We start from the raw sequence: 57,671 nt of genomic DNA, 5'->3' as shown, positions 1-57,671 counted from the left end.
TCCATTTCCATCGGATGGGTCACGAAGCCGGCCAGGCGCGCGACCTGGAACACTTGCTGGAAGTGCAGGGCCTGACGCTGGTCGACGAAGTACAACGCGCGATCAGCCTTGAGCTTGCCGCTGCGGTAGCGCACGGCCGCCAAATCGGTGGTGGCGTAGAGGTAGCCGCCGTCAGCCTTGACGATGATCACCGGCAGCGGGTCGCCGTCGGCGTTCTTGAACTCGTCGAGGAACACGCACTGGGCGCCGTTGCTCTCGACCAGCAGGCCAGCGGCCTTGAGGTCGTTGACCACGTTGATCAGGTCGTCGTTATAGGCGCTTTCACCCATTACGTCGGCCATGGTCAGTTTGACGTTCAGCAGTTCGTAGATTTTCTGGCAGTGCGACAGCGAGATGTCCTTGAACTTGGTCCACAGCGCCAGGCAGTCCGGGTCGCCGGCTTGCAGCTTGACCACCAGGCCACGGGCGCGATCAGCGAATTCTTCGGACTCGTCGAAGCGTTGCTTGGCGGCGCGGTAGAAGTTTTCCAGGTCCGACAGCTCATCGCTGGTGATCGGGTTTTCCTGCAGATAAGCCATCAGCATGCCGAACTGGGTGCCCCAGTCGCCAACGTGGTTCTGGCGGATCACTTCGTCGCCGAGAAATTCCAGAACCCGGGCCACGCCGTCGCCGATGATGGTCGAGCGCAAATGGCCGACGTGCATTTCTTTGGCCAGGTTCGGCGCCGACAGGTCTACCACGGTGCGCTGCACCGGGCCGGCCTTGCGCACGCCGATGTGGTCGTCGGCCAGCGCCGCGTCCAGGCGGGTCGCCAGGGCTTGAGTGTTCTGAAAGAAGTTCAGGAAGCCGGGGCCGGCGATTTCGGCTTTGGAGACGTTCTCGTCAGCCGGCAGCGCGGCGATGATTTTCTCGGCCAGGTCGCGGGGTTTCATGCCCGCAGGCTTGGCCAGCATCATGGCGATGTTGCTGGCGAAGTCGCCGTTTTTCTTGTCGCGAGAGTTTTCCACCTGGATCGCCGGCGACAGGCCTTCAGGCAACACACCTTCGTTGACGAGTTGGGTGATGGCTTGTTGGATCAGCTGGCGAATGGTGTCTTTCATGGTGTTCTCTGTCGACCGCAGGCGCGGCGGCGCTTCGATGCGCTAGTGGAAAAACTGGGTATTATCCGTGGCGAAGACGGGCTTGCCAACTATAGCGGGCAGGTTATGGATATGTGGTGACAATTCGGGCCCCATCGCGAGCAGGCTCGCTCCCACAGGGATTTGTGAACGACACAGATCAATTGTGGGAGCGAGCCTGCTCGCGATAGCGACTTCAAAATCAATACAAATCCACTGGATCAACATCCAAAGACCAACGCACCGCCCGCCCACTCGGCATTTGCTCCAAAACCAGCAACCAACTGCTCAGCAACCGATGCAGCGGCGCCCGGGCCGTGGCTTGCAGCAACAACTGCGCACGATAACGCCCGGCCCGGCGCTCCATCGGTGCCGGCACCGGTCCCAGCAACTCAATCCCGGTCAGATTCTGCTCGGCCAGCAAACGCTCGGCCTCGCTGCACGCCTCATCGAGGAAGCCTTCGGCCTGCCCCGGTTTATGCGCTTCGGCCCGCAGCAGCGCGAGATGCGCAAACGGCGGAAGCCCTGCGGAGCGGCGCTCGCTCAACGCCTGTTCGGCAAAGGCGAAATAGCCTTGTTCGGTCAGTTGCACCAGCAGTGGGTGGTCCGCCAGGTGCGTCTGGATAATCACTTTGCCCGGCTCTTCGGCCCGCCCCGCGCGCCCGGCGACCTGGACGATCAATTGCGCCATGCGTTCACTGGCGCGGAAGTCGCCGGAGAACAGTCCGCCGTCGGCATCCAGAATCGACACCAGGGTCACCCGTGGAAAGTGGTGCCCTTTGGCGAGCATCTGTGTGCCGACCAGAATGCACGGCTGGCCTTTCTGGATGGTGGCGAACAGTTGATTCATCGCGTCTTTGCGTGAAGTGCTGTCGCGGTCGACTCGCAGCACCGGGACGTCCGGAAACAGAATCCCCAGGCGTTCTTCGGCGCGCTCGGTACCGGCGCCTACGGGCCGCAGATCGACCTTGCCGCACTTCGGGCAATGCCGGGGCACTCGCTCGACGTAGCCACAATGGTGGCAACGCAGTTCGCCGGAGCGCTGGTGTACGGTCATTCGCGCGTCGCAGCGCTGGCATTCAGACATCCAGCCGCAGTCGTGACAGAGCAGCGTCGGGGCGAACCCTCGGCGATTGAGGAACACCAGCACTTGCTGGCCGGCGGCCAGGGTCTGACCGATGGCTTGCTGCATCGGCCCGGAAATGCCGCTGTCCAGCGGGCGACTTTTCACGTCCAGGCGCAGGAAACGCGGTTGCTTGGCACCACCGGCCCGCTCATTCAGGCGTAAGAGGCCGTAACGACCGGTGTAGGCGTTTTGCAGGCTTTCCAGCGAAGGTGTGGCGGAACCGAGGACAATCGGGATGTTTTCCTGCCGGGCGCGAACCAGCGCCAGATCGCGGGCGTGGTAGCGCAGGCCTTCCTGCTGTTTATAAGAGCCGTCGTGCTCTTCATCGATGATGATCAGGCCGGGGTTCTTCATCGGCGTGAACAGAGCCGAACGGGTACCGATAATAATGTCGGCCTCGCCATCCCGCGCCGCCAGCCAGGCTTCCAGGCGTTCGCGGTCATTGACTGCGGAGTGGATCAGCGCGATGCGTGCATTGAAACGCTGCTCGAAGCGCGCCAGGGTTTGCGGGCCGAGGTTGATCTCCGGGATCAGCACCAGGGCTTGCTTGCCGGCCTCGAGGGTTTCGCGGATCAACTGCAAATAGACTTCGGTCTTGCCACTGCCGGTGACGCCCGCCAGCAGGAATGCGTGATAACTGTCGAACCCGGCGCGAATCGCTTCATAAGCGGCGCGCTGATCGGGGTTGAGCGGCAATTCCGGTTGCGCCAGCCAGTGTTCGTGGCGGGCGCCGGGGGCGTGCTTGCGGATTTCTACTTGCACCAGATCCTTGGCCAGCAGCAGATCGAGGCTGTCTTTGCTCAGCATCAGTTTGCTCAGCAACTGATGAGCAACGCCATGAGGATGCTGGGCCAGGGTCGCCAAGGCTTCACGCTGTCGCGGTGCGCGGGCGATGCGCGGGTCATCAAGGCTGGCGCCGGGCGCAGCAGACCAGAAGCGTTCCTGGCGTGCTTCGGCCAGTTCACCCTGACGCAATAATACCGGCAGTGCCCAGCTCAAGGTGTCGCCGAGGCTGTGCTGGTAATACTGAGAAGTCCATAGACACAGTTTGAACAGCGCGGGCGGCAGTGGCGGCGTGGCGTCGAGCAGCGCCAGGGCCGGTTTGAGCTTTTCTGCCGGTACTTCGCTGGTGTCGGTGACCTCCACCAGAATCCCGATCATCTCCCGCCGGCCGAACGGCACCCGCAAGCGCATGCCCGGGTGCAACTGGGCGCGCAGGACTCCGGCCGGGGCACGGTAATCGAACAGGCGGCGCAGGGGTGAAGGCAGGGCGAGGCGCAAAATGGCGTTGGGCACGCGATTGTTTTCTCGATGAGAGGGCGATGAAGAAGGCCGGGAGCCTAGCAGACGACTGGTTTAAGCGACAGCTTGCGTGATTGCAAAGGTCTGGTAGAATCCGCGGCCTAATTACGTGCGGTATTCAACAATGGTGTTGAGTGGCGGCACGCTAGCCTGAGGAATACATCATGAAAGCCGATATCCATCCAACATACGAAATCACCGCAGTTACCTGCAGCTGTGGCAACAAGTTCGAAACTCGTTCGAACCTGGCCAAGCCTCTGGCGATCGACGTATGCAACGAATGCCACCCGTTCTACACCGGTAAGCAGAAGACTCTGGATACTGGCGGTCGTGTACAGCGCTTCGCAGATCGTTTCGGCGCTTTCGGCAAGAAAGCTCCAGCTGCTGCAGAGTAAGGTTGAAGGGCCCGATGGGCTTTTCCTTGCTGATGAAAAAGGCGTCCCTCGCGGGCGCCTTTTTTGTGTCCGCGATTTGGTTTTCCGGTGCCCAGGCCTTCTGCCCGGCGCCGAGCGGGCTGACGTCGGTCGCGGTGCAGCGGGTGGTGGATGGCGACACCTTGCGTCTGCGCGACGGTCGCAGCGTGCGTATGATCGGTTTGAATACGCCGGAGTTGGGCAAGCAGGGGCGTTCTGACGAGCCATTCGCCGTGGCCGCGCGCAAACGCCTTGAAGCACTGGTGGCCGCCAGCGACGGGCAGGTTGGTTTGCTGCCGGGTAAAGAAAGCAAAGACCATTACGGTCGCACCCTGGCCCATGTCTACAGTGCCGATGGTGCCAACCTCGAAGCGCAGATGCTCGCCGAGGGCCTCGGTTTTCAGGTGGCGGTGGCACCGAATGTCGATTTGGTCGTCTGCCAGCAAGCGGCCGAACGCAGTGCTCGTCAGGCCGGTCTTGGGTTGTGGCGACAATCACCTGTACTGAAAGCGGAGCAGATCAGCGCGTCCGGCTTCGCCATGCTCAGTGGTCGTGTGAGCAAGGTTCAGCGCAATCGCGGCGGGGTTTGGATCGAGTTGCAGGATTCGGTTGTATTGCGGGTTGCACCCAATATGCTGGACCAATTCGATGTCGCATCGCTTGAAAAGCTCAAAGGCAAGCAAATCGAGGCTCGTGGCTGGGTGGTGGATCGTTCGCGCCGCGGTGGACTGAAACCGGGGCAGGCGCGCTGGCTTCTGCCGCTGACCGATCCGGTGATGTTGCAGGCGGCGCCGTAAGAAAAATTGTAGACATTTTTTATATATATTGTGAACAGTCTATCCCTTGTGTTTCGTGGCTCTTGGCCCAAAGTCGTAGGGCCGGGCGCTTGACAGGGGTGACTGGTCAGTCTTGTGAGGACTTTGCGAGGCGAGTATCCTCGGCGGTCCGTCTGTCCAACAGTAAAAAGCGGAATGCCCCTATGTCTGATTTGAAAACTGCCGCTCTCGAATATCACGCCCATCCCCGTCCAGGGAAGCTGAGTGTCGAGCTCACCAAGGCCACCGCTACCGCCCGCGATCTGTCGCTGGCCTACAGCCCCGGCGTAGCCGAACCAGTACGCGAAATCGCCCGCGATCCTGAACTGGCCTACAAATACACCGGCAAGGGCAACCTGGTTGCAGTCATTTCCGATGGCACCGCGATTCTCGGCCTGGGTAACCTCGGCCCATTGGCTTCCAAGCCGGTTATGGAAGGTAAGGGCGTGCTGTTCAAGCGCTTCGCCGGTATCGACGTGTTCGACATCGAAGTCGACTCCGAAAGCCCGCAAGCCTTCATCGACACCGTCAAGCGTATCTCCATTACCTTCGGTGGCATCAACCTGGAAGACATCAAGGCACCTGAGTGCTTTGAGATCGAACGCGCTCTGATCGAGCAGTGCGATATTCCGGTATTCCACGATGACCAGCACGGCACCGCAATCGTTACTGCCGCCGGCATGATCAACGCCCTGGAAATCGCAGGCAAAACCCTGGCTGACGCCAAGATCGTCTGCCTGGGCGCTGGTGCTGCCGCCATCTCCTGCATGAAATTGCTGGTGAGCATGGGTGCCAACATCGAAAACATTTATATGGTTGACCGTACCGGCGTGATCCACTCCGGGCGTGACGACCTGAACCAGTACAAGGCTGTGTTCGCTCACGCGACCGAGAAGCGCACCCTGGCTGACGCGCTGGAAGGCGCTGACGTGTTCGTTGGCCTGTCCGGCCCGAACCTGCTGAGCGCTGAAGGCCTGAAATCCATGGCGGCCAACCCGATCGTGTTCGCGTGCTCGAACCCGGATCCGGAAATCTCCCCGGAACTGGCTCACGCCACCCGTAACGACGTGATCATGGCCACCGGCCGTTCGGACTACCCGAACCAGGTCAACAACGTACTGGGCTTCCCGTTCATCTTCCGTGGTGCCCTGGACGTTCGCGCCAAGCGTATCAACGAAGAAATGAAAGTGGCTGCCGCCAACGCCCTGCGTGAACTGGCCAAGCTGCCAGTGCCTCAGGAAGTGTGCGACGCCTACGGCGGCATCAAGCTGGAATTCGGTCGTGAGTACATCATTCCGAAACCAATGGATGCCCGTCTGATCACCCTGATCTCCGATGCCGTGGCCAAGGCTGCGATCGAGACCGGTGTGGCGACCCTGCCGTATCCGAAGAACTACCCGCTGAAAAGCGTGGATGACGTGTTCAACGGCTAAGCCGTTGTAGCGCTTCAATCAAAAGCCCCGGCTCACTCTGAGTCGGGGCTTTTTTGTATCTGAGAGTTTTGTATCGTTTGTAAGGGCCTCTTCGCGGGCAAGTCCGCTCCCACAGGGATCGCTGTGGTTCACAACTCCTGATAGCGCCACAGAACCTTGTGGGAGCGGGCTTGCCCGCGAAGGGGCCGGGTCATTCAGCGCATGACTGGCAGGCAATAAAAAGCCCCGCTCTTCTTTCGAAGGCGAGGCTTTTGGGTGTTGCTACACGATCAGAACAAATCGATCGGCGCTGCCTCGTCCGCAGGCAACGGGCTGCCCGGCACATTACCGTTACCCAGCTCGTTCACCGACGGTGGTGTGTCTTCGGCCTTGAACAGTTCGAAGTAGGCGCCTGGCGTGCTTGGGGTGGCTGCACGGCCGCTGATCGGGTCGACGCGCAGGCTGAGAATGCCTTCAGGTTCTGGCTGAGTATGGGGTGGTCGGCCTTTGAGGGCGGCACCCATGTAGTTCATCCAGATCGGCAGGGCGACAGTGCCGCCGAACTCGCGTTTGCCCAGGCTTTCCGGCTGGTCGAAGCCAGTCCAGACGGTGGTCACATAATCGGCGTTGTAGCCGGAGAACCAGGCGTCCTTGGATTCGTTGGTGGTGCCGGTCTTGCCCGCAATGTCGCTGCGACCCAAGGCCAACGCACGGCGGCCGGTACCGAGTTTGATCACGTCCTCAAGCATGCTGTTGAGGATGTAGGTGGTGCGGCCATCGACGATGCGCTCGGCCACGGCTGGCGCTTGTGGCGCTGGCTGGGCGCTCGGCGCTTCGCCTGGGGTGGCGTTGACCGTGAAGGTGTCGGAGGCCGGCACGGCGATGCCATCGCTGGCTACGGCGCCTTTCGGAACACTCGGCGGGTTGGCGACGAATAGCGTGTCACCGTTGCGGCTTTCAATCTTGTCGATGATGTACGGGGTGATTTTGTAGCCGCCGTTGGCAAAGGTGCTCCAGCCGGTGGCGATTTCCATTGGTGTCAGGGTCGCGGTACCCAAGGCCAGAGACAGGTTGCGCGGCAGGTCCTGCTTGTTGAAGCCGAATTTGCTGATGTAGTCGATGGTGCGGTCGACACCCAGCGCTTGCAGCAGGCGGATCGATACCAGGTTGCGCGACTTGTAGAGCGCTTCACGCATGCGGATCGGGCCGAGGAAGGTGTTGGTGTCGTTCTTCGGACGCCAGACCTTGTCCAGATACTCGTCGACGAACACGATCGGTGCGTCGTTCACCAGGCTGGCGGCGGTATAGCCGTTGTCCAGTGCGGCGCTGTAGACGAACGGCTTGAAGCTCGAACCCGGCTGACGCTTGGCCTGCATGGCGCGGTTGTAGTTGCTCTGCTCGAAGGCGAAACCACCGACCAACGAACGAATGGCGCCGTTCTGCGGGTCGAGGGAAACCAGTGCGCCCTGGGCCTGCGGAATCTGGCTGAATTTGAGCGAATTGTCTGGCTGACGCTGCACGCGAATCAGATCACCGACCTGCGCGACATCCGACGGCTGCTTCGGATTGGCGCCCATGCTGTTGGTGTTCAGGAAGGGGCGAGCCCACTTCATGGTGTCCCAGGCGACGTGTTCTTCGCCGGTGCGGGTCAGCACCTGCACGCCGTTCTTGTCGACCTGGGTCACGATCGCCGGTTCCAGGCTGCTGATGGTCCGCTGCTTGGTCAGCTCCAGGGCCCAGGCCTCTCGGGTTTTACCCGGCAGGCGTGACTCGGGGCCGCGATAACCGTGCCGTTGATCGTAGGTCATCAAGCCTTCGTGAACCGCGCTGTTGGCCATCTCCTGCAAATCGCTCGGCACCGTGGTGGTGACACGGAAGCCTTCGGTGTACGCATCGCTGCCATAGCGGCCGACCATTTCGGCGCGGGCCATTTCGGCGATGTACGGTGCATTCACTTCCGGGGTCGGCACATGGTAGCTGGCGTTCAGCGGCTCATTGATCGCAGTGGTGTAGTCGGCTTCGGTGATCTTGCCGAGCTTGTACATGCGCCCAAGGATCCAGTCGCGACGCTCCTTGCTGCGGGCCGGGTTGGCCAGCGGGTTGAAGCGTGACGGGGCTTTTGGCAGGCCGGCGATCATCGCCATCTGCGCCAGGCTGACGTCACGAATCGACTTTCCGTAATAGACCTGCGCCGCCGCCTCGATGCCATAGGCGCGGTTGCCCAGATAGATCTTGTTGACGTACAGCTCGAGGATCTCGTCCTTGGTCAGCTGTCGTTCGATCTGCAGCGCCAGGAGGATTTCGGTGGTTTTACGCGAGAAGCTGCGTTCGCTGGTCAGGAAGAAGTTCTTCGCCACCTGCATGGTGATGGTGCTGCCGCCGGACTGAATGTGTCCGCTTTTTACCAGTTGGGTAGCGGCACGCATCAGGCTGCTGGGATCGACGCCGTAGTGGTTGGCGAAATTGTCGTCTTCAGCACTTAGTAACGCATTAATGAAATTGGGGGGAATGTCGGCGAAACGGATTGGCGTACGGCGCATTTCGCCAAATTCTGCGATCAACTTGTTGTCGCTGCTGTACACCCGCAACGGAATCTGCAACTGAATACTTCTCAGCGCCTCCACGGATGGCAATCCGGGGCTAAGGTAAAGAAAAGCGCCGCTCAGACCCAGGAGCAGTCCGCAGAAAACGGCGACGATGGACCAACCGAAAAATTTCAGCAGACGAATCAAGGCTTTTGGATATCCAGGGCAAAGAATGAATTAGGCATCAGGGTTCAGGCTATATAGAGAATGACCCGCGCTTGCAGTGAAAGCGGAAAAAACGCTCGGCATTATAAGCATTTTTCCGTCGGGGGCGTCATTTGCGCTTCTGTCAAGACGGGGGGTATTGAACGCAATGGATATTACAGAGTCCGTAACTCACGGATAGTCATAGGGAATTGGTAGTGCTAGGACTCTTCAATAAAAAAGCCAATACGCTTTTGGGGATCGACATCAGCTCCACGTCGGTGAAGCTACTGGAGCTAAGTCGCCAGGGCGACCGCTATCGGGTCGAGGCCTATGCGGTCGAACCGCTGCCCGCCAGTGCCGTGGTCGAGAAAAATATCGCCGAGCTCGAAGGCGTAGGGCAGGCTCTTGCGCGGGTGCTATCCAAGGCCAAAACCAGCATCAGGAACGTTGCCGTGGCGGTGGCCGGTTCGGCAGTGATCACCAAGACCATTGAGATGGACGCCGGTCTTTCCGACGACGAGATGGAAAACCAGCTGAAGATCGAGGCCGATCAGTACATTCCTTATCCATTGGATGAAGTGGCGATCGATTTCGAAGTGCAGGGCGTGTCGCCGCGCAACCCCGAACGGGTCAATGTGCTGCTGGCGGCCTGTCGCAAGGAAAACGTCGAGGTCCGCGAAGCGGCCCTGGCTCTGGCCGGGCTGACCGCGCGAGTGGTCGATGTCGAAGCCTATGCCCTGGAGCGATCGTTCGGCCTGCTGGCAACCCAGTTGGCCGCCTCTCAGGAGCGTCTGACCGTGGCGGTGGTCGATATCGGTGCCACCATGACCACCCTGAGCGTGCTGCACAACGGGCGGATCATCTACACCCGCGAACAATTATTCGGCGGCCGTCAATTGACGGAAGAGATCCAGCGTCGTTATGGCCTGACGGTCGAGCAGGCGGGGCTGGCGAAGAAGCAGGGCGGTTTGCCGGATGATTACGTCAACGAGGTCTTGCAGCCGTTTCGTGATGCGTTGGTGCAACAGGTGTCGCGTTCGTTGCAGTTTTTCTTTGCCTCCGGCCAGTACAACTCGGTCGATCACATCCTCTTGGCCGGCGGCACCGCCTCGGTCTCCGGGCTGGAGCGCTTGATCGAGCAGCGACTGGGTACGCCGACCCAGGTCGCCAATCCATTCTCCAACATGACCCTGAGCAGCAAGGTCAACGCCGGAGCCCTGGCGAGCGATGCCCCGGCACTGATGATTGCCTGCGGGCTGGCCCTCAGGAGTTTCGACTGATGGCGCGGATCAATCTTTTACCCTGGCGTGAAGAGTTGCGCGAAGGGCGTCGCAAGCGCTTTTTACTGGCGTTGGTCGGTGTGCTGGTGGGGTCAGTGGGGGCATTGCTGATCGCGGACCAGGTCATTAACGGCGCCATTGATCGGCAAGTTGCGCGTAACGATTACATCAGCAAGCAGATTGCCGTGGTCGACGAGCGGATCAAGCAGATCAGCGACTTGAAGGCCCGTCGACAGCAACTCGTCGAGCGCATGCGCATTATTCAGGACCTGCAAGGCAACCGGCCGATCAGCGGGAGGATTTTCGATCAATTGGCGCGTACTTTGCCCGAAGGAGTTTATTTCACCGAGGTGAAAATGGTCGGCAAGACGTTGTCCATCACCGGCGCGGCGGAGTCCAACAATCGTGTTTCGGATCTGATGCGCAATCTTGATGCCTCCGACTGGTTCGATGCACCCAATCTTACGGAAGTCAAAGCGACCACCGCCGGACAGCTGGATCAGGCCAATGTTTTTCAATTGACCGTCCGTCAGACTCAGCCCGCAGTTGTGGGGGGCGCTAAATGAAGCTGTCCGAATGGTTCGAAGGGTTGCGCCAGATCGACATCAACGATCTGGACACCAACAACATGGGTTCCTGGCCACCGGCGATCAAGGTCCTGGCGAGTGTCCTGCTGATGGTTCTGGTACTGGCCCTGGGCTACAGCTTCTTGATCAGCGATCTGCAAAACCACCTGGAACTCAGGCGTGAGGAAGAGACGACGCTCAGGGAGCAATTCGCGACCAAAGCCCATATGGCGGCGAATCTGGAGCTGTATACCCAGCAGATGAAGGAAATGGAGAACTCTTTCGGCATGCTATTACGGCAATTGCCCAGCGACACCGAAGTGCCCGGCCTGCTGGAGGACATCACCCGCACCGGTCTGGGCAGCGGCCTTGAGTTCGAAGAAATCAAGCTGCTCCCGGAGGTCACCCAGCAGTTCTACATCGAGCTGCCTATCCAGATCACCGTCACTGGCGCTTATCACGACCTGGCCACTTTCGTCAGCGGTGTGGCCGGGCTGCCGCGGATCGTCACCCTGCATGACTTCGACCTGGCGCCGGCCAATCCTGATGGCCCGAAGTTGCGCATGAGCATCCTTGCCAAGACCTATCGCTACAACGACAAGGGGTTGCAGAAATGAACCCTATTCGTTGCCTGTCGATGGTTTTGTGTCTGGTCATCCTGGCCGGTTGTGGCGGCGACAATGATTTAAGCGACCTGGACGCCTATTTGAACGAAGTGCGCCTGCGTGCCCCCGGCAAAATTGAACCAACGCCGACATTCCGGTCTTACCCGACATTCACCTACAACGCTGCCAACCTGCGTAGCCCGTTCTCCCGGCAGGTCAGAGTCGATCTGGCCGGTCAGAAGCGCGGCTCGCGTAACGTCAAGCCCGACCCCACCCGGGTCAAGCAGTACCTCGAAGGTTTCAACATCGAGCAATTTGAAATGGTCGGCACGATCTCCAATGCAGCTGGCTCCTTTGCGCTGTTGCGCGGGGCGGGCGGCGTGCATCGGCTGAAAGTCGGCGATTACCTGGGGCGTAACGATGGGCGGATCGTCGCCATCAGCGGTACGCAAGTCGACGTGGTCGAAATCGTTCCCGATGGCGAAGGTGCCTGGCTGGAACGGCCGCGAACCATCCCTTTGAAAGAGCACTCATAGTGGAACTCGAATAATGAACAGGATTTTCTCAACCTTCGGTATTTCGCTATGGATAGCGTTTCTGTCGCCGATGGTAGTGGCGGCCAACCTCAAAGCGCTGGATGTCGCCGCGCTGCCCGGTGACCGTGTCGAGTTGAAGTTGTCGTTCGATGGGCCGCCACCGCAGCCCCACGGTTACACGACAGAGCAGCCTGCGCGGATTGCGCTGGACTTGCCGGGGGTCACCAGTCAGTTGGCGAACAAGAACCAGGATCTGGGCGGCGGCAATGCCCGCAGCGCCACGGTAGTGGAGGCCAAGGACCGCACACGGCTGATCATCAGCCTGACTCAATTGACTCCGTACAACACCCGCGTCGAAGGCAACAATCTGTTCGTGGTTGTCGGGCAAGGGGCTGGTAGCAAGGCGCCCAAACCGGCCGTCAGCGCACCGCGCGCAGCCACTGCGACGCCAGCGCCTGCCAGGGTCAATGCGCCTGTGGGCAAAGCCATTCGGGGCGTGGATTTCCAGCGCGGCACCCAGGGTGAAGGCAATGTGGTCATTGATCTGTCGGATCCGTCGATCGCCCCGGACATCCAGGAACGCGATGGCAAAATCATCGTCGGTTTCACCAAGACCCAACTGCCTGAACGGTTGCGTGTACGTCTCGACGTCAAGGATTTCGCTACGCCGGTGCAGTTCGTCAACGCCAGCGCCACGGGCGATCGGGCCATTATCAGTATCGAACCCAGTGGCGCCTTCGATTATTCGACCTATCAGACCGACAACAAACTGACCGTCAGCATTCGGGCGATGACTGTCGATGACTTGCAGAAGCGCAACACTGAACGCTTTGCCTACACCGGCGAAAAACTCTCGCTGAATTTTCAGGACATTGATGTGCGCTCGGTGCTGCAGCTGATCGCCGATTTCACCAACCTCAATCTGGTGGCCAGCGACACGGTGCAGGGTGGCATCACGTTGCGTCTGCAGAATGTGCCGTGGGATCAGGCGCTGGACCTGGTGTTGAAAACCAAAGGTCTGGATAAGCGCAAGATTGGTAACGTGCTGCTGGTGGCGCCGGCTGATGAAATCGCTGCCCGAGAGCGTCAGGAACTGGAATCGCAGAAGCAGATCTCCGAACTGGCGCCTCTGCGTCGCGAGCTGTTACAGGTCAACTACGCCAAGGCCGCCGATATCGCCAAGCTGTTCCAGTCAGTGACCAGCGCCGAAGCGAAAGTCGACGAGCGAGGTTCAATCACTGTCGATGAGCGGACCAACAACATCATTGCCTACCAGACCCAGGATCGCCTCGACGAACTGCGTCGTATCGTTGCGCAGCTGGATATTCCGGTGCGTCAGGTGATGATCGAGGCGCGCATCGTTGAGGCCAACGTCGATTACGACAAAAGCCTTGGCGTACGCTGGGGTGGTTCGGCGCAGAAGGGCAACTGGAACACGTCCGGAGTCAACGGCTCTTCGACCACCATTGGAACGCCGGGCAGCACCAGTACCAACTCGCCGTTCGTCGACCTGGGAACCTCTGCCAATACTTCGGGGATCGGCATCGCCTTCATTACCGACAATGTGCTGCTGGACCTTGAGCTTTCGGCCATGGAGAAAACCGGCAACGGGGAAATCGTCTCGCAGCCCAAGGTGGTCACGTCCGACAAGGAAACCGCGAAAATCCTCAAGGGCACCGAGATTCCCTATCAGGAAGCCAGCTCCAGCGGCGCCACCTCGGTGTCATTCAAGGAAGCTTCGCTGTCCCTGGAAGTGACCCCGCAGATCACACCAGACAACCGCATCATCATGGAGGTCAAGGTTACCAAGGACGAACCGGACTACCTGAACAAAGTGCAGGATGTACCGCCGATCAAGAAAAACGAGGTCAACGCCAAGGTGTTGGTTAACGACGGCGAGACCATCGTCATTGGTGGGGTTTTCTCAAATACTCAGAGCAAGGTTGTAGATAAGGTGCCATTTCTCGGTGATGTGCCGTATCTTGGCCGCCTTTTCCGGCGTGACGTGGTTTCGGAGAAAAAATCCGAGCTGCTGGTATTTCTCACTCCGCGTATCATGAACAATCAGGCGATTGCTGTGAGTCATTGATTCTGTGCGAAATTTGATTCTTGTTGGACCGATGGGGGCTGGAAAAAGCACCATCGGCCGTTTGCTGGCCAAAGAGTTGCGCCTGCCGTTCAAAGATTCCGATAAGGAAATTGAATTGCGCACGGGCGCTAATATCCCGTGGATTTTCGATAAGGAAGGCGAACCGGGCTTTCGTGACCGCGAGCAGGCGATGATTGCCGAGCTGTGCGCATTTGACGGCGTGGTGTTGGCGACCGGTGGCGGCGCGGTAATGCGCGAAGCCAATCGTCGAGCGCTGCACGCCGGTGGTCGGGTGGTCTATCTGCATGCGTCTGTCGAGCAGCAAGTCGGCCGAACGGCTCGCGACCGCAATCGGCCACTGTTGCGCACCGCCGATCCGGCCAAGACCCTGCGGGACTTGCTGGCGATCCGTGATCCGCTGTATCGGGAGATCGCCGATCTGGTGGTGGAAACCGATGAGCGGCCACCGCGGATGGTGGTGCTCGACATTCTCGAACGCTTGCAGCAACTACCGCCCCGTTAATGCGCGGCGCGAAATGCGCTATCCTCGGCGTCCTGTCGCAGCCGCTCAAGGTTGTGGCGGCTGACTACCGAACGGCGTCACACCAGCAGGCGCCATGGAATTCGTAAACTCAAGGCGGGATGCCTGATTCCATCTTCACTGTGGGGACACATGCAGACACTCAAGGTCGATCTAGGCGAGCGCAGCTACCCGATTCATATTGGCGAAGGTTTGTTGGATCAGCCTGAGTTGCTGGTCCCGCATATCCGCGGGCGGCAGGTGGCGATCATCTCCAACGAGACCGTCGCGCCGCTCTACCTCGAGCGTCTGACCCGCAGTCTTGCGCAGTTCTCGGTGATCTCCGTGGTGCTGCCCGACGGCGAAGCCTTCAAGACCTGGGAAACCCTGCAACTGATTTTCGACGGCCTGCTGACTGCACGGCATGATCGCCGCACCACGGTAATCGCCCTCGGTGGCGGCGTGATCGGTGACATGGCTGGTTTTGCGGCCGCCTGCTACCAGCGAGGCGTCGATTTCATCCAGATACCGACCACGTTGTTGTCGCAAGTCGACTCCTCGGTGGGCGGCAAGACCGGGATCAATCACCCGCAGGGCAAGAACATGGTCGGCGCCTTCTATCAGCCCAACGTGGTGCTGATCGATACCGCCACCCTCAACACCTTGCCGCCCCGCGAACTGTCCGCCGGGCTGGCGGAAGTCATCAAATACGGGCTGATCTGCGACGAGCCATTCCTGACCTGGCTCGAAGAAAACGTCGATCGCCTGCGAGCGCTTGACCAGACCGCCCTGACTTACGCCATCGAACGCTCCTGCGCGGCCAAGGCTGCGGTGGTCGGTGCCGACGAAAAAGAGACGGGCGTACGTGCCACGTTGAATCTGGGCCACACCTTCGGCCACGCGATCGAAACCCATATGGGCTATGGTGTCTGGCTTCATGGTGAAGCAGTCGCTGCTGGCACCGTAATGGCTTTGGAAATGTCCGCGCGCCTGGGCTGGATCAGCGAACAGGAGCGTGATCGCGGTATTCGCCTGTTCCAGCGTGCCGGCCTCCCGGTCATTCCGCCGGAAGAGATGACCGAAGCCGATTTTCTCGAACACATGGCAATTGACAAGAAAGTGATCGACGGTCGTTTGCGCCTGGTGCTGCTGCGCCACATGGGCGAAGCAGTGGTGACCGACGATTATCCGAAAGAGGTTTTACAGGCCACGCTAGGGGCGGATTACCGCGCTCTGGCTCAGCTTAAAGGTTAATAAGATCCCAATGACTAGTTTGCATGCCGACGAGGCTTTCCTCGGCCATTACCAGTTAAGTCATGACCCTTTCGCTCCACGGGTGCCTGGCTTCAAATTTTTCCCGGCCCAGCGCAAACCGGTGCTGGGGCAACTGCATCATCTGGCCCGTTACAGCCAATTGTTGCTGGTGGTCACTGGCCCTCAAGGCAGCGGCAAAACCCTGTTGCGTCAGGCCCTGGTGGCCAGCACCAACAAACAGTCAGTACAGAGCGTGGTGGTTTCCGCCCGTGGTGCCGGCGATGCCGCCGGTATGCTGCGTCAGGTGGCGCAGGCGCTGAACGTCGAGCAGGCCGAAATCGGCGCCATCCTGGCCCAAGTGGTACAGCTTGCCCTCACAGGGCAGGAAGTCTATTTGCTGGTGGATGATGCCGAGCAACTCGACGAATCCGCGCTGGAAGCCTTGCTGGCTTTGGCCGCTGGTGCGCCGGAAGGTCGCCCGCACGTGTTCCTGTTCGGGGAGTCCTCGCTGATTGCCCAACTTGAAGCGCTGAGCCTGGAGGAAGAGCGCTTCCACGTCATCGAGTTGCAGCCTTATACCGAAGAAGAAACCCGCGAATATCTGGACCAGCGTCTTGAAGGCGCCGGCCGGGGTATCGAACTTTTTACCGCGGATCAGATCTCTGATATTCACGAAAGCTCCGACGGTTGGCCTGGCACCATCAACCAGGTCGCCCGCGATGCAATGATCGAAGCCATGATTGCCAGCCGCTCAGCGGTGAAGCGTCCAAGTATGGGGTTCAACATGCCGAAGAAACACGTATTGGCGATTTCCGCTGTTGTCGTGGTCGCGGTAGCTGCCGCCTGGTTGATGCCGGGTCGCAGCAAAGCGCCGACCACCGGCGCGCCAGCCAACGAACAGGCGCAACTGCCGCTGGGCCAGGGCACGCCACAACCTAACAGCGGTGGCGCTCCATCCGTCGAATTCGCCGGAAATTCGCAACCGATGCCGTTGCCGTTGGTCGGCAACTCGCAGCCGGTGATGCGTGGCCCGTTGGCCGAAGCGGCCGGTGGTATCACCGAAGGCGACGACGGCGTGCCGGTCGAAGGTTCCAGCGCTACACCGCCAACCGTGACCACGACTGCGCCGCCTGCCGGCATCCAGCCGGGCCCCGCGCCAACGCCTGCCGCCAAACCGGTTCCAGCGCCGACTCAGGTCGCTACCGCCAAGCCAGCACCTGCACCTGTTGCCAAACCGGCTCCAGCGCCCGCCAAGCCGGTCGCCGCCGCCAAACCTGCCGAGAAGCCAGCCGCCGTGGCCAAAGCCGCCGGTGGCAGCTGGTACGCAGGCCAGGCGCCGGGTAACTACGTGGTGCAAATCCTTGGCACCAGCTCCGAATCGGCCGCGCAAAGCTTCGTCAAGGAGCAGGGCGGCGAGTACCGTTATTTCAAGAAAGTACTCAACGGCAAGCCGCTTTACGTCATCACCTACGGTAGTTTCGCCAACCGCGATGCAGCCGTTACCGCCATCAAGGCCTTGCCAGCGAAGGTTCAGGCTGGTAAACCTTGGCCTCGCACTGTCGCCAGCGTCCAACAGGAACTGGCAACAACTCGCTGAAGATTCGGCGGCCTTACCCAGGCCGCCTCTCCAAGCACCTCAAAATTTCTGCAAGCGCATGCCGCCTTTAGGGTCTGTTGGCGCTTGCTGACGACCGCGTTGCGCGCCAACGCGTGCGAGGCTGCGTTGCGGGATTTGCCAAGGGAAGAGCCATGGCATCGCAACGCGGTTCGTCAGCAAGCACCAACAAACCCTGGGCCGCGTGCCTTGTGGTGTCTGCGTCGCAGTAGTCTTTGAGTCGTTGCGGTCAAAATTAAAAAAAGTTTTGACTAGCACAGCATATCGCTTTAAACCTTTCACAAATGCGACATAGATTTGCGACATTTCGTCGTCAAATTTGTGAGCCTCCGTGTCGGTGTGTACAATGACCTCCCTTTTGCCCCCGCAAAGCTGGCGTACGTTCGGTGTGGATGGTAACTGGCTGAATTGAAAAGAAATTTGCTTCGATAAGAGGCAGCCTGGTGAGAAAGTGTCTATGAAAGCAGGTCTGTACCAACCAGATGAATTCAAGGATAACTGCGGTTTCGGCCTGATAGCCCATATGCAGGGCGAGCCCAGTCATACCCTTTTGCAAACGGCCATTGAGGCCCTGACCTGCATGACCCACCGCGGTGGGATCAACGCCGACGGCAAGACCGGTGACGGTTGCGGTCTGCTGATTCAAAAGCCGGATGTATTCCTGCGTGCGATCGCCCAGGAAACCTTCGGCGTCGAACTGCCCAAGCAATATGCCGTGGGCATGGTTTTCTTCAACCAGGACCCGGTCAAAGCCGAAGCCGCTCGCGAGAACATGAACCGCGAGCTCCTGGCCGAAGGCCTGACCCTGGTCGGCTGGCGCAAAGTGCCGATCGACACCAGCGTCCTCGGCCGCCTGGCCCTCGAGCGCCTGCCGCAGATCGAACAAGTGTTCATCGGTGGTGAAGGCCTGAGCGATCAGGACATGGCGATCAAGCTGTTCAGCGCCCGTCGTCGTTCATCCGTGGCCAACGCCGCCGACGTCGATCACTACATCTGCAGCTTTTCCCACAAGACCATCATTTATAAAGGCCTGATGATGCCGGCGGATTTGACCGCCTTCTATCCAGACCTGAGTGACCAGCGCCTGCAAACCTCGATCTGCGTGTTCCACCAGCGCTTTTCGACCAACACTCTGCCGAAATGGCCGCTGGCGCAGCCGTTCCGCTTCCTCGCCCACAACGGCGAGATCAACACCATCACCGGCAACCGCAACTGGGCTCAGGCCCGTCGCACCAAGTTCACCAACGATCTGATGGATCTGGAAGAACTCGGCCCGCTGGTCAACCGTGTAGGTTCCGACTCTTCCAGCATGGACAACATGCTCGAGTTGATGGTCACCGGTGGCATCGACCTGTTCCGTGGTGTGCGGATGATCATTCCGCCTGCGTGGCAGAACGTCGAAACCATGGACCCGGATCTGCGTGCGTTCTACGAATACAACTCGATGCACATGGAGCCGTGGGACGGTCCGGCCGGCGTGGTCATGACCGACGGTCGTTACGCGGTGTGCCTGCTCGACCGTAACGGTCTGCGTCCAGCGCGTTGGGTTACCACCAAGAATGGCTTCATTACCCTGGCCTCGGAAATCGGTGTCTGGAACTACCAGCCTGAAGACGTGATCGCCAAGGGCCGTGTCGGTCCGGGCCAGATCTTTGCCGTGGACACCGAAACCGGTCAGATCCTCGACACCGATGCCATCGACAACCGTTTGAAGTCCCGTCATCCGTACAAGCAATGGCTGCGCAAGAATGCTCTGCGCATCCAGGCGACCATGGAAGACAACGACCATGGTTCGGCGTTTTACGACGTCGATCAGCTCAAGCAATATATGAAGATGTATCAGGTCACGTTCGAAGAGCGCGACCAGGTGCTGCGTCCGCTCGGCGAACAAGGCTACGAAGCCGTTGGCTCGATGGGCGACGATACGCCGATGGCCGTGCTGTCCCAGCGCGTGCGCACGCCGTACGATTATTTCCGTCAGCAGTTCGCGCAGGTGACCAACCCGCCGATCGACCCGCTGCGTGAAGCCATCGTCATGTCGCTGGAAATCTGCCTCGGTGCCGAGCGCAACATTTTCCAGGAGTCGCCGGAACACGCCTCGCGCGTGATCCTCAGCTCGCCGGTCATTTCCCCGGCCAAGTGGCGCTCGCTGATGAACCTCGATCGTCCGGGCTTCGAACGCCAGATCATCGACCTCAACTACGACGAGAGCGTCGGCCTTGAAGCTGCGGTGCGCAATGTTGCCGATCAGGCTGAAGAAGCCGTTCGCGCCGGTCGCACCCAGATCGTGCTGAGTGACCGTCACATCGCCCCGGGCAAGTTGCCGATCCACGCTTCGCTCGCCACCGGCGCGGTGCATCACCGCCTGACCGAAAAAGGCCTGCGTTGCGACTCCAACATCCTGGTGGAAACCGCTACCGCTCGCGATCCGCATCACTTCGCGGTGCTGATTGGTTTCGGTGCCTCGGCGGTCTATCCGTTCCTGGCTTACGAAGTGCTGGGCGACCTGATCCGTACCGGTGAAGTGCTGGGCGACCTCTATGAGGTGTTCAAGAACTACCGTAAAGGCATCACCAAAGGCTTGCTGAAGATCCTGTCGAAGATGGGCATCTCCACCATCGCGTCCTATCGCGGTGCGCAACTGTTCGAGGCGATCGGCCTGTCCGAAGAAGTCTGCGACCTGAGCTTCCGTGGCGTTCCAAGCCGCATCAAGGGCGCGCGTTTCGTCGACATCGAAGCCGAGCAGAAAGCCCTCGCGGCCGAAGCCTGGAGCCCGCGCAAGCCAATCCAGCAAGGCGGCCTGCTGAAGTTCGTCCACGGTGGCGAATATCACGCCTACAACCCGGACGTGGTCAGCACCCTGCAAGCCGCTGTGCAGCAGGGCGACTACAGCAAGTTCAAGGAATACACGGCGCTGGTGGATAACCGTCCGGTGTCGATGATCCGCGACCTGTTCAAGGTCAAGACCCTGGACACGCCGCTGAACATCAGCGAGATCGAACCGCTGGAATCGGTGCTCAAACGCTTCGACTCCGCGGGCATCTCCCTCGGTGCTCTGTCGCCGGAGGCTCACGAAGCCCTGGCCGAAGCCATGAACCGCCTCGGCGCGCGTTCCAACTCCGGCGAAGGCGGCGAAGACCCGGCGCGCTACGGCACCATCAAGAGCTCGAAAATCAAGCAGGTTGCCACTGGCCGTTTCGGTGTGACCCCGGAATACCTGGTCAACGCTGAAGTGCTGCAGATCAAGGTCGCCCAAGGCGCCAAGCCCGGCGAAGGTGGTCAGCTGCCTGGCGGCAAGGTCAACGGTCTGATCGCCAAGCTGCGCTACGCAGTGCCGGGCGTGACCCTGATTTCGCCTCCGCCGCACCACGACATCTATTCGATCGAAGACTTGTCGCAGCTGATTTTCGACCTGAAACAAGTCAACCCGAAGGCGCTGGTCTCGGTGAAGCTGGTAGCAGAAGCGGGCGTCGGCACTATCGCCGCCGGTGTGGCCAAGGCCTACGCGGACTTGATCACCATTTCCGGCTACGACGGCGGCACCGGTGCATCGCCACTGACCTCGATCAAGTACGCGGGCGCTCCATGGGAACTCGGCTTGGCCGAAACCCACCAGACCCTGCGCGGCAACGACCTGCGCGGCAAGGTCCGGGTGCAGACCGACGGCGGCCTGAAAACCGGCCTCGACGTGATCAAGGCCGCGATCCTCGGCGCCGAAAGCTTCGGCTTCGGCACCGCGCCAATGATCGCCCTGGGCTGCAAATACCTGCGTATTTGCCACCTGAACAACTGCGCCACCGGCGTTGCGACTCAGAACGAGAAGCTGCGCAAGGATCACTACATCGGTACCGTCGATATGGTGGTGAATTTCTTCACCTACGTCGCCGAAGAAACCCGTGAGTGGCTGGCCAAGCTGGGCGTGCGCTCCCTCGAAGAGCTGATCGGCCGTACCGATCTGCTGGAAATCCTCGAAGGCCAGACCGCCAAGCAAAACCACCTGGACCTGACCCCGTTGCTCGGCAGCGATCACATCCCGGCAGACAAGCCTCAATTCTGCCAGGTCGACCGCAACCCGCCGTTCGACAAAGGTTTGCTGGCCGAGAAAATGGTCGACCTGGCCACTTCGGCCATCAACGACATGAGCGGCGCCGATTTCGCCCTGGATATCTGCAACTGCGACCGTTCCATCGGCGCACGGATCTCCGGTGAAATCGCTCGCAAGCACGGCAACCAGGGCATGGCCAACGCGCCGATCACCTTCCGCTTCAAAGGCACGGCGGGTCAGAGCTTTGGTGTGTGGAACGCCGGCGGCCTGAACATGTACCTGGAAGGCGACGCCAACGACTACGTCGGCAAAGGCATGACCGGCGGCAAACTGGTCATCGTTCCGCCGAAGGGCAGCATCTACAAGACTCAGGACAGCGCCATTATCGGCAACACCTGCCTGTATGGCGCCACCGGGGGCAAGCTGTTCGCCGCCGGTACCGCGGGCGAGCGTTTCGCGGTGCGTAACTCCGGTGCTCACACCGTCGTGGAAGGCACTGGCGATCACTGCTGCGAGTACATGACCGGTGGTTTCGTCTGCGTGTTGGGCAAGACCGGTTACAACTTCGGCTCAGGCATGACCGGCGGTTTCGCCTACGTGCTCGACCAGGACAACACCTTCGTTGACCGGGTCAACCACGAACTGGTGGAAATCCAGCGGATCAGCGGTGAGGCGATGGAAGCCTATCGCAGCCACCTGCAACGCGTGCTGAACGAATACGTCGAGGAAACCGACAGCGAGTGGGGTCGTAACCTCGCTGAAAACCTCGATGACTATCTGCGTCGTTTCTGGCTGGTCAAGCCCAAGGCTGCCAACCTGAAATCGTTGCTTTCCAGCACCCGTGCCAACCCGCAGTGATATGCGCCTGAAGAGTTTGATGAGGTTTTAACAATGGCTGAACGTCTGAATAACGACTTCCAGTTCATCGATGTCGGGCGCAAAGATCCGAAGAAGAAACTGTTGCGTCAACGCAAGAAAGAGTTCGTGGAAATCTACGAACCGTTCAAACCCCAGCAGTCGGCCGACCAGGCCCACCGCTGCCTGGGTTGCGGTAACCCGTATTGCGAATGGAAGTGCCCGGTGCATAACTTCATTCCCAACTGGCTCAAGCTGGTGGCCGAGGGCAACATCCTCGCCGCCGCCGAGCTGTCGCACCAGACCAACACCCTGCCGGAAGTCTGCGGCCGGGTTTGTCCCCAGGATCGTCTGTGCGAGGGTGCCTGCACCCTGAACGACGGTTTTGGTGCGGTGACCATTGGTTCGGTGGAGAAGTACATCACCGATACCGCGTTCGCCATGGGCTGGCGCCCGGACATGTCCAAGGTCAAGCCGACCGGCAAGCGTGTCGCGGTTATCGGCGCGGGCCCTGCCGGTCTGGGCTGTGCCGACGTGCTGGTACGTGGTGGCGTGACCCCGGTGGTGTTCGACAAGAACCCGGAAATCGGCGGTCTGCTGACCTTCGGGATCCCCGAGTTCAAGCTGGAAAAGACGGTGCTGAGCAATCGCCGCGAAGTCTTCACCGGCATGGGCATCGAGTTCCGCCTGAACACCGAAATCGGCAAGGACGTGACCATCGAGCAACTGCTCGAAGAATACGATGCCGTGTTCATGGGCATGGGCACCTACACCTACATGAAGGGCGGTTTTGCCGGTGAAGATCTGCCGGGCGTGTATGACGCGCTCGACTTCCTGATCGCCAACGTCAACCGCAACCTGGGCTTTGAAAAGTCGCCGGAAGATTTCGTCGACATGAAAGGCAAGAAGGTCGTGGTGCTGGGTGGCGGCGACACGGCGATGGACTGCAACCGTACTTCGATTCGTCAGGGCGCCAAGTCGGTGACCTGTGCGTATCGTCGTGACGAAGCGAACATGCCAGGCTCGCGTAAAGAGGTGAAGAACGCCAAGGAAGAAGGCGTGAAATTCCTCTACAACCGCCAGCCGATCGCTATCGTGGGTGAAGATCGTGTCGAAGGCGTGAAGGTGGTCGAGACCCGTCTCGGCGAGCCGGACGCCCGTGGCCGTCGCAGCCCCGAGCCGATCCCGGGCTCCGAAGAGATCATCCCGGCCGACGCCGTGGTCATCGCCTTCGGCTTCCGTCCAAGCCCGGCGTCGTGGTTCGAGCAGTTCAGCATCCAGACTGACAGCCAGGGCCGCGTCGTGGCGCCGGAACAAGGTCAGTACAAGCACCAGACCAGCAACCCGAAAATCTTCGCCGGTGGCGACATGGTGCGCGGTTCCGACCTGGTGGTTACTGCCATCTTCGAAGGCCGCAATGCCGCTGAAGGGATCCTGGATTACCTGGGCGTCTGACCGAACGACGTAAAAACCTGTGGGAGCGAGCCTGCTCGCGATTTACGGTAGATCAGTCAGCAGAGATGTTGAATGTGAAGCCCTCATCGCGAGCAGGCTCGCTCCCACATTGGTTTCAGGGTGTTACCAAAAACGGTATTCCACCGCGACAAATTGACCCGATAGACAAAAGGAACGGCTCTTACCGTGCCTTTTGCGTCGCGCTCTGAGAAAATGCCCGCACTTTTTTTCCGGATGCCGACATGACTGCCCTGAAGAACGACCGTTTCCTTCGCGCCCTGCTCAAGCAACCCGTAGACGTCACCCCTGTGTGGATGATGCGTCAGGCCGGTCGCTACCTGCCTGAATACCGCGCCAGCCGTGCCAAGGCCGGTGACTTCATGAGCTTGTGCATGAACCCGGCGTTCGCTTGCGAAGTCACGATGCAGCCGCTCGACCGCTATCCGCAACTGGACGCGGCGATCCTCTTCTCCGACATCCTGACCATCCCCGATGCCATGGGCCAAGGCCTGTACTTCGAGACCGGTGAAGGTCCGCGCTTCAAAAAAGTCATCAGCACCCTGGCCGACATCGAAGCCCTGCCGATTCCTGATCCGCACAAAGACCTCGGCTACGTCATGGACGCGGTCAGTACCATCCGTCGCGAACTGAACGGCCGCGTGCCGTTGATCGGCTTCTCCGGCAGCCCATGGACCCTGGCCACCTACATGGTCGAAGGCGGTTCGTCGAAAGACTTCCGCAAGACCAAGGCCATGCTCTACGACAACCCGCAAGCCATGCACCTGCTGCTGGACAAGCTCGCGCAGTCGGTCACTTCGTACCTCAACGGCCAGATCATGGCTGGCGCGCAAGCGGTGCAGATCTTCGACACTTGGGGCGGCAACCTCTCCGCAGCGGCCTATCAGGAATTCTCCCTGGCCTACATGCGCAAAATCGTCAGCGGCCTGATCCGCGAACACGAAGGCCGCAAAGTGCCGGTCATCCTGTTCACCAAGAATGGCGGCCTGTGGCTGGAAAGCATTGCCGACGCTGGCGCGGATGCGCTGGGCCTGGACTGGACCTGCGACATTGGCGAAGCCCGTCTGCGTGTCGGCAGCAAAGTCGCCCTGCAAGGAAACATGGACCCGACCGTGCTCTACGCGAAACCTGAAGCCATTCGCGCCGAAGTCGGACGGATCCTCGCCAGCTACGGCAAAGGCAGCGGCCACGTGTTCAACCTCGGTCATGGCATCACGCCGGAAGTCGACCCAGAGCATGCTGGCGCCTTCCTGCGCGCGGTGCATGAATTGTCGGCGCAGTATCACGAGTGATAGCAGTCCGATAAAAAGTCCCCGCTTTTCTGTGGGAGCGAGCCTGCTCGCGATAGCGGTATAACAGTCAACTTAGATGTTGGATGTTATGACCCTTCGCGAGCAGGCTCGCTCCCACAGTTGTTTGTGGCTGACCGGATATTGCCGTCAGGCTTTCACATTTTCCAACGGCGGCAACTTCGCCAGCTTCAACGCCACCAACAACGCAATTACCAACAACCCGCCAATAAACAACCCGATCCCGTTCCATCCACCCAAGTGCCAGGCCACACCGCCCGCCGTACCCGCGATACTTGACCCGGCGTAATAGCTGAACAGGTACAGCGACGACGCCTGTCCTCTGGCCTTGATCGCACGACGGCCGATCCAGCTACTGGCCACCGAATGCGCCCCGAAGAAGCCGAAGGTAAAGATCAGCATGCCGAGAATCACCAGCGGTAACGGCGTGAACATGGTCAGAGCGATGCCCGCGAGCATCACCACAATGGTTGCCCAGAGCACTTTGCGCCGGCCGAGTTGGTCGGCCAGGGCGCCGATTTTCGCCGAGCTATAGATGCCCGACAGGTACACCACCGAAAGCAGCCCGACAAACGCCTGATCCATGTGATACGGCTCGGCCAGCAAGCGATAGCCGATGTAGTTGAACAGCGTGACGAACGCACCCATCAGCACGAACGCCTCAAGGAACAGCAGTGGTAGACCGGCATCGCGAAAGTGCATGGTGAAGCCGTCCAGCAAGCTGCGCGGATGCAGCGAGCGGGCGCGGAAGTTGCGCGATTCCGGGAGGATCTTCCAGAACACCGCCGCGGCAATCAGCGCCAGGCCACCAATGACCAGCATCGCCGTGTGCCAGCTGACGAAGTCGATCAATACCCCGACGATCAACCGTCCACACATGCCGCCGATGGCGTTGCCACCGATGTACAAGCCCATGGCCAGGCCCAGGTGCTGCGGGTGGATCTCTTCGCTCAGGTAAGTCATTGCGACCGCCGCCAGACCGCTCAACGACAGCCCCACCAGCGCCCGCATCACCAGCACGCCTTGCCAGCTCGGGATCATTGCGCTGGCCATGGTGCAGAGCGCGGCGGCGAACAGCGCGGCGACCATCACCGGCTTACGCCCGATGCGATCAGAGATGGGGCCGGTGATCAGCAAGCCGATAGCGAGCATGCCGGTGGCGACCGACAGGATCAGGCTGCTCTGGGCCGCGTTGATGGAAAACTCGCGGGACAGCAGCGGCATCATCGGCTGCACGCAGTACAGCAGGGCAAAGGTCGCGAAACCGCCCGAGAACAGCGCCAGCACCGTGCGCATAAACATCGGTGTGCCTTTCTCGATGTAGATCTCGCTTGGCTCAATGACGACGTCGTCCAGTGGAGTGGGCGGAATTTCATGGGCGAGTGGAGCGACAGCAGTTTTCACTTCGAACCTCGGAGGGGCGCAGCCGGTCAGGCAATGAAAAAATCATATAGCTGCCTAATGATTCAATCCAATATATTGTTCGACCTGTTTGATAGGTTTTACGACCTAATGGAGTTTTCATGGAATTGCGCCACCTGCGCTACTTCATCGCCGTCGCCGAAGAACTGCATTTCGGCCGCGCCGCCCAGGTGTTGGGCATCTCGCAGCCGCCGCTGAGCCAACAGATTCAGGCACTGGAGCAGGAGGTCGGTGCCCGGTTATTCGAACGGACCAATCGTCGGGTCGAACTCAGTGAGGCCGGTCGGCTGTTTCTGGAAGAGGCGCGGTTGGTGCTGGCTCAAGTCGACAAAGCGGCGGACGTTGCGCGGCGGGCACAACTCGGAGAGTTGGGTGAACTGAAGATCGGCTTCACCTCGTCGGCCCCATTCAACTCGACCATCCCTCAGGCGATCTTTTCGTTTCGCCAGCGCTTCCCGGCGGTGCATCTCAACTTGCGGGAGATGAGCAGCACCCAGGTCGCCGATGCGTTGGTGGACGAATCAATCGAAGTCGGCATCATGCGGCCGCTGGGCTTGCCGGACTCACTCAGCGTGGTGGAACTGATGCGCGAGCCGCTGGTGGCAGGTGCTCAGCGCCAAGCATCCGTTGGTGAGCGGCAGTGAAGACGGTTTATTCCTCTCGGCCCTTGCCCTCGAACCGTTCGTATTTTTCCTGCGTAGCTATGGCAGTGGTTTGTACGCACAGCTGCTCAGCCTGGCGCGGGATGTCGGGTTCAGCCCGCACTTCGCGCAAGAGGCTGGCGAGGCGATGACCATCATCGGGCTGGTGGCGGCAGGTTTGGGGGTGTCGGTGTTGCCGGCGTCGTATCAGCGGATGCGTATTGATGGCGTGGTCTACCGCCCATTGCTCGATCCGGCGGCCGTGTCGGCAGTGTGGCTGGTACAGCGCAAGGATCAGAAGTCGCCGATGGCAAAGGCGTTTGTGGAGTTGCTGACGCGTAAGGTTGAGCCTCTGAAGCCGTAACTACGGGTGACCCCAGTGAGGTCACCCGTTCTTCTTCACCAGGCACTACACCGACTGCACCTGCACCTGCACCTGCAATCGTCGCCCGATGACATTCATGAAATCGTAACCATCGCGCAATGATTTCGCTAACACTCGCACCAGCTAGTATCACTGGGCTGTTTGCGTTTGCTGAGCTTTGTTTTGTTCCGCCAGTGCTATCGCTTTGAAATCATAGGTCGGATAGAACTCGGTTCTGTAACTTCCCCACGCTGTATTTTCAAGTGCAAGGTTTACTTCAGCAAGACGGGAGGCTGGGAAGCGCACTGTGACGACTTGTCCGATACCCATCATTATGTTCCAACTGACAATCTCTACGCCCGCAGGTGGAAATGCCTTATAGAAACCTTGCTTGGTAAGTTGAGCCTTTAGTTCGCCCAATGGCCGTGACTGATCGTGCTTTAAAAATATTGTCAGCATGACGGCATTGTCTGGCGTAGCAACGGCACTTTTTGCAGAGGAATTTGTTGTGGACTGCGCATTGACAACGCCGCAGAAGACCGAGGATATCAATAGCGTAAATGCAAGAAGTGTTTTGAGTGATTTCTGCATATTGAAATTCCATGTTTTATTAGGAAGTAATATTGGTTTTCAAGCGGTGACGCTACTCCGGCGGAACTGCTTGGATCATTTAGTGTGCTATGGGCGACTGGTTTCAGTTTTTGATATTTGTATCTGGTTTAATGGCGGACTGTGTTTCTACTGCACCGGTGTAAGGGGTATGAACTACATAGATACGCACTAGAGGGTTAGTGTCTATCATGTCGCGAGGTACTTCGCGAGAATATGTGAATTCATTGGGGTTCAACTTTTCCAATCGCCTGACCACGGTTTTGGTTGGCCCGACATCGGGCACTAAAATGTGGGTTTTTTGATCGCCAGTGACAAAAAAGTAACCTCCACCTCCATTGTCGTACTTTGATTTTCCCGTATCGGTGTAAAAGAACTCATAGCGATTGCGTTCGGGATCCCACGTCGATATCCCGACCACGCCAGGATAATTCGCTTTTACGTCCGTTTGTGGTGCCCCCTCTATATAGACTTTTGTTGTCAGCCATCGAGGGGAGGATGCCAGAGCCCGAGTATCGGCAGTGGCGGGGGCTTGTTGCGCAAAACTACCCAAAGAACAAAACAATGCCGCAAGAAGCAGGAATGTAGAAGTAATATTATTTTTTTGCATGCGGATAACTCCTTATCTGCTTTTGTGGGTTGCTCGCTATTAATTATCAAAATTCAATGCGTGAAAAGTATAGGATGGGAATGGGAGGGGTCAATAGTGGGGTAATGACTTGTAATGGTTCGGCGTTTCTTTTTTGAAGTAATATTTTGTCGCACTTGTTTTTAATGTGTTGGTTGTCGGAGTTTACCCATATGTCGAAGTTACAAGGCTGACTGTAGGACGTTTCCGAAATGACATACTCCGTTTTCCTGATGTTTCATTTATTTGCCGAGGACTCAGATGTGGCGAGCCCGTTGCTTGATTCAGAGGTTCGGCGGTGTGATTAATGCAGCGCAGGATCAGAAATCGCCGATGGCAGGGCGTTTGTGGAGTTGCTGACGCGTAAAGTGTTTAAAAGATCGCAGCCTTCGGTAGCTCCTACGCCGATCTATGTAGGAGCTGCCGAAGGCTGCGATCTTTTGATCCTCGGTAATACCTGAATGTGTCGCGGCTAGTCCGCGCCGGGCGTTACTGAACCTTCGCCAAATCCCCTTTCAACGCAACGCCCGCCATGAGCGCCCCAGCGTGGCACTCATAGGTCTTGGCATCCTTGCGCTCATTACTTTTGTAGAAACTGACGATATTGGTCACGGCATTGGCACCGGCGTTCTTCGCTGCCTGATGCAGGCTGATGATTGCCGATTGCGCGACCCATTCGCAGGCCACGTCGTCAGACTTGTTGAAGGCGTTGGTTTTCTTGTTGGTCACGGCACCTGCGCTGAGTACGGTGACGTTGCCAGCCGGGGTATTGCCTGCCAGGTAGAACTTTACGCTGCCATCGATTTTGCCGGCGCGGGTTGCTTCGGCGACTGCTTTGTCAAAAGGCAGATACACCGCGGTGTCACGGGCCTGGCTGATGCTCGGCATTGCGCAGATCAGCAGGGTGGCGACGGCAGCGAGTTTCTTGAAGTGCATGGAGGTCTCCTTGACCCTGAGTCATTCGATTACGACCAGCGACGGAAAATCAACGAGGTGTTAACCCCACCAAAAGCGAAATTGTTGTTCATCACGTACTGGTTGCTCATCTGCCGGAATTCACCGCGCAGGTAATCGAGCTTGCCGCACTGTGGATCGATCTCATCGAGGTTGAACGTGTGCACGTACTGGTCGCGGTTCATCATTTCGATGCTGAACCAGGACTCCAGCGCGCCGCAGGCTCCCAGGGTGTGACCGAGGAAACTCTTCTGTGAACTGATCGGCATGTGTTCGCCGAACAACGCGCTGGTGGCCAGTGTTTCGGCAATGTCGCCCTGTTCTGTAGCGGTGCCATGACCATTTACATAACCGATGGCGGTCGGTTCGAGCCCGGCGTCTTCCAGCGCCAGCTCCATGGCCCGGCGCATGGTGAGCTGCTCCGGACGGGTGGCGTGCTGACCGTCGGCGTTGCTGCCGAAACCTACGATCTCGGCGTGGATATGTGCGCCGCGTGCCAAGGCGTGTTCGAGCTCTTCGAGCACCAGCATGCCGCCGCCTTCACCAATTACCAGGCCATCGCGGCCGGAGTCGTAAGGGCGAGGGCTGGTTTGCGGGGCATCGTTTTTCAGGCTGGTGGCATAGAGCGCATCGAACACCATGGCTTCGGTCGGGCACAGCTCTTCGGCACCGCCGGCGAGCATCAGCGGCAGGCGGCCGAACTTGATTGATTCGTAGGCATAACCGATGCCCTGGCTGCCGCTGGTGCAGGCGCTGGAGGTCGGGATCAGTCGGCCGGTGAGGCCGAAGAAAATGCTGATATTCGCTGCCGTGGTGTGCGGCATCATCCGTACGTAGGAGTTGGCGTTCAGGCCTTCGGCCACTGAGTTGAGCAGCATTTTGCCAAACGCCTTGATCTCGTCGGTGCTGCCGGTGGACGAGCCGCAGGAAACGCCCATGCGCCCGTCCTTGATCGACTCGTCACCCAGCAGACCGGCGTCCGCCAAGGCCTGTTCAGCCGCGCCAACGGCCAGGCGCGAGACGCGGCCCATGCTGCGCAGCTGCTTGCGGGTCCAGTGGCTCGGTACTTTGAAGTCATCGATCGGCCCGGCCAGGCGCGTGTTGAGTTCGGTAAAACGATCCCACTCGTCCATGCGGCGAATGCCGCTGCGATTGGCGGCGAAGTTGGCGGCGATGGTGTCCCAGTCGCTGCCCAGTGAGGTGATGCCGGCCATGCCGGTGACGACGACGCGCTTCATCAGCACAGGCCTCCGTTGACGGCCAGAACCTGCCGAGTGATATACGACGCTTCCGCCGACATCAGGAAATTCACCGCACCAGCTACCTCTTCCGGGGTGCCCATGCGCTGTGCGGGGATCATTTTCATCAATTCTTCCACCGGCACGTTTTCATCGAGCATTGCCGTGTCGATCAGGCCGGGTGCGACACAGTTAACGGTGATTTTGCGCTTGCCCAGTTCGATCGCCAGCGCCTTGGCTGCGCCGATCAAACCGGCCTTGGACGCGCTGTAATTGACCTGGCCGCGATTGCCGATCAACCCGGAAACAGAGGTGATGCAGACAATCCGTCCGGCGGCGCGACGACGGATCATCGGCATCATCACCGGGTGCAGCACGTTGTAGAAACCGTCGAGATTGGTGCGCATCACCATGTCCCAATCCTCCTCGCTCAGGGCCGGGAAAGCACCGTCGCGGGTCAGGCCAGCGTTGAGCACCACGCCGTAATAGGCGCCGTGGGTTTCGACATCGGCATCAAGAATAGCTTTGCAACGGGCACGGTCGGAAACGTCGAATTGCAGGATGCGAGCGTTGCGGCCCAGGGCTTCGACTTCGGCCTTGACGGTTTCGGCGTCCGCAAGGCCGCTGCGGCAGTGCAGCACGATGTCATGCCCGGCCCGGGCCAGACGCAACGCAATGGCGCGGCCGATACCACGGCTGGAGCCGGTGACCAGTACGGATTCAGTCATCACTCGACTCCTTGGGGTTCATGAAGATATTGCGCGGCCTGAGGCGGGCGAAACACGTTCAGCCGGGCGGTGGCGTGGATGCCGGGGGCGGTGAGGTGGCATTCGAACACACCCATGCCATTGTCGTCTTCCAGCGAGCGTATCCCGTGGATGGTCAACTCGGTGCCGACGGGGAAGTGTTCCACGTTGCATTCGAATTTACGGGTGCCGAGCAGAAAGCCCAACTCCACCGCATTACCTTTCTGGCGCGCATGGCAGCCAGCGTACGCGGCGACGCTCTGGGCCATCAACTCGATGCCGACCCAGGCCGGCAGGCTGCCGTCGGGGCGATTGAACAGGCCACCGGGTTTGACGGTGAGTCGGGTGTGAATCTGCTCGTCATCGAATGACAGAATCTGCTCGATGAGGATCATGTCGCCGGCATGCGGCAGCAGTTCGGCGAGCGGCCAGGCAATCATGGGGCGTCTCCGATAATCAGACTGACGTTATTGCCACCGAAGGCAAAGGAATTGCTCATCAGGTAGCGAGGTGCAATGGACGTCAGGTGGTCGGTCGGGGTCACCCAATGCAGGGCCGGTAATTCGGGGTCGGGCTGGCCGTCCCAGACGTGGGGCGGCAAGGCATGTTCGCTGTTGTCCGCGCTCAGGCTCAACCAGCAGAACGCCGCTTCCAGGGCACCGGCAGCGCCGAGGGTATGCCCGGTCATCGGTTTGGTCGACGAGCAGGGCACGCCTTGCGGGAATAGCGTCGTCACCGCCAGGCTTTCCATGGCGTCGTTGTGCTGGGTGGCGGTGCCGTGCAGGTTCAGATAGCCGATCTGCTGCGGTTGCAGGCCCGCGCGGCTCAAGGCTTTGCGCATCGCTTGCAGGGCCCCACGGCCGGTTGGTTCCGGCGCGGAAATATGATGTGCATCGGAGCTGGCGCCACTGCCTAGCAGGGCAATCGGTTGGCTGTTGCCGGCGCTTTTGCTCATCAGAAACAGCACCGCCGCTTCGCCGATATTGATGCCGTTACGGTTGGCTGAAAACGGATTGCAGCGCTGCTCGGACACCGCTTCCAGGGCCGAGAAACCGTTGAGGGTCAGCTTGCACAAGCTGTCGACACCGCCGCACAACACGGCGTCGCATACGCCCAGGTCGAGCAGTCGTTGAGCACTCATCAGCGCGCGGGCGCTTGAGGTGCAGGCGGTGGAAATGACATAGGCCGGGCCGCTCAATTGCAGCCAGTCAGCGAGGAACGTCGCCGGCGCGCCGAGTTCCTGTTGCTGATAGTCATAATCGGCGGGGAACTGATGCTCACGGATGTAATGGGCCAGACCGCTGCTGGCCTCGTGAATGCCCGAGGTGCTGGTGCCCAGAATGACGCCGATACGGTCGCGGCCGTAGGTCTGGATCGCCTGCCGGATGTCTTCGCGAATTTGCAGCGCAGCCTCCAGCAGCAATTGATTGTTGCGACTGCTCTGATGCGCGAGCTCAGCCGGAATCGGCGCCAGCTCACCGCGCACAGCCGCGACCGGCAGCGTGCGTTCCGCCACCCAGCCGGCCTCGCTGCGCATGCCCGAGCAATCGCCGGCAAACAGGTTGCGGGCGACTTCCTGCTTGTTGCGGCCCAGGGCGCAGATCACCCCGAGGGCGTTCAGATAAGCCGTCATGGCGTGGGCTCGCCTAACGGAGTGACGCGATAGTGCGGGCCTTGGGATACGTTCAATTCAAAGCTCAGTGGTTGTGAGTAACGAATGTTCCAGCGCGGTGACAAGGACCGCTGCCCGTCCTGCTGGCGGGCGGCGGGGTAGTTACCATGCAACTCGCCGGCGGGGGTCAACGCAAACAACAGGGCCGCGAACAGCTCCCGGGCTTCCGGATTGGGCGGCAGCAGACCGTCGGCCTGCCATTGGCCATCGATCAGTTTCTGCCGTGCCACGGGAATCCCCAAAGGGTCCATCATCGACCAGCGAATGCCCGGGCCTTCACGCTGGATCACCAGCAGCCAGTCCTGACGCTGTTCGGCCATCTGCCGTTCGATGTGCAGTTGCAGCGGCAACGCCAAGTTCGGGGTTCGCTCGGGCAGCGGTGCCTGGCTGGCACAGGCGCTCAGCAACAGGACACAACCCAGAAGCAGGAAACGGATCATCAGGCACACCCTTCAACGGGCTTACGCGCAACTACATTGACCAGGGTTTCTTCCCGCTGGCCAAAGGTTTTGGGCTGGCGCAGGCCGAAGCGTTCGAGCAGGCCGAAATCCTTGGCGCGACTCCACCACAAGTAAGGGTAAGACACGTTCTGCGGGCCGAATTCAAAACCCTGGCGACGAATCATGTCCAGGTAGCCGGCGGCACTCTTCTGCACGTGCATCGGGTGGCGGAACAGCCAGCGAATCACCCAGGTATCAATGTAAGCCTCGGTGGACTCGGCGAACAGCAAATAGCCGCCCGGCTTGAGCACTCGATAGAACTCGGCCAGGGCCTGATCCTGCTCGACAAGGTGATGGAAGGTCTGATGACAGAACAGCAGATCGACGCTGGCGTCCGGTATTTTGATGCTCGCGCAGTCACTGCCGATCAGTTCTACATCCATGCCCTGGCGGGCCGCTTCTTCGCCGCTCAGGTTCAGGCTGTGAGGGTCGGCATCCAGCCCGATCAGGCGCCGAGGCGCGAAGGTCCGGCGCAGATACTGGAACGACTTGCCCTGGCCGCAACCGGCATCCAGCAATACCGGATTGTCGGGCAATGGCGCGCTGAACAGATCGCGCAAATCATTGATCGCCACTCGCAATACATGGTGCTGCCAGGTGTGACTGCGCAGGAACCAGAAACCAAAACGGGTCTCTTCGACGTAGTTGTCGCTCAAATAACTCATGTCGGATCCTGTGCGCAAAGGTCCGAGATCATCCGCAGTCGACGCTTGGGTTCGCTGACAAACGGGTTGCGTTCATCCCAGGCGTAACCCGCGAGAATCGAGCTGATCATGCGGCGGATTTCCGCTGCGCCGCCCTGATAGAAAATCACATCCTGAAAGGTCCCGGCGTACCAGCTTTCGACGTAGCAACGGAAGGTGTCGACGCCGCGCTTGAGCGGTTCGGCGAACTCGGTCTGCCAGTCGACGCTTTCACCTTGCAGTTGGCGGTGCAGCACTCCGGCAGCCATGCTCGCCGAACGCATGGCGATGGTCACGCCGGAAGAGAACACCGGGTCGAGAAATTCCGCCGCGTTGCCCAACAGGGCGAAACCAGGGCCGTGCAGGGTTTTGACGTTGGCCGAATAACCGCCGATGGTCCGCGCGGGCGTATCCCACACGGCATTGTTCAGCACACCGGCCAGGCTTGGCGTTTCAGCAATGAAGCCGCGCAGGCAATCGTCCAGATTCTCGGTGCGGCCTTCGAAGTGTTCGGCGGCCGCCACTACACCCACCGAGCAACGGCCGTTACTGAACGGGATGGTCCAGAACCAGATATCCCGCTGGGTCGGATGGGTGGTGATGAGGATTTTCTCCCGGTCGAAAGCCGGGCTGTCGATACAGTCTTCGACGTGGGTGAACACGGCTTGGCGCACCGGGAAGTTCGACGGTGCTTCAAGGTCCAGCAAGCGCGGCAGCACGCGACCGTAGCCGCTGGCATCGAGCACGAAGTCGGCCTCGACGCGATATTGGCTGCCGTCTTCGCGAAGCACATCGAGCTGCAGTTTCGGCAGGCTGAAATCGGCGCTGACAATGGCTTCGCCATAACGGACATCGACACCTTGCAGCTCAGCCTGATCGGCCAGCAGCTTGTCGAAGTCGGCGCGCTGGACCTGGAACGTCGTCGGCTTGCCGTTGGTGAACGTGTCGCCGAAATCGAAGGTGCTGTACTGATCGCCCCAAGCGAACGCTGCACCGTTTTTGCGCTGGAAACCAGCAGCATTTACCGCCTCGAGCATGCCGGCTTCTTCGACGAAATCCAGGCAGTGGGACAACAGGCTTTCACCGATGGAAAACCGTGGGAAATGCTGGCGCTCGATCATCAGCACATCATGACCTTTACGCTTGAGCAGTGCTGCGGCGATGGCGCCCGAGGGGCCTGCGCCGATCACCAGTACCTGACGACGTTCCATTTCAACTGTTGGCACGGGTGCTCCTTGCCGGGGCGGCGATGTTCAAAGGAATTCGGTGCATGCCGGCCAGTGCCGGCAGCAGGGTTGCGATCAGGCCCATCAACATCAGCGCGAAATACAGCGCAGGGCTGATGAGTTGTTGTTGCAGCAGCAGGTTGAGAAAGACGATCTCGCTCAAGCCGCGAATATTCAGTAAAAGGCTTTCCCGCCAGCGGCTGGCACCTTCAAACGAGGCGCCGGCCCAGCCAAGGCCCAACCAGTTGCCCAACAGTTTGCTGGCAATCGGCAACAGCAGGAGCGCGGCCAGTTGCACCCCACCGAGACTGTCGATGGCACTGTGTACGTTGATTTGCACGATGCCGAACGTGAGGATCAGCGGGATGGCGATCCAGGTCTGCAAACGGCTCATCCACGCCGCCGACAATGGCAGCACCAATGGCACCTTGAGCGCGGCCATGCACAGCAGATAGCCGATGCCGAAAATCAGCGCATTGAGTTTGAAGTGTTCGGCGACCACCAGCAGCGCGAAGAAGCCGCCGCTGTACAGCAATGGTTGGCGCAACCCGAGCAGTCGCAGCAACAATGGCAGACAGGCGCCGGCCAGCGGCAGCAAGAGGCTGCTCAGGTGCAGGCTACCCTGTGCGAACGCAAACAGAGTCCAGCAAGTCAGGTCGATCAGGATCGCGGTCTGCACCAGGCGTCGGGTGGCAGCGGGCGGGTAGTTGATGTGTCGCAGGTACAGATACAACACCGGAATCGCGGTGATGGCGAACAGCAGACCGACCGCCAGCGAGCTGATCCACGGCTGCGGCGGCAACAGCCAGACCGCCGTTGCCAGCCCGCAGGCAAACGGAATACAGAAACTCGGCAAGGCGATCTTCAGACTCTGGCGTTCCAGTCGCAGGTCGATCACGTCGCTGAGGATGTGCCCCAACAGTAAGGCAAAGCTCAGGCTGTAGAGGTTTTTCAGCCAGTCGGGAGAGATCAGATCGGCGCCGCTCAGGTGCCAGCCCGGTTCGATCCAGAAGTACATCAGCAGCGGCAGGCCGAAGGTCGCCAGCAGCAACTGGCTGACGATCGGAATCAGACCGAAATGACGACCGATACGGGTGGCCACGGCGAACATCGCCAGGGCCATCATCCAGAACACCGCGACCATCATGATGCCGGCTCCGTAATCGGTGCGATGTGGACTTGGCGTCCGGCCCACGGCGCCAGAATAAAACTGAACGCCAGGCCGAGGCTCACCGACAGGCCGAAGTTGCTCACCGCCGGCGTGCTGGACACCGCCAGCAGGCCGAACGACAGCCAGGTGGTCACTGCTGCCAGCAAAGTGCCCAGAAGGCTCGCCGCGCCGCCGCCGATCTGTTCGCGCATGAGGATCGCGTAGTCGACGCTGATGGCCGTCACCAGCAACAGGCCGAACAGGCTGAACAATGTCAGCGGCTGACCGAGCCAACCGAGGCTTGCCAGACTGCACAGGGCCGCCAGCAACGGCAGAGAGACAATTCTCAACGCGCCACCGAGACCGAATGGCAAGATCAGCACCAGCACGATCAACACGCAGGAGGCGAGTTTCAATTCAGCGGCGCTGATTTGAGTGGCGGCGAAAACCTGGTTCAGTTCGCCGAGACGGTCCACCAGTTCCACGCCCGGCAAGTCCAGCGCCTGGACCCGCAACAGTGTGGGATTGTTCAAACCTTGCAGGCTGACCATTGCAGCCACGCCGTCATCGGTCGGCCCCAGCCATAGGGTGCGGTAGGGTTCGGCCAACGGGCCGGCCAGCGCGGCGTCGATGTCTTCGGTGGGCAGCGCCTGCAACGTTGCCAACTCGGCCTGCAACGCGGCGGCCGGCACGCCGAGGTCGAGCAACGGTTGCCAGAACTGCGGCAGCTTGCTCAGTGCGTCACGCACTTTGCGCTGTTCGCTCGGCTGGCTGACCAGTTGATTGAGCGACAGATAGCCCTGAAGTTTCTCCAGATTGACCAATTGATCCAGACGCTCGCTCAGTGCGGTTTGGCGTTCGAGCAATTCCTGCTGATTGGCCGCGCGCACCAGGAAGAACTGGCTGGTGGGTTGATAGCCGGTGATGCGTGCGATGGTCTGGGCTTCGTCAGTCAGTTGTTGCGGCGTGCCAACCCATTGGCGAATGTCGTTTTTGCTCTGCAGCTGCAACAGACCGCCGACACAGAAGGCGATCAACAGCGCCAGCAGCACCGGTGTGCGTACGTATTTGAGCAACGATTCACGCAGCTCCAGCAACTTCTCGGCGATGCGCATCGGCCATTGCGCCGGTCGCAGAACCACGCCCTTGAGCAGCGCCGGTAGCAGGCACACTGCCGACAGGTAGGCGCCAAGCAGGCCGGCGGCGGAGAACACGGCAATTTGGGTCAGGGCCGGGAACGGCGTCCAGGCCAGGGCCAGGTAGCCGATGCAACTGGTGATCAGGCTCAGCGTCAGCCCCGGCAGGGTCAGGCGCAACGCCGGCCAGCTGTGCCAGGGTTTCAGGCTCCAGCTTTTGGACAGGTAATGCAGCGGGTAATCCACCGCCACGCCGATCAGGCTGGAGCCCAACACCAGCGTCATCACATGCATGTGACCGAACAGCGCCACGCAGGCCACCGCGCCGAACAGCATGCCCACCAGCACCGGGACGAACGCCAGCAATACCCGCCAACGCCGGAAGGCCAGCAACAGCAGCAACAGAATCCCGACCGTGGCGCCGCCGCCGACCCAGGTCATCTCGCACGCGGCTTGCCGTTGACCACTGGCAGCGTACAACAGGCCACTGGCGGCGAGTAGTTGCACATTGGCCTGGGCGGCTTCTTCGCGACTGTGCTGGAGCAGGTCAGCCACTTGCAGCGGCAGGTTCATGTCGAACGCGTTGCCGACGGTTCGCGCCCGCAGCATCACCCAACTCTTGCCGTCGGCATCGGCAACCAGCGCGCCGCTGCCGATGTCCAGTTGCACCGAACCGTGCTGTGGCTGGCTGTTCTGGATGCGTCCGGTCAGGCCGAGCCAGTCGTCCTGGCTCGGCACCAGGCTGAAGCCGGTGAACGGGTCGAACAGGGCTTGTACCCGTTGCTGAATAAAGGCGTCGGGGTGCTCGATGAGTTGCTGTCGGTCGGTCGCGGACAGCATCGCCAGTCGGCCTTGCAGCAATTGTGTGCGCAGCGCTGGCAAGTCGGCCTGCAGGTTCCACTGGACCTTTTCGAACACACCGCTGGCCTGCCACTGCTCGCCGAGTTTTTGCGCCATGGCGATGGCTTGCTGGCGGTCTTTATGGCCGACCAGCACCAGCATTTCCCGGTTCAGCGGTTCTTGCATGCGTTGTTCTGCGCGCAGTTCCAGCGCGTCCGGCGCCGTGCCTGGCACCAGTTCCATCAGGTTGGCCGACAGCGGCGCGTCGTCACGCCATTGCCAGCCCGCGAGTGCGAGCACCGCCAGCAGCAGGATCAGAAACAGCCGCGGCAGCATCCGTTCACTCGGCAAAGTCATGTTGCTCCGCATCGCTCAAAGGTTGTGCGCTGGTACTGTCCTGCATACGCAACAGGGTTCGGTCACCCTGGGTTTCGAGCAGCTCGATGCTGTGCACCAGTTCGCCGCCGTCAATGTTGATCTGATTGAACACCTGCTTGAGCAGCATCGAACGCGGGGCCAGGGTCAGTTTCCAGTTTTGTGCATCGCCGCTCAGCGAAAGCTCGAAATCCCGTTGCAGGCCACTGCTGTCGCCTTGCAGCACCGCGAGAAACAAGCGGTTCTGTTCGGCGCCGGCGCTCTTGTTCGGCAGCATTTGCCAACCGTTGGCATCACGCCGGGCAATGCCCTTGTCGCTGATGCGGTAGTCCTGTTGCAGCGGGGTTTTCAGCAGCCAGAGAAGGCCGTGATTCTTCGCCAGAACGAAGGTGCCCTTGCTGGTCAGCGGCTGGGGCAGGGCGCGCAGGTGTTTTTCCTGGATGAAGCTGCCGTGGATCACATCGGGTTTGCCCAGTTGATCGCTGAGCTGCTGTAAATCGAAAGCCTGCGCCAATGATGAAAGCCCGAGCAACGCTAAAGCGCCAAGGCATTTGAACAGCGAATTCATGGCAGCATCCTTTCAACCGCGTCGGTGAACACCTTCGGTGAAGCCAACTGCATTTCGCGGCTGCTCATGTCGACGGCGACTTGCACGGAACAGGCGCGGGTCAGGCGCTCGCCGGTGGCCAGATCGCTGATCAGGTAACTGATCTTCAGGCGGTTTTCCCACTCCACCAGGCTGGCGCGCACATTCAGCTTCTGGCCGAACACGGCGCCGCGCACATAGCGCAGCTGCAAGTCGATCACCGGCCACGCGTAACCCGACGCCACCATGGCGTCGTAGTTGTGACCGATCTTGTCCAGCAGCGCACAGCGGGCGACTTCCAGGTATTTGACGTAATGGCCGTGCCAGACCACGTTCATGGTGTCGACGTCAAAGAACGGTACGAGGATTTCCGTGTCGGTGTGAAGCACTCCCTTGCTACGCATGCAGCCTCCAGTGTTGTTCGGCGATGCGTTGCAGGCACAGGCGCAATTCGCCTTCAAGGGCACGGTCTTCGATCACTGGCGGGAAGTCCTTGGCCAATTCTTTGTGCATCGCAGCCAGGGCCGGTGGCAGTGGCCGCGCGTCTTCAGCCTGGCCGCGCAGCCAGACGCCTTGGTTGGCGGCCAGCAGCGTGGCGGCGGCGACCTGTTCGGTCAGCTCCAGCACGCGGATGGCGTCGCGGGCGGCGATGGTGCCCATGCTGACTTTGTCCTGGTTGTGGCACTCGGTGGAGCGCGAAAAGACGCTGGCCGGCATAGTGTTTTTCAGCGCCTCGGCAGTCCAGGCACTGGTGCCGATCTGCACGGCCTTGAAGCCGTGATTGAGCATCGCGCGGTCGGCGGTGGCGCCAGACAGGTTGCTCGGCAAGCCATGGTTGTAACGCTCGTCCACCAGCAGCGCGAGTTGACGGTCGAGCAAGTCGGCGACGTTGGCCACCAGGGTTTTCAGACTGTCCATGGCGAACGCGATATGGCCGCCGTAGAAGTGCCCGCCGTGCAGCACCCGTTCGGCTTCGGCGTCGATGATCGGGTTGTCGTTGGCGCTGTTGAGTTCGATCTCGATGAACGAGCGCAGCCAGTTAAGGCTGTCGGCCAGCACACCGAGCACGTGTGGCGCACAACGCAGCGAGTAGCGGTCTTGCAGACGATGCAGCGGCGCGGTTGGCGCGTCGATCGCCAGATCCTTGCGCAGCCACGCGGCGACTTGCATCTGCCCTGGATGGGGTTTGGCCGCGAACAGGCGCTCGTCGAAGTGCTCCGGGTTGCCCTGCAAAGCGACCACGTTCAGCGCGGTGATGCGTGTAGCCAGTTGCAGCAGGTAATCGGCGCGGGCGTAAGCCAGGCAGGCAAGGCCGGTCATCACGGCGGTGCCGTTCATCAGCGCCAGCGCTTCTTTGGGGCGCAATACCAGCGCCTCCCAACCCAGTTCGCGATGCACATCGGCGGCTTGTCGACGCTCACCACGGAACATCACTTCGCGCTCGCCGGACAAGGTCGCGGCGACGTAGGACAGCGGCGTCAGATCACCACTGGCGCCCACCGATCCTTCTTCCGGAATCAGCGGCAGAATGTCGTGTTCGAGGAAGGCTTGCAGACGCTCCAGCAGTTCCACGCGTACCCCGGAAACGCCGTAGCAAAGCGATTGCAAACGCGCCGCCAGCACCGCGCGGGTGGCTTGGGCGTCGAGCAGTTTGCCCAGACCGCAACCGTGGAAGGTATACAGATGACGGGGCAGGGCTTCGACGTGGTGCAGCGGCACCGCTACCACGCAAGAATCACCATAACCGGTGGTCACGCCGTAGATCACGCCTTCCTTGTCCAGCAGGGAATCAAGGAACTGCGGGCCCTTGGCGATGCGCTGGCGAAACTCGGGGTCGCCCTGCAACTGCGTCGGCACCTGACGGTTGGCCAGGGCCAGCACGTCTTCGATGCGCAAAGGGAGTTCGCCGAAGGTTACCGGCTCAAGCGTTGGCGTCGTCATCGGTCTTCCAGAAAGGGTAAAAGTTGAACCATTGTTGGGGCGCTTCAAGGCAATAGTGACCCAGGCGTTCGGCGTAGCGGGAAGCCCACTGATGAATGACCTGTTCGCGGTCGCTGCGTTTCCACACGATGGCGTCGGCGAACGGTTCGAGGGTCAGTCGATAGTCGCCAGTGGGTTTCTTCAGGCACAGCATCAGGTTGATCGGGCATTTCAGCAGACCGGCCAGCAACCATGGGCCCTGAGGGAACGCGGCTTGATGGCCGAGGAAATCCACTGTCACGCTGCGTCCGCCATGCAGCGGCACGCGATCGCCGGCAATCGCCAGCCATTCGCCGCGTTCCAGGCGTTCATGCAGTTTCAGCATGATCACCGGGTCCAGCTCGCTGACCTGAATCAGCCGCAGATTGGTCGCCCCGGCTTCGCCCAGCAGACGGTTGAATTGTTCGGCGTGCTTGGTGTGCACCAGCACGTTCATGGTGACTTTCTCACCGATCTCGGCCAGCGCCCGGCAGACCTCGAGATTGCCCAGGTGCGCGCCCACCAGCATTTGCCCACGTGTGCCGCGCAGTTTATTGCGCAGCAGCGCAGGGTCGATGATTTCGATTTGATCGATGCTCAGCTTGCCGTTCCACACATCGAGTTTGTCGAGCATGGAGTCGGCGAAGGCCATGAACTGGCCGAACACCCGCCAATGGCTCGGGCGCAATTCGCTACGACTGCTCCAGTCGGCAAGTCGCTGCTGGTATTGCCAGGCGCTTTGGCGGGCGCTGCGTCCGAACAGGAAAAAGTACAGCACGATGCCGTACAGCAACGGGCTCAACAACCGACGGCCCAAGACTTTTGCACAGAGCGCGGTGAACTTCATCAGCCAGAAGCTGCCACGCTCCTGGCGGTCGGCCCAGTGCTGTTTGTCTGCGTTGTCACTCATGCTCGCCACCGTCGCCAGAGGATCACCGGTGCCCGCAGCAACATGCCGAAGAACAGCCGGGTGTGCATGCTCGAAATCAGTACATTGTCGTGGAACAGGCGAAAATGCGAGACGCCATCCGAAGGGTAATGGACCTTGGTTTTCAGCCACTGCATCGGCAGATTGCGCCAGGCCAGGCGCACCAGGATGTCGGAGTCGAAGTCCATGCGCTTGCCGATCCTGGCCGAGTCGATCAGTGCCAGGGTCGGCGGCAATGGATAGACACGGAAGCCGCACATCGAGTCGCGAATCTGCAGCGACAGGGTGTTGATCCAGACCATCATGTGCGTCAGGTAGCGGGCGTACAAACGGCCCTTCGGCACGCTGTCGTCATATTGCGGATAACCGCAGATCACCGCCTCGGGATGGGTGCGCGAATGCTCGATGAAGACTTTTACGTCTTGCAGGTCGTGCTGGCCGTCGGCGTCCACCTGCAAGGCGTGGCTGAAGCTCAGGCGCGAAGCTTCGCGCAAACCGGTCATTACCGCGCCGCCCTTGCCTTGATTGATGGTGAGCCTGATCAGATGAACCCGGTCACGCTGGGCCAGTCGGTCAAGGACCTTGGCGCAGGCCGGGCTGCTGGCATCATCCACCAGAATGCAGGGCAGGCCACTGGCAAGGAGGGCATCGACCACGGCAGTGATTGCGGTTTCGTGGTTGTAGACAGGGATTACGGCGCAGGGGTTATGCATGATGGCGTGCATCTGAAGGATCGAGGTGTCTGCATCGCGAGCAGGCTCGCTCCCACAGGGCATTCGTGTTTAACAGAGATCCAATGTGGGAGCGAGCCTGCTCGCGATTGAGTGCGTAGCACTCACCAAAGTTATGCATCGCTGGCAGCCTCCAGCAAAATCCGCCCACTGGAGCAGGTGGCGGTTTCATTGCGATAGGCGAAATACAATTTACTGCGCGCCGAGTCGAAGCGCAGATGCAACTGGACTTCATCGCCAGGACGCACCAGTTGCTGAAATTTCAGCACTTCCATACCGGCGAATTTTGCCGGCAGATCCATCAATTGCTGGCCCAGGCTCAATGCCCAATCCACCTGCACCACGCCGGGCAATACCGGTGCTCGGGGAAAGTGGCCGCTGAAATACGCCAGGTCTGGCGGGACGGCCAGTTGCAGGCTCCACTCGCCATCAACTTCCAGCTGTTCCAGCACTTGCGGTGCTTTTGGACGGGGCGCCAGCAACAAGGCTTCGACCTCGGCCTGGGGCAGTTTGCCTTGCGTGTTCAGCGGCAGCTGCCGCAACAAGCGCCAGCGGCGTGGCAGGGCAAGCGTTTCACAATGCTGACTCAGATGCTGACGCAAGGCTTGAGTGAGGCTGCGTCGACCCTGATTGCGCAAGGCATGCAGGCCTTGCTCGCTGAGTACCAGCAATGCCCCCAATGAAGCGCGGTTTTCCTGAACCACACCGAGGCGCGCTTCGGCGACCCAGCGGTGCGCCATCAGCGCTTGTTCGAGCATCGGTAGCGAGATACGTTTTTCTTCCAGTTTGACGATTCGGTCCAGCCGTCCCAGCAGTTCGAAACGGCCGTCGGCGGCGATGCGCGCGGCATCGGCGGTGTGTTCAATATGGCCGGCCGGCAAGTACGGTGAGGCAATAAGCAGGGCGCCATCGCTGTCCTGGCTCAGCGCAACATCGGCGAAGGGCTGCCAGAGATTCTGGCCCTGACGCCAAGCGATGCCGCCGGTTTCCGAGCTGCCGAAAACTTCTGTCGGCCATTGTTGCAGGCGTTCATGCAGGCTTTGCGCCGCTTCGGCGGGCAACGCACCACCGGAGGAAAACACTCGGCGCACCGCGCTCAGCGCTGGCCAGTCGAGGTTGTCGCCCATGCGTTTGAGCAATGCCGGGCTGGCGACCCAGGCGAAGACCGGGTGTTCGCGGCTGGCGCGCTGCAAGTCTTCCGGGAAGGCCAGCTGTTTACGCACGAACGAGCGCCCGGCGCACAGCGGCCACAGCACCCGAAACAGCAAGCCGTAGATGTGCTGGGTGGCAACGCTGCCGATGATGCAGGCCTCGCCCAGATCTGCGCCCCATAATTGCTCCAGCGCTTCGACTTCATTGGCCAGCTGGCGCAGGGTTTTGTCGATACGCTTGGGTTCGCCACTGGAGCCGGAGGTACACAGGCTCAGCTGACAGTGATCCAGATCCAGCGGGTTGGCCGGCAGCGGTGGATGCTGATAATCGCTCAGGTGCGCGTCGTCGACCTGATCGGTCAGCCACAGATCGACCTCGGTCGACCAGCGCTGGCGAGTCTGCGCTTGCAGGTCGGCGGGCAACAGCACGCTGACCCCGGCACGCCAGGCGCCGAGCAGGGCAATGGCCAGGTCGGCGGCGTCCTCAAGATGCACGGCGATGCGCTGTACCCCCTGAGCTTGCAGGCCGGCCGCCAGGCTGAGGGCCTGTTCGCACAATTGCGCGTGATTCAACGCGGGTTCCACCGTCACGGCACGGTCCGGCTGAACCTTGAGCAACAGTTGCTCAAGTGTTATCCAATTCATGGGCGGCCTCTTACCCGTTGTCGTATCAGCCATTCAATGGCAAACATCAGGCCGATCAATCCATAGGAGATCAGGCCGGTGTACAACATCCACCAACTCAGCGGCGCCCAAAGGGTCAGGGCGGCGGCGCACAAGCCGTTGCAGAGAAAAAACACGCTCCAGGCAATCGTCACCTGGCGGGTGTAGCGAATGGCCCTGGCCGGTAATTCCGGTTCTCGCAAACGGGCCAGGCGTTCAATCATCGGCGGGCCATATTTCAGGCTCAGGCCGAACAGCACCAGCATGAACGCGCTGATCAGCACCGGGTACCAGCGCAGCAGCACCGGGCTGTCGAACAGCGCCAGCAGCAGACAGAATGCGATGGCGACCGTGGCCATCCACAGGCTGCCAGGTCGTCGCTCGCCGGTCAGCGCCCGCGCCAGCCACAGGCTACCCAGCAGCAGACCGAACTGCCACGGGGCAAAATGCTCCATGCCGAAATACACCGCAAAGGGGTACAACAGGCCTGCCAGCAGCAGGCCAAGGCCGATCAATCGGCTCATGCGGCGGGTTGAACCAGACGGTAGACCGCATCGACCACGTCGCTGACGGTACGCACCGATTTGAATTCTTCGGCGGCGATTTTCTTGCCGGTCTGGCGTTTGATGTGATCGATCAGGTCGACCGCATCAATGCTGTCGATTTCCAGATCCTGATACAGGTTGGACCCCAGACTGATGCGCTCGGGGTCCAGCTCGAAGAGTTCGACCAGAGCATCGCGCAGGGTATTGAAAATATCGTCACGAGTTTGCATGGTCCGGTCTCAAGCTGCCTGTTTTGCAGTGACGAACGCCGCAAGGCTCGCCACGTTGGTGAAGTGATTACGGGTGTCCTTGGCGTCGGCATCGATTTTGATGCCGTACTTTTTCTGAATCGCCAGGCCGAGTTCCAGGGCATCCACCGAGTCCAGGCCAAGGCCTTCGCCGAACAGTGTCTGGTCATCGCCAATGTCGTCGACGCCGATGTCTTCGAGGCCCAGGGCGTCAATGATCAGTTCTTTGATTTCACGGTGTAGATCGCTCATCTTCGGCGAGCTCCTTAATAAAGTAATGGTGCAAATGATCATTGAGCTTACGCGAGGCCTGGGGCGCGGGCCCCTGCGTAGCGAAGGCCTGTGGGTCTATATCGGCCCCGACACGAAAACTGAAGTGCACGCGGCGTTTGGGAATCCGATACCAGGGTTCGGCCTTGGTCAATGTGGTCGGATCGACCTTGATGATCACCGGGGTGAGGATTCTCGCACCGCGCACGGCGATTGCCGCGCCCCCCCGATGAAAGGCCGGCGATTTGCCGGGTTGGGTACGGGTGCCTTCGGGGAAAATGATCAGGGTCTGACCGCTTTTCAGCGCGTCGGCAGCGGCGTCGAGCATGTCCATGCTGCCGTCGTTGCTGATGTAATCGGTGCGGCGTAGAGGGCCGCGGGTGAACGGATTTTCCCAGAGGCTCTTCTTGACCACGCAGTTGGCGTGACCCACCAGGCCGATCAAAAACACCACATCGATCAGCGAGGGGTGATTGGCGACGATCATCTGGCCAGGCCGCCCGAGCTTTTCCGCACCCTGAATGTCATAGGTCAGCACGCCCGTGCGAGCCATGAACCGAATGAAAAACCAGAAACACCGGCTGACGGTCTGTCGTGCCCGCTGACGATGGGCCTGGGAGTCTCCGGGCAGGCAGTTCAACAGCGGGAACACCACCAGTCGCAGGCAAAGTCCGCCCAACCCGAACAGGGTGAAGCTTGCGGCAGTGGCCAGCAGACGCCAGTAATAAGCGTCGCGGTTTTTATCGGTTACGGGTTGCGTTGCCAGGTCCATAGACGATTTTTCCAGGCATGTTGGCAGGTGGTCTGCTGGCCGAGCAGGGTACGCAACAGATTCAGGGCATGGGGCCAGTGGGGTTTGGACAACGCTTGCGAGGTGCTGTTCAGCGACAGCTGCCACTCATTGCCGGGCGTAATCAGCAGGCCGACCGCGTAAGGGAATGGCACGTCGTCGATCCAGGCCGAGTAGGCCGCGGGCGGTTGTTCTTCAGTCACTACCAGCAGTACCGCAGGCGCTCCTTCATCAAGCAATGCCGCCGCCTCTAGCATGCCGTGTTCAAGACCATCACCGGCCGCAGCGAGGGCGGTCATCTCGCTGGTTTCGCCGCGCATGATCGACCATAGGCCGATGACCGCGTTATGCACTGACAAGCTGAACTGAGTGGGCGACAACGGTTGGTCAGTCGCCAGATCACTGAGAATTTCGAAAGTACGCGGAGTTTCGCCGTGGCGGGAAATAAAGACCAACGGCAGGTCCTGGCGACCATCGGCCAACGGCCAGCCGACACTAAACGCCATCCGCGCCAGACGGCTGAGTCGCCGACGCTGCATGGCCGGCAGAAACGATACATCGGGGGCGGCATCGCTGGGCTCGAGCACGACCGGTTGTCGGCTCCAGGCCTGCCAGTCATCCACGCTTTCAAGCCCTGGGGCCCATGCGCGCCATTGGGCGATGTTGAAGTTGATCACAGACATTCATCCCGCCCCTGCGGGCTTCCTTTGACGCGGTGAGTCGCAAAAAAGCGCGGCGGACCTTACGTGGTGCTTAACGCCGAGTGGCGCGCATTATCCCGGTGCGGCGGGCGTGTAGCAAATGCTGGTTACATTTTGCCCAACGAAATGTACCGTCTGGTTCGCGAAAAAACTGTCGTTTGGCCATTATCCACGTTGCAGCGGATATGTCTGTCAGCTCTATCGGCTGTCGATGGAGGAGTTGGCGGCTTTTTCCGCCGGATATTTTCCAATGACTGTGTAGTCCCGATGCCGGTGAGGTAGCTAAGCAGCGTCGTGGACTACTACACTCGGTCATTCTTTGATACACGGAGGTTTTGACATGCGGCGCGTGGTGTTCAATCAGAAAGGTGGGGTGGGCAAGTCAAGCATTGCCTGTAATCTGGCGGCGGTCAGCGCCAGCGAAGGCTATCGCACGCTGTTGGTGGATCTCGATGCTCAGGCCAATTCCACTCAATACCTGACGGGACTCACCGGTGATGATATCCCGATGGGAATCGCTGACTTCTTCAAGCAGACTCTGTCCTCGGGTCCGTTCTCGAAAAAAAACCAGGTCGACATCTACGAAACCCCATTCGACAACCTTCACGTCGTCACCGCCACCGCCGAGCTGGCTGACTTGCAGCCCAAGCTTGAGGCCAAGCACAAGATCAACAAGCTGCGAAAATTGCTCGAGGAACTGGACGGCGATTACGACCGAATCTACCTCGATACGCCGCCGGCACTGAATTTCTATGCCGTCTCGGCATTGATCGCCGCTGATCGTGTGCTGATTCCCTTCGACTGCGACAGTTTCTCGCGTCAGGCGCTGTATGGCCTGCTGGCGGAAATCGAAGAATTGAAGGAGGACCACAACGAAGGGCTGGAAGTTGAAGGCATTGTCGTCAACCAGTTCCAGGCCCGCGCCAGTTTGCCTCAGCAAATCCTCGACGAACTGATCGCCGAAGGGCTACCGGTATTGCCGGTGTACCTGGCCAGTTCGGTGCGCATGCGCGAATCCCACCAGGCCAACACGCCGCTGATCCACCTCGACCCGCGGCACAAGCTGACCCAGCAGTTCGTCGACCTGCACAACCTTCTCGAAAACGCCTGATTCCTGCAAACAACACCGAACCACTGTGGGAGCGAGCCTGCTCGCGAAAGCGGAAGTCCAGTCAACAGAGATGTTGAATGTGAAGCCCTCTTCGCGAGCAGGCTCGCTCCCACATTTATTTGTGGTGGCTCTAAATCCCTTGGCTACGCAGCCAGCTCATCAACTGCGGCAACGGGAAGGCTCCGCTCTGGCGAGCCACTTCCCGGCCGTTCTTGAACAGAATCAGGCTCGGGATCGAGCGAATCCCCAGCTGCGCCGACAACTGCTGATTCGCCTCGCTGTCCAGCTTGGCCAACCGACACTTGCCCGCCAACTGACCCGCCGCCTGCTCGAACACCGGCGCAAACGACTTGCACGGCCCGCACCAGTCCGCCCACACATCCACCAGCAACGGCAGGTCGCCCTTGATCTGACTGGCGTAATCGCCTTGCTTCAATTCGAACGGCTTGTTGAGCAGGACTTCGGCCTTGCAGCGGCCACATTTTGGATGGTCATTGAGGCGCTCGGCGGGGATGCGATTCAGGCCGTTGCAGTGGGGGCAGGGGATTAGCAGTGGTTCGGGCATGATTGGTTCTCAGTGGGCAGTCTATGCAACTGATCTGGAGTCGAAGGTGGTCATTATCAAGGCGATAGGTTGTAGGCCATTACCTTCTTCAGTTGCACAGAGGGACTACGTTCACTCACGACGAACAACTGATCTCCAGATGCTTACCCCACTCAGGCGGCCGCTCGGCATAGCTCTCCATTCCAGGCTGTTCCTCGAACGGATTGCTCAATACCGCGTGCAAACGACGAACTTCTGCATAGTCGCCGCTTTCCGCCGCATCGATGGCTTTCTGCGCCAGATAGTTACGCAGGATGTACAGCGGATTGACCGCATGCATTCGTTTGCGGCGCTGTTGCTGGTCAACCTCGCCTTCACGAGCAACCCGGGCGGTATAGAGCTCGCCCCACGTATCGAAGCCCTTGATGTCGACGAAGTCATCGCGCAAACGGGCGATGGCCAGTTCGGGTGACTCATCCCCAAGGCGGCGGAAGAACAGGCTGTAGTCGACGCCGCTGTTCTGCATCAGTTGCAGCAGGTGCTCCAGCAGTTTCTGGTCGTCGTCTTCGGCAGTGGTGAGACCGAGGCGGCGGCGCATCAGATCCAGGTAGTGGGCCTGGAACAGCGGCAGGTACAGGCCGAGGGTTTCGCGCAGGGCTTCGACGCTGATGAACGGCGTCAGGGCCTGGGCGAGGGCGCTGAGGTTCCACTGGCCAATCGGCACCTGGTTGCTGAAGGAGTAACGGCCCTGGTCATCGGAGTGGTTGCAGATGAAGTGGGCGTCGAAGTCGTCGAGGAAGGCGAACGGGCCGAAGTCGAAGGTGATGCCCAGGATCGACATATTGTCAGTGTTCATCACACCGTGGCAGAACCCATAGGCCTGCCATTTGGCGATCAGCTCGGCGTTGCGCTCGACGATTTCGCGGAACATCGCCAGGTACGGTTCCGGCTGTTCCAGGCAATGCGGGAAATGCATGGCCAGCACATGGTCGCCGAGTTCTTTCTGTTGCTCGGGGCGCTTGGTGTAGTAGAAAAATTCGAAATGCCCGAAGCGCACATGGCTCGGCGCCAGGCGCAAGACCATGGCCGCGCGTTCCTGTTTCTCGCGCCAGACGGGCGTGTCGGAGCCGATCACGCACAGCGCGCGAGTGGTGGGAATGTTCAGCGCATGCAAGGCTTCGGAGGCGAGAAACTCGCGGATCGACGAACGCAGCACCGCCCGTCCATCACCCATGCGCGAGTAAGGCGTCTGGCCGGCGCCCTTGAGGTGCAGGTCCCAATGTTCACCGGCTTCGTTATAGACCTCGCCCAGCAACAGGCCACGACCGTCGCCCAACTGCGGGTTGTAGGAACCGAACTGATGCCCCGAATAGACCATCGCCCGCGGCTCGGCCTCGGCCCAGAGCTTGTGGCCGCCGAACAGTTCGGCGAACACCGGTGTTTCGGCCACGGCCGGGTCCAGGTCCAGCAACGCCATGGCAGCGGGGCTGGCGACCACCAAGCGTGGCGCGGCGATGGGCTCGGGCAGCACATGGGTTGAGAACGCGTCGCCCAGGCGGGCGAAGCGATTGTCGAAGGTCAGTTCGTCGAGGGCTTTCAACGGCCATCTCCAGCAGAATGTCCGAGCATTCTGCTAGGGATAGAGCAGTTAGTCGAGTTCGACAGGTGGCGGCTCGTGCCGCGGTTTGCCATCGGCCAGCGGCACGATGGTTTTGGTTTCCGGCTCGACCGGCACCATCTTGTACTCCTGGCCGTGAAGGTTCTTGAGGTAGACCTCCATTTGCCGGAACGAGATGTTGATCTTCTGCTTCTTGAACTCACGATTTATGAAGCGGTTGACCTCGTCGAGCACCGGGTTACGGTCGCCGAGGTCGCGCACATGCATGCGCAACTCGTGGTCGAGAGTGCTTTCGCCGAAGCTCAGGAAGTACACGTGAGGTTCCGGATCCTTCAGTACGCGCGGGTTGTCCCGGGCAGCCTTGAGCAGCAGCTCTTTCACCAGGTCCAGGTCCGAGCCGTAGTCGACACCGAGCTTGAGGGTCACCCGGGTGATGGTGTCGGTCAGGGACCAGTTGATCAGTTGCCCGGTAATGAACGTCTTGTTCGGGACGATGATGTCCTTGCGGTCGAAGTCGGTGATGGTCGTGGCGCGGATGCGGATTTTGCTCACCGTGCCCGACAGGTTGCCGATGGTGATGGTGTCGCCGATTCGCACCGGGCGTTCGAACAGGATCATGATGCCGGAGATGAAGTTGGCGAAGATCTCCTGCATCCCGAAACCGAGGCCGACCGACAGTGCCGCCACCAGCCATTGCAACTTGTCCCAGCTCACGCCGAGCGTGGACAGGGTCGAGACGAAACCGATGCCGGCGATCACATAGGACAGCAACGTGGTGGTGGCGTAGGCGCTGCCCTGAGCCAGGTTCAGCTTCGACAGCACAAACACTTCCAGCAAACCCGGCAAGTTGCGCGCCAGTGCAAAGGTGATACCGATGATGATCAGCGCGCCAAGCATGTCGCCGATGCTGATCGGCACCATGCTCATGTTGGCGCCGGTGCCGCTGGTGTATTCGTAGAGGGTGATGTTGTCCAGGTACGAGAATACCGAGATCAGATCGGACCAGACCCAGTACAGCGCCGCGATGAAACCGCCGAGCAGCGCCAGGCGAATCAGTCGCAGTGACTGTTCGTTGACCTTCTCGATGTCCAGGGTCGGCTCTTCGATCACCGCTTCGCCGTCGCCAGCCTCTTTGGCGGCCTGACGTTTGGCCAGCGCGCGTTGATAGGCCAGGCGCCGTGCCGCAACGCTGAGGCCGCGCACGAAGGTCGCTTCGATCACCAGCCAGAACATCAGCAGGTACAGCGTGTTGATTAACCGGTCGCTGAGTTTCAGCGCGGTGTAGTAGTAACCAAAGCACACGGCGACGAACAACGCGATTGGCAGGACAGTGAACATGACGCCCACGGCCTTGCGGAACAGCGATGCGTTTTCGTGAGTCGGGCTGCTGACCAGCAGGCGGCTGAGCAACCAGGCCATCAAGGCGTAGCAGGTCAGCACCACCGGCATGCCGAGCACGTCATCGGCCAGCGCCGCCGGTTGCAGTTCAGCGACCGCCACCACCGTCACCAAGGCCATTACCACCAGCCCGAGTCGGCGAATCCAGCCCTGAAGGAATTCCACCTGTGGTTTTTCCCAGCGGAAATGCAGTTCGGCCACGCCACCCGGCGCGAGGATGCGGTAGGCGGTGTAGAACACCAGCCAGGCCTGGGCCATCTGCAGTAGTGCCGCGCCCATATTGGCGTTCTGCCCGCGGGCGTCGATTTGCAACGCCAGGCCGCACAAGGCCAAACCCAGGGATACCGGCATCGCCAGCAGGATGTTGATCAAAATCGCTTGAGGTGTGTGCCACTGGCTGTCGCGCTTGAAATGGCCGATGTCCAGGTGAACTTTATTCAGGCGGGCATAGAGATTTTTGCGGCGCCACAGCAGCGCCCCGATCAGAAAGGCCAGCGGCAGGAACAGCAGTGGTCGCTGCGTCAGGCCATCGGTCAGTTCGCTCAAGCTCGAGGCCCACGGCAAAGTGGTGACCTGACGTTCCAGGCGTTCCGGCACGCCGTGCATCCACTCAAGGTCCAGCGGTTTGTTGCTGGGAATCCAGAACATTTGCTCGTCGAGGGTCGCCCGCAGACTTTGCGCGGTGCTGAGCAGTTGCTTCTGGTTGAGTTGCAGCGTGATGGATTCGTTGAGCACCGCGCTCAGTTCGCGATTCAATCGCTCCAGCAGGTCCGCGCGAGTAGTGGCCAGCTCCAGCAGGCTCTTGCGCAGTTGCGGGGTGACTTGTTCGGGCGGTTGAGTCGCCAGCAGGTTATCGACATAAGTTGTCGGGTTGCTGAGCAGTTCCCGTTGCTGGCTGACTTCGAACTGATACAGGCGAATGTCGGCGATCTGGTCGGCCAGATCACGGTCGAGCCTGAGTCGCGGCAGGGCCTGTTTCTGTTTGTAGAGAATCTTGGAGAGCAGCAGGCTGCCCTTGAGCACATTGATCTGTTCGTCCAGCGCCGAATCGCTCTGGGTCACGCTGTCCAGTTGCTGTTTGGTTTGCAGGTTCTGTTGGGTGACTTCGTTGAGACGGTCAGTGCTTTTGAGCAGGTAGTCGGAGAGCTTCAGGTTGGCCGCGCTTTCGGTAGCCAGCAGGCTGCTGCCGCCAGCCTTCTGCGCTTCGATGGACTGCTGGGTCACTGTTTCTTGCGATTGGGCCAGGCGTTTCTGGTTGATCAGGGTTTGCAGCTCCTGGATCTCCTGATCCAGGCGATCGGATTTCTCCGAGAGCAAGTCATGCTGACTGTTACCCAGATCCTGCAACTGGCTGTTGCCGGCCAGTTCCTGGCGGCGCAACGGGATCAAGGCGTTCAGTGCCGCGAGTTCAGCGTTGAGCTGATCGCGTTGCTCAGGGGTCAAGATCTTGCCGCTTTCCTTGCCGAGCTTGAGGATGTTGTTGATCTGCTGGATGCGCGTCTGGCTGGCAGATATTTCGGCCTGGGCGCGCTCGGGGCGGGTCTGGGCGGTGATGATCAGGCTGTTCGCTTCAGCCAGGGCTTTTTGCAGATCGCTTTGCTGGGTGGAGCGTTCGGTCAGCAATTGCTCAAGCTGCTGAATGGTCTCTTTGGTATAGCGTTGCGCCACCGGTACCACTTTGGTGGCCTTGAGACGGGTCAGTTCGCGCTGGTTTTCGATGTTCTGCTTTGGCGCATTGGTCAGCTGCTGCTTGAGATCGATCAGCTTCTGATCGTAATCGCGCTGGTTGTTGAGTTGGGTGAGCGTGCTCTGCAGGACCGCTTGCAGGGCTTTTTGATCGGCTTCCGGCAGTTTGCGCTCGGCGATCTTGTCCAGGCTCGCCTGCACGGCTTCGCTGGACGGCGGTTCGGCGGCTTGCAGCGTGCTGATGGAAAGACTCAAGCCCAGCAGGGCCATGATGATAAAAGTGCGCAGGGTTGACATAGAGACCGATCGAAAACGAGGCGAAGAATGGAGTTTAGAGGAAGAGTCCCGGTCCGGGGCGACTTCCTTCGGGGAATCTGACGCCTACCTTACCAATCTTGTTCCCTTCCATGACAGCGACGGTCCAGAGGGTGTTGTTCCATTCCACCTGGTCACCGACTACCGGCGCACCGCCCACTTTCTGGGCAATGAAGTGACCCAGGGACATGTTCGGATCGATGCCTTCGACTTTCAACCCGTACAGGGCAGCAACCGCGCCCAGCTGGGCGTCTCCTTCGAGTACGAAGTCGCCGAAGAAGCGCAAATCCAGACCCCGTTGCGGAGCCTGACTGAAGAGTTTTCCGAGGGCCGGAAGGTTGTGTTCATGGCCGATGACGCAGAGCAAATCATCGACTTCGAGCACCGTACTACCCGACGGATGGAGCAGTTGTTGGCCGCGAAACAGGGCTGCGATACGGGTACCTTCGGGCATTTTCAGCTCGCGAAGAGGGGATCCAATGCACCATTTCTCGGCACCGAGGCGGTACACGAACAGCTCCCACTCGCTGGTGACATGCACTTCCAGCGCAGAACGGGAGATCGGCAAGGGCTCCGGCGGGACGGTTACTTTCAAGAGCTTGGCAACCCAGGGCAGGCTCGTGCCTTGCACCAGCAGCGACACCAGCACGATAAAGAACGCCAGATTGAAGTAGAGCTGAGCATTGGGCAGCCCCGCCATCAGCGGGAACACCGCCAGAATGATCGGTACGGCACCGCGCAGGCCAACCCAGGAAATGAATGCTTTTTCGCGGCCATGGAATGCTCTGAAGGGCAACAGACCGACCAGCACTGACAGCGGGCGGGCAAACAGAATCATCCACATCGCCAGGCCCAGCGCCGGCAAAGCGATCGGCAGCAGGTCATGGGGCGTAACCAACAGCCCCAGCACCAGGAACATGCCGATCTGGGCCAGCCAGGCCATGCCGTCGAGCATATGCAAAATGCCGTGACGACTGCGGACCGGGCGGTTGCCGATCACCAGGCCACACAGGTAAACCGCCAAAAAGCCGCTGCCGTGCAGGGCATTGGTCAGGGCAAACACCACCAGACCGCCAGCAATCACCAGAATCGGATAAAGGCCGGTGGCCAGGTGGATACGGTTGACCAGTTGCAACATGAGCCAACCACCGCCGAGGCCGATCACACCGCCGATGCCGAACTCGCGCATCAAATGCACAAGCAGATTCCAGTGCAAGCCGGTTTCGCCGCTGGCGAGCATGTCGATCAGGGTCACGGTGAGGAACACCGCCATCGGGTCGTTGCTGCCGGATTCGATTTCCAGGCTCGCGCTCACCCGTTCATTCAGGCCCTTGCCGCCCAGCAGCGAGAACACGGCAGCGGCGTCGGTGGAGCCGACGATGGCGCCGATCAACAGGCCCTGAATCATGTTCAGGTCGAACAGCCACGCCGCCGCCATCCCGGTCAGCCCGGTGGTGATCAACACCCCGACTGTGGCCAACGACAATGCCGGCCATAACGCCACGCGAAAACTCGCCACCCGGGTGCGCAAGCCGCCGTCGAGCAGGATCACTGCCAGGGCGAGGTTGCCGACCAGATAAGCCGTTGGGTAGTTATCGAAAATAATGCCGGCACCGTCGACACCGGCCGACATGCCCACCGCGAGGATAATCACCAGAATCGGGATGCCGAGTCGCGATGAAAGAGAGCTCACCAGAATGCTCGCACCTACCAGCAACGCGCCGATCAAGAACAGGCTGTTGATGGTCGTCGCATTCAAAGGCAGTACTCCAGAAAGCTTAAAGGCGGGCACAAACTGACCATGCAGTCTGCGTGCCAGCGATTCTAACCTGTTGAAATGTGATGCTGTCAAAAAGCTTTTGCAGATCAAAAGATCGCAGCCTGCGGCAGCTCCTACAGGAGTACTCGATCCCATGTAGGAGCTGCCGAAGGCTGCGATCTTTTCGGCCTCACTCGGTTACAGGCTAAACCGCCCAACCATGTTGTTCAGGTCCAGCGCCAGGCGCGACAGTTCGTTGCTGGCCGCGCTTGTCTGGTTGGCACCGGTGGCCGATTGCACCGACAGGTCACGAATGTTCACCAGATTGCGGTCCACTTCACGGGCCACTTGCGCCTGTTCTTCGGCGGCACTGGCGATCACCAGGTTGCGCTCGTTGATTTCGACGATGGCGCTATTAATAGTGTCCAGCGACATGCCTGCACCGCGAGCGATATTCAAGGTCGACTCAGCGCGCTCGGTGCTATTGCGCATCGAATCCACAGCGTGTTCGGTGCCGCTCTGGATGCTGCCGATCATGCGTTCGATTTCGCTGGTCGACTGCTGGGTGCGATGGGCCAGGGCACGTACTTCGTCGGCGACCACCGCAAAACCGCGACCGGCTTCACCGGCACGGGCTGCTTCGATGGCAGCGTTCAAGGCCAACAGGTTGGTCTGGTCAGCCAGGCCGCGAATCACGTCCAGCACTTTGCCGATGTCCCGCGACTCGTTGGCCAGATCGCCGATCAGGGTGGCGGTGCTCTGTACGTCGGCGCTCATGCGTTCGATGGCACTGACGGTTTCCTGCACCAGGTCACGACCGTCGCCCGCCGACGTGGTGGCGTTTTTCGAAGCTTCGGAGGTGCTTACGGCATTGCGCGCGACTTCTTCCACGGCGCTGGTCATTTCGTTGACCGCGGTGGCAGCCTGTTCGATTTCGTTGTTCTGCTGGGTCAGGCCACGGGCGCTTTCGTCAGTGACGCTGTTGAGCTCTTCCGCGGCGGACGCCAGTTGCGTGGCCGAACCGGAAATCCGTTGCAGGGTGTCGCGCAGTTTTTCCTGCATTTTCGCCATTGCGGCGAGCAGACGACCGGCTTCATCTTCGCCATCGACGGTGATCGGGCGCGTCAGGTTGCCTTCGGCAATTTCTTCGGCGGCGCTCAGGGCATTGGCGATGGGTTTGGTGATGCTGTTGGTCAGTAGCCAGGCGAACAGCAGGGTCAGGCCAGTGGCGATCACCAATAGGGTCACTACCAGGTTGAAGGCTGACGAGTACTGATCGGCGGCTTGCTGGTTGGTGTCGACGGTCTGCTGAGTGTTGATCTCCAGCAAGCGGTTGAGCACGGTGTTGATGGCTTCAGAGTTGTTCAGCAAGTCGGTGTTGACCAGTGTGCGCAGTTCGTCGACCTGATTGTTGCGCG

General features: G+C 60.2%; 47 protein-coding genes and 2 pseudogenes (2 of these 49 running past the window's edge). 16 read left to right on the top strand and 33 right to left on the bottom strand.

The window, feature by feature from the left end:
* Together argS and BK662_RS15550 are read right to left on the bottom strand one after the other, a co-directional pair.
* Positions 1 to 1,100 carry the 5' portion of an arginine--tRNA ligase gene (gene argS / locus BK662_RS15555; protein ID WP_123358789.1) on the bottom strand. It extends 637 nt beyond the left edge of the window, so only the first 1,100 of its 1,737 coding nucleotides appear in the window; it begins with the start codon at positions 1,098 to 1,100; the stop codon falls past the left edge of the window.
* Positions 1,101 to 1,320: 220 nt separating this feature from the next.
* Complete coding sequence (locus tag BK662_RS15550; RefSeq protein WP_123358788.1) at positions 1,321 to 3,540, bottom strand: primosomal protein N'; 2,220 nt, start codon at positions 3,538 to 3,540, stop codon at positions 1,321 to 1,323.
* A 170-nt stretch (positions 3,541 to 3,710) separates the two neighbouring features.
* On the opposite strand from BK662_RS15550, the gene rpmE reads away from it, so the two are divergent.
* From rpmE to BK662_RS15535, 3 genes are all read left to right on the top strand, one after another.
* Positions 3,711 to 3,941: a 50S ribosomal protein L31 gene (gene rpmE / locus BK662_RS15545; RefSeq protein ID WP_007899231.1), complete on the top strand. Its 231-nt coding sequence runs from the start codon at positions 3,711 to 3,713 to the stop codon at positions 3,939 to 3,941.
* Between the two features lie 14 nt (positions 3,942 to 3,955).
* Positions 3,956 to 4,756: a thermonuclease family protein gene (locus tag BK662_RS15540; protein ID WP_123358787.1), complete on the top strand. Its 801-nt coding sequence runs from the start codon at positions 3,956 to 3,958 to the stop codon at positions 4,754 to 4,756.
* Between the two features lie 182 nt (positions 4,757 to 4,938).
* Positions 4,939 to 6,207, top strand: a complete 1,269-nt coding sequence (locus tag BK662_RS15535; RefSeq protein ID WP_007899225.1) for a malic enzyme-like NAD(P)-binding protein — start codon at positions 4,939 to 4,941, stop codon at positions 6,205 to 6,207.
* 269 nt (positions 6,208 to 6,476) lie between these two features.
* On the opposite strand, the gene BK662_RS15530 is transcribed toward BK662_RS15535, so the two are convergent.
* Positions 6,477 to 8,915, bottom strand: coding sequence for a penicillin-binding protein 1A (locus tag BK662_RS15530; RefSeq protein WP_375538998.1), 2,439 nt, complete (start codon positions 8,913 to 8,915; stop codon positions 6,477 to 6,479).
* A gap of 218 nt (positions 8,916 to 9,133) precedes the next feature.
* Between BK662_RS15530 and BK662_RS15525 the strand changes: the two genes are divergently transcribed.
* The 11 genes from BK662_RS15525 (at position 9,134) to hemE (ending at position 25,048) form a co-directional block, all read left to right on the top strand.
* Positions 9,134 to 10,198 carry a pilus assembly protein PilM gene (locus BK662_RS15525; RefSeq protein WP_123358785.1) on the top strand — a complete coding sequence of 355 codons (1,065 nt, stop codon included), beginning with the start codon at positions 9,134 to 9,136 and terminating at the stop codon, positions 10,196 to 10,198.
* Complete coding sequence (locus tag BK662_RS15520; protein ID WP_123358784.1) at positions 10,198 to 10,764, top strand: PilN domain-containing protein; 567 nt, start codon at positions 10,198 to 10,200, stop codon at positions 10,762 to 10,764. Before BK662_RS15525 ends, BK662_RS15520 begins: the two co-directional genes overlap by 1 nt.
* On the top strand, positions 10,761 to 11,381 hold the full coding sequence (gene pilO, locus BK662_RS15515; RefSeq protein ID WP_123358783.1) for a type 4a pilus biogenesis protein PilO: 621 nt from the start codon (positions 10,761 to 10,763) through the stop codon (positions 11,379 to 11,381). Before BK662_RS15520 ends, pilO begins: the two co-directional genes overlap by 4 nt.
* On the top strand, positions 11,378 to 11,905 hold the full coding sequence (locus tag BK662_RS15510) for a pilus assembly protein PilP (protein WP_123358782.1): 528 nt from the start codon (positions 11,378 to 11,380) through the stop codon (positions 11,903 to 11,905). The genes pilO and BK662_RS15510 overlap by 4 nt, the downstream gene beginning before the upstream one ends.
* A 13-nt stretch (positions 11,906 to 11,918) precedes the next feature.
* Entirely contained in the window at positions 11,919 to 13,994 is a 2,076-nt protein-coding gene (locus BK662_RS15505) for a type IV pilus secretin PilQ (RefSeq protein WP_123358781.1), read from the top strand.
* Positions 13,995 to 13,998: 4 nt separating this feature from the next.
* Entirely contained in the window at positions 13,999 to 14,517 is a 519-nt protein-coding gene (gene aroK, locus BK662_RS15500) for a shikimate kinase AroK (protein WP_052965071.1), read from the top strand.
* Between the two features lie 150 nt (positions 14,518 to 14,667).
* Entirely contained in the window at positions 14,668 to 15,768 is a 1,101-nt protein-coding gene (gene aroB / locus BK662_RS15495) for a 3-dehydroquinate synthase (protein WP_123358780.1), read from the top strand.
* Between the two features lie 10 nt (positions 15,769 to 15,778).
* Positions 15,779 to 17,365 carry an SPOR domain-containing protein gene (locus BK662_RS15490; RefSeq protein WP_123358779.1) on the top strand — a complete coding sequence of 529 codons (1,587 nt, stop codon included), beginning with the start codon at positions 15,779 to 15,781 and terminating at the stop codon, positions 17,363 to 17,365.
* Positions 17,366 to 17,840: 475 nt separating this feature from the next.
* Positions 17,841 to 22,286 carry a glutamate synthase large subunit gene (gene gltB, locus BK662_RS15480; RefSeq protein ID WP_123358778.1) on the top strand — a complete coding sequence of 1,482 codons (4,446 nt, stop codon included), beginning with the start codon at positions 17,841 to 17,843 and terminating at the stop codon, positions 22,284 to 22,286.
* A 33-nt stretch (positions 22,287 to 22,319) separates the two neighbouring features.
* Positions 22,320 to 23,738 carry a glutamate synthase small subunit GltD family protein gene (locus BK662_RS15475; RefSeq protein ID WP_052965075.1) on the top strand — a complete coding sequence of 473 codons (1,419 nt, stop codon included), beginning with the start codon at positions 22,320 to 22,322 and terminating at the stop codon, positions 23,736 to 23,738.
* A 242-nt stretch (positions 23,739 to 23,980) separates the two neighbouring features.
* Positions 23,981 to 25,048 (top strand): uroporphyrinogen decarboxylase, encoded by a 1,068-nt coding sequence (gene hemE, locus BK662_RS15470; protein ID WP_123358777.1) that lies wholly within the window; start codon positions 23,981 to 23,983, stop codon positions 25,046 to 25,048.
* Between the two features lie 147 nt (positions 25,049 to 25,195).
* Here the strand turns inward: hemE and BK662_RS15465 are convergent, their stop codons facing one another.
* Positions 25,196 to 26,437 carry an MFS transporter gene (locus BK662_RS15465; RefSeq protein ID WP_375538997.1) on the bottom strand — a complete coding sequence of 414 codons (1,242 nt, stop codon included), beginning with the start codon at positions 26,435 to 26,437 and terminating at the stop codon, positions 25,196 to 25,198.
* A 152-nt stretch (positions 26,438 to 26,589) separates the two neighbouring features.
* Between BK662_RS15465 and BK662_RS15460 the strand changes: the two are divergent.
* Positions 26,590 to 27,493 (top strand): annotated as a pseudogene (locus BK662_RS15460) (LysR family transcriptional regulator).
* A gap of 150 nt (positions 27,494 to 27,643) precedes the next feature.
* Here the strand turns inward: BK662_RS15460 and BK662_RS15455 are convergent.
* From BK662_RS15455 to BK662_RS15345, 23 genes are all read right to left on the bottom strand, one after another.
* Complete coding sequence (locus tag BK662_RS15455; RefSeq protein ID WP_123358775.1) at positions 27,644 to 28,084, bottom strand: hypothetical protein; 441 nt, start codon at positions 28,082 to 28,084, stop codon at positions 27,644 to 27,646.
* Positions 28,085 to 28,187: 103 nt separating this feature from the next.
* Entirely contained in the window at positions 28,188 to 28,712 is a 525-nt protein-coding gene (locus BK662_RS15450; protein ID WP_123358774.1) for a DUF4822 domain-containing protein, read from the bottom strand.
* 507 nt (positions 28,713 to 29,219) lie between these two features.
* The gene (locus tag BK662_RS15445; protein WP_123358773.1) at positions 29,220 to 29,666 is read right to left on the bottom strand and encodes an excinuclease; all 447 of its coding nucleotides are present in this window, start codon (positions 29,664 to 29,666) and stop codon (positions 29,220 to 29,222) included.
* 29 nt (positions 29,667 to 29,695) lie between these two features.
* The gene (locus BK662_RS15440) at positions 29,696 to 30,922 is read right to left on the bottom strand and encodes a beta-ketoacyl-ACP synthase (RefSeq protein WP_123358772.1); all 1,227 of its coding nucleotides are present in this window, start codon (positions 30,920 to 30,922) and stop codon (positions 29,696 to 29,698) included.
* Positions 30,922 to 31,650: a 3-oxoacyl-ACP reductase FabG gene (fabG, locus tag BK662_RS15435; RefSeq protein WP_123358771.1), complete on the bottom strand. Its 729-nt coding sequence runs from the start codon at positions 31,648 to 31,650 to the stop codon at positions 30,922 to 30,924. Before fabG ends, BK662_RS15440 begins: the two co-directional genes overlap by 1 nt.
* Positions 31,650 to 32,108 carry a hotdog family protein gene (locus BK662_RS15430; RefSeq protein WP_123358770.1) on the bottom strand — a complete coding sequence of 153 codons (459 nt, stop codon included), beginning with the start codon at positions 32,106 to 32,108 and terminating at the stop codon, positions 31,650 to 31,652. The genes fabG and BK662_RS15430 overlap by 1 nt, the downstream gene beginning before the upstream one ends.
* Positions 32,105 to 33,301: a beta-ketoacyl-[acyl-carrier-protein] synthase family protein gene (locus BK662_RS15425; protein WP_123358769.1), complete on the bottom strand. Its 1,197-nt coding sequence runs from the start codon at positions 33,299 to 33,301 to the stop codon at positions 32,105 to 32,107. Before BK662_RS15425 ends, BK662_RS15430 begins: the two co-directional genes overlap by 4 nt.
* Positions 33,298 to 33,780 (bottom strand): DUF3261 domain-containing protein, encoded by a 483-nt coding sequence (locus BK662_RS15420; protein WP_123358768.1) that lies wholly within the window; start codon positions 33,778 to 33,780, stop codon positions 33,298 to 33,300. The genes BK662_RS15425 and BK662_RS15420 overlap by 4 nt, the downstream gene beginning before the upstream one ends.
* Positions 33,780 to 34,505: a class I SAM-dependent methyltransferase gene (locus BK662_RS15415; RefSeq protein ID WP_123358767.1), complete on the bottom strand. Its 726-nt coding sequence runs from the start codon at positions 34,503 to 34,505 to the stop codon at positions 33,780 to 33,782. Before BK662_RS15415 ends, BK662_RS15420 begins: the two co-directional genes overlap by 1 nt.
* On the bottom strand, positions 34,502 to 35,749 hold the full coding sequence (locus BK662_RS15410) for an NAD(P)/FAD-dependent oxidoreductase (protein WP_123358766.1): 1,248 nt from the start codon (positions 35,747 to 35,749) through the stop codon (positions 34,502 to 34,504). The genes BK662_RS15415 and BK662_RS15410 overlap by 4 nt, the downstream gene beginning before the upstream one ends.
* A complete protein-coding gene (locus BK662_RS15405) occupies positions 35,736 to 36,896 on the bottom strand; it encodes a sodium:proton antiporter (RefSeq protein WP_123358765.1) in 1,161 nt (386 codons plus the stop codon). The genes BK662_RS15410 and BK662_RS15405 overlap by 14 nt, the downstream gene beginning before the upstream one ends.
* Positions 36,893 to 39,232, bottom strand: a complete 2,340-nt coding sequence (locus BK662_RS15400) for an MMPL family transporter (RefSeq protein ID WP_123358764.1) — start codon at positions 39,230 to 39,232, stop codon at positions 36,893 to 36,895. The genes BK662_RS15405 and BK662_RS15400 overlap by 4 nt, the downstream gene beginning before the upstream one ends.
* Positions 39,216 to 39,818, bottom strand: a complete 603-nt coding sequence (locus BK662_RS15395; protein ID WP_123358763.1) for an outer membrane lipoprotein carrier protein LolA — start codon at positions 39,816 to 39,818, stop codon at positions 39,216 to 39,218. Before BK662_RS15395 ends, BK662_RS15400 begins: the two co-directional genes overlap by 17 nt.
* Positions 39,815 to 40,240 carry an acyl-CoA thioesterase gene (locus BK662_RS15390; RefSeq protein WP_038978628.1) on the bottom strand — a complete coding sequence of 142 codons (426 nt, stop codon included), beginning with the start codon at positions 40,238 to 40,240 and terminating at the stop codon, positions 39,815 to 39,817. Before BK662_RS15390 ends, BK662_RS15395 begins: the two co-directional genes overlap by 4 nt.
* Entirely contained in the window at positions 40,233 to 41,777 is a 1,545-nt protein-coding gene (locus tag BK662_RS15385; protein WP_123358762.1) for an HAL/PAL/TAL family ammonia-lyase, read from the bottom strand. The genes BK662_RS15390 and BK662_RS15385 overlap by 8 nt, the downstream gene beginning before the upstream one ends.
* Positions 41,758 to 42,705, bottom strand: a complete 948-nt coding sequence (locus BK662_RS15380) for a lysophospholipid acyltransferase family protein (RefSeq protein ID WP_123358761.1) — start codon at positions 42,703 to 42,705, stop codon at positions 41,758 to 41,760. The genes BK662_RS15385 and BK662_RS15380 overlap by 20 nt, the downstream gene beginning before the upstream one ends.
* Positions 42,702 to 43,436, bottom strand: a complete 735-nt coding sequence (locus BK662_RS15375) for a glycosyltransferase family 2 protein (RefSeq protein ID WP_123358760.1) — start codon at positions 43,434 to 43,436, stop codon at positions 42,702 to 42,704. The genes BK662_RS15380 and BK662_RS15375 overlap by 4 nt, the downstream gene beginning before the upstream one ends.
* Before the next feature lie 131 nt (positions 43,437 to 43,567).
* A complete protein-coding gene (locus BK662_RS15370) occupies positions 43,568 to 45,250 on the bottom strand; it encodes an acyl-CoA synthetase family protein (RefSeq protein ID WP_123358759.1) in 1,683 nt (560 codons plus the stop codon).
* The gene (locus BK662_RS15365; protein WP_123358758.1) at positions 45,247 to 45,792 is read right to left on the bottom strand and encodes a COG4648 family protein; all 546 of its coding nucleotides are present in this window, start codon (positions 45,790 to 45,792) and stop codon (positions 45,247 to 45,249) included. Before BK662_RS15365 ends, BK662_RS15370 begins: the two co-directional genes overlap by 4 nt.
* The gene (locus BK662_RS15360; protein WP_123358757.1) at positions 45,789 to 46,043 is read right to left on the bottom strand and encodes an acyl carrier protein; all 255 of its coding nucleotides are present in this window, start codon (positions 46,041 to 46,043) and stop codon (positions 45,789 to 45,791) included. Before BK662_RS15360 ends, BK662_RS15365 begins: the two co-directional genes overlap by 4 nt.
* A 9-nt stretch (positions 46,044 to 46,052) precedes the next feature.
* Positions 46,053 to 46,313: a phosphopantetheine-binding protein gene (locus tag BK662_RS15355; RefSeq protein ID WP_123358756.1), complete on the bottom strand. Its 261-nt coding sequence runs from the start codon at positions 46,311 to 46,313 to the stop codon at positions 46,053 to 46,055.
* The gene (locus tag BK662_RS15350) at positions 46,294 to 47,103 is read right to left on the bottom strand and encodes a lysophospholipid acyltransferase family protein (protein WP_123358755.1); all 810 of its coding nucleotides are present in this window, start codon (positions 47,101 to 47,103) and stop codon (positions 46,294 to 46,296) included. The genes BK662_RS15355 and BK662_RS15350 overlap by 20 nt, the downstream gene beginning before the upstream one ends.
* Positions 47,079 to 47,804 carry a beta-ketoacyl synthase chain length factor gene (locus tag BK662_RS15345; protein WP_123358754.1) on the bottom strand — a complete coding sequence of 242 codons (726 nt, stop codon included), beginning with the start codon at positions 47,802 to 47,804 and terminating at the stop codon, positions 47,079 to 47,081. The genes BK662_RS15350 and BK662_RS15345 overlap by 25 nt, the downstream gene beginning before the upstream one ends.
* 358 nt (positions 47,805 to 48,162) lie before the next feature.
* Here BK662_RS15345 and BK662_RS15340 point away from each other — a divergent pair, with 358 nt between their 5' ends.
* Entirely contained in the window at positions 48,163 to 48,933 is a 771-nt protein-coding gene (locus BK662_RS15340; RefSeq protein ID WP_008009127.1) for a ParA family protein, read from the top strand.
* Positions 48,934 to 49,063: 130 nt separating this feature from the next.
* On the opposite strand, the gene trxC is transcribed toward BK662_RS15340, so the two are convergent.
* From trxC to BK662_RS35860, 6 genes and pseudogenes are all read right to left on the bottom strand, one after another.
* On the bottom strand, positions 49,064 to 49,498 hold the full coding sequence (gene trxC / locus BK662_RS15335) for a thioredoxin TrxC (RefSeq protein ID WP_123358753.1): 435 nt from the start codon (positions 49,496 to 49,498) through the stop codon (positions 49,064 to 49,066).
* Between the two features lie 115 nt (positions 49,499 to 49,613).
* Positions 49,614 to 51,077, bottom strand: coding sequence for a protein adenylyltransferase SelO (selO, locus tag BK662_RS15330; RefSeq protein WP_123358752.1), 1,464 nt, complete (start codon positions 51,075 to 51,077; stop codon positions 49,614 to 49,616).
* Between the two features lie 48 nt (positions 51,078 to 51,125).
* A complete protein-coding gene (mscK, locus tag BK662_RS15325; RefSeq protein ID WP_123358751.1) occupies positions 51,126 to 54,476 on the bottom strand; it encodes a mechanosensitive channel MscK in 3,351 nt (1,116 codons plus the stop codon).
* Positions 54,477 to 54,510: 34 nt separating this feature from the next.
* Positions 54,511 to 56,253: a potassium/proton antiporter gene (locus tag BK662_RS15320; RefSeq protein WP_123358750.1), complete on the bottom strand. Its 1,743-nt coding sequence runs from the start codon at positions 56,251 to 56,253 to the stop codon at positions 54,511 to 54,513.
* Between the two features lie 198 nt (positions 56,254 to 56,451).
* Positions 56,452 to 57,315: a methyl-accepting chemotaxis protein gene (locus BK662_RS35865; protein WP_375538996.1), complete on the bottom strand. Its 864-nt coding sequence runs from the start codon at positions 57,313 to 57,315 to the stop codon at positions 56,452 to 56,454.
* Positions 57,307 to 57,671: pseudogene (locus tag BK662_RS35860) on the bottom strand (MCP four helix bundle domain-containing protein); its annotated part runs 391 nt beyond the window's last position; the annotation flags it as partial. The gene BK662_RS35865 and the pseudogene BK662_RS35860, both read right to left, overlap by 9 nt.

The sequence above is a fragment of the Pseudomonas frederiksbergensis genome (genome assembly GCF_003732275.1).
GTDB classification, from domain to species: domain Bacteria; phylum Pseudomonadota; class Gammaproteobacteria; order Pseudomonadales; family Pseudomonadaceae; genus Aquipseudomonas; species Aquipseudomonas frederiksbergensis_H.
Note: the sequence above shows the minus strand (reverse complement) of the source record. Positions and strands in the feature narration are given on the sequence as shown.

Bases quoted from the DNA above. Each gene is read 5' to 3' on its own strand.
- BK662_RS15360 (WP_123358757.1), bottom strand. From the start codon at position 46,043: ATGCAAACTCGTGACGATATTTTCAATACCCTGCGCGATGCTCTGGTC.
- BK662_RS15540 (WP_123358787.1), top strand. From the start codon at position 3,956: ATGGGCTTTTCCTTGCTGATGAAAAAGGCGTCCCTCGCGGGCGCCTTT.
- BK662_RS15535 (WP_007899225.1), top strand. From the start codon at position 4,939: ATGTCTGATTTGAAAACTGCCGCTCTCGAATATCACGCCCATCCCCGT.
- BK662_RS15440 (WP_123358772.1), bottom strand. From the start codon at position 30,922: ATGAAGCGCGTCGTCGTCACCGGCATGGCCGGCATCACCTCACTGGGC.
- trxC (WP_123358753.1), bottom strand. From the start codon at position 49,498: ATGCCCGAACCACTGCTAATCCCCTGCCCCCACTGCAACGGCCTGAAT.
- BK662_RS15370 (WP_123358759.1), bottom strand. From the start codon at position 45,250: ATGAATTGGATAACACTTGAGCAACTGTTGCTCAAGGTTCAGCCGGAC.
- rpmE (WP_007899231.1), top strand. From the start codon at position 3,711: ATGAAAGCCGATATCCATCCAACATACGAAATCACCGCAGTTACCTGC.
- BK662_RS15350 (WP_123358755.1), bottom strand. From the start codon at position 47,103: ATGGACCTGGCAACGCAACCCGTAACCGATAAAAACCGCGACGCTTAT.
- BK662_RS15505 (WP_123358781.1), top strand. From the start codon at position 11,919: ATGAACAGGATTTTCTCAACCTTCGGTATTTCGCTATGGATAGCGTTT.
- gltB (WP_123358778.1), top strand. From the start codon at position 17,841: ATGAAAGCAGGTCTGTACCAACCAGATGAATTCAAGGATAACTGCGGT.
- BK662_RS15490 (WP_123358779.1), top strand. From the start codon at position 15,779: ATGACTAGTTTGCATGCCGACGAGGCTTTCCTCGGCCATTACCAGTTA.
- BK662_RS15385 (WP_123358762.1), bottom strand. From the start codon at position 41,777: ATGACGACGCCAACGCTTGAGCCGGTAACCTTCGGCGAACTCCCTTTG.
- BK662_RS15355 (WP_123358756.1), bottom strand. From the start codon at position 46,313: ATGAGCGATCTACACCGTGAAATCAAAGAACTGATCATTGACGCCCTG.
- BK662_RS15395 (WP_123358763.1), bottom strand. From the start codon at position 39,818: ATGAATTCGCTGTTCAAATGCCTTGGCGCTTTAGCGTTGCTCGGGCTT.
- BK662_RS35865 (WP_375538996.1), bottom strand. From the start codon at position 57,315: ATGCAGGAAAAACTGCGCGACACCCTGCAACGGATTTCCGGTTCGGCC.
- BK662_RS15510 (WP_123358782.1), top strand. From the start codon at position 11,378: ATGAACCCTATTCGTTGCCTGTCGATGGTTTTGTGTCTGGTCATCCTG.
- BK662_RS15390 (WP_038978628.1), bottom strand. From the start codon at position 40,240: ATGCGTAGCAAGGGAGTGCTTCACACCGACACGGAAATCCTCGTACCG.
- BK662_RS15340 (WP_008009127.1), top strand. From the start codon at position 48,163: ATGCGGCGCGTGGTGTTCAATCAGAAAGGTGGGGTGGGCAAGTCAAGC.
- BK662_RS15475 (WP_052965075.1), top strand. From the start codon at position 22,320: ATGGCTGAACGTCTGAATAACGACTTCCAGTTCATCGATGTCGGGCGC.
- BK662_RS15445 (WP_123358773.1), bottom strand. From the start codon at position 29,666: ATGCACTTCAAGAAACTCGCTGCCGTCGCCACCCTGCTGATCTGCGCA.
- BK662_RS15365 (WP_123358758.1), bottom strand. From the start codon at position 45,792: ATGAGCCGATTGATCGGCCTTGGCCTGCTGCTGGCAGGCCTGTTGTAC.
- BK662_RS15425 (WP_123358769.1), bottom strand. From the start codon at position 33,301: ATGACGGCTTATCTGAACGCCCTCGGGGTGATCTGCGCCCTGGGCCGC.
- mscK (WP_123358751.1), bottom strand. From the start codon at position 54,476: ATGTCAACCCTGCGCACTTTTATCATCATGGCCCTGCTGGGCTTGAGT.
- BK662_RS15450 (WP_123358774.1), bottom strand. From the start codon at position 28,712: ATGCAAAAAAATAATATTACTTCTACATTCCTGCTTCTTGCGGCATTG.
- BK662_RS15375 (WP_123358760.1), bottom strand. From the start codon at position 43,436: ATGCATAACCCCTGCGCCGTAATCCCTGTCTACAACCACGAAACCGCA.
- BK662_RS15380 (WP_123358761.1), bottom strand. From the start codon at position 42,705: ATGAGTGACAACGCAGACAAACAGCACTGGGCCGACCGCCAGGAGCGT.
- BK662_RS15420 (WP_123358768.1), bottom strand. From the start codon at position 33,780: ATGATCCGTTTCCTGCTTCTGGGTTGTGTCCTGTTGCTGAGCGCCTGT.
- fabG (WP_123358771.1), bottom strand. From the start codon at position 31,650: ATGACTGAATCCGTACTGGTCACCGGCTCCAGCCGTGGTATCGGCCGC.
- BK662_RS15415 (WP_123358767.1), bottom strand. From the start codon at position 34,505: ATGAGTTATTTGAGCGACAACTACGTCGAAGAGACCCGTTTTGGTTTC.
- BK662_RS15430 (WP_123358770.1), bottom strand. From the start codon at position 32,108: ATGATTGCCTGGCCGCTCGCCGAACTGCTGCCGCATGCCGGCGACATG.
- hemE (WP_123358777.1), top strand. From the start codon at position 23,981: ATGACTGCCCTGAAGAACGACCGTTTCCTTCGCGCCCTGCTCAAGCAA.
- BK662_RS15345 (WP_123358754.1), bottom strand. From the start codon at position 47,804: ATGTCTGTGATCAACTTCAACATCGCCCAATGGCGCGCATGGGCCCCA.
- aroB (WP_123358780.1), top strand. From the start codon at position 14,668: ATGCAGACACTCAAGGTCGATCTAGGCGAGCGCAGCTACCCGATTCAT.
- BK662_RS15400 (WP_123358764.1), bottom strand. From the start codon at position 39,232: ATGACTTTGCCGAGTGAACGGATGCTGCCGCGGCTGTTTCTGATCCTG.
- BK662_RS15455 (WP_123358775.1), bottom strand. From the start codon at position 28,084: ATGCAGAAATCACTCAAAACACTTCTTGCATTTACGCTATTGATATCC.
- pilO (WP_123358783.1), top strand. From the start codon at position 10,761: ATGAAGCTGTCCGAATGGTTCGAAGGGTTGCGCCAGATCGACATCAAC.
- BK662_RS15405 (WP_123358765.1), bottom strand. From the start codon at position 36,896: ATGATGGTCGCGGTGTTCTGGATGATGGCCCTGGCGATGTTCGCCGTG.
- BK662_RS15520 (WP_123358784.1), top strand. From the start codon at position 10,198: ATGGCGCGGATCAATCTTTTACCCTGGCGTGAAGAGTTGCGCGAAGGG.